The sequence below is a fragment of the Polynucleobacter asymbioticus QLW-P1DMWA-1 genome (genome assembly GCF_000016345.1).
GTDB classification, from domain to species: domain Bacteria; phylum Pseudomonadota; class Gammaproteobacteria; order Burkholderiales; family Burkholderiaceae; genus Polynucleobacter; species Polynucleobacter asymbioticus.
Genome location: NC_009379.1, coordinates 57,672 through 112,100, shown reverse-complemented (window position 1 = coordinate 112,100; position 54,429 = coordinate 57,672). Strand labels below are relative to the sequence as shown.

Annotated in this window: 71 protein-coding genes (1 of these 71 cut by a window edge); 9 read left to right on the top strand and 62 right to left on the bottom strand. The window is 45.7% G+C overall.

Translation table 11 applies throughout. The annotated features are described in order from the left end of the window. Positions 1-1,184 precede the first annotated feature (1,184 nt). The 10 genes from tatC to hisB are packed head-to-tail and all read right to left on the bottom strand — an operon-like array spanning position 1,185 to position 6,841. Positions 1,185-1,961: a twin-arginine translocase subunit TatC gene (gene tatC / locus PNUC_RS00645; RefSeq protein ID WP_011901965.1), complete on the bottom strand. Its 777-nt coding sequence runs from the start codon at positions 1,959-1,961 to the stop codon at positions 1,185-1,187. Positions 1,962-1,979: 18 nt separating this feature from the next. Beyond that, positions 1,980-2,456 (bottom strand): Sec-independent protein translocase protein TatB, encoded by a 477-nt coding sequence (tatB, locus tag PNUC_RS00640; protein ID WP_011901964.1) that lies wholly within the window; start codon positions 2,454-2,456, stop codon positions 1,980-1,982. Positions 2,457-2,493: 37 nt separating this feature from the next. Beyond that, positions 2,494-2,715 carry a Sec-independent protein translocase subunit TatA gene (gene tatA, locus PNUC_RS00635; RefSeq protein ID WP_011901963.1) on the bottom strand — a complete coding sequence of 74 codons (222 nt, stop codon included), beginning with the start codon at positions 2,713-2,715 and terminating at the stop codon, positions 2,494-2,496. Positions 2,716-2,731: 16 nt separating this feature from the next. Continuing rightward, positions 2,732-3,088: a histidine triad nucleotide-binding protein gene (locus PNUC_RS00630; protein ID WP_011901962.1), complete on the bottom strand. Its 357-nt coding sequence runs from the start codon at positions 3,086-3,088 to the stop codon at positions 2,732-2,734. A gap of 26 nt (positions 3,089-3,114) precedes the next feature. Then, the gene (locus PNUC_RS00625) at positions 3,115-3,516 is read right to left on the bottom strand and encodes a phosphoribosyl-ATP diphosphatase (protein WP_011901961.1); all 402 of its coding nucleotides are present in this window, start codon (positions 3,514-3,516) and stop codon (positions 3,115-3,117) included. A 32-nt stretch (positions 3,517-3,548) separates the two neighbouring features. After that, positions 3,549-3,962 (bottom strand): phosphoribosyl-AMP cyclohydrolase, encoded by a 414-nt coding sequence (gene hisI / locus PNUC_RS00620; protein ID WP_011901960.1) that lies wholly within the window; start codon positions 3,960-3,962, stop codon positions 3,549-3,551. A 42-nt stretch (positions 3,963-4,004) separates the two neighbouring features. Further along, positions 4,005-4,763, bottom strand: a complete 759-nt coding sequence (gene hisF, locus PNUC_RS00615; protein WP_011901959.1) for an imidazole glycerol phosphate synthase subunit HisF — start codon at positions 4,761-4,763, stop codon at positions 4,005-4,007. Then, complete coding sequence (gene hisA / locus PNUC_RS00610; RefSeq protein ID WP_011901958.1) at positions 4,763-5,524, bottom strand: 1-(5-phosphoribosyl)-5-[(5-phosphoribosylamino)methylideneamino]imidazole-4-carboxamide isomerase; 762 nt, start codon at positions 5,522-5,524, stop codon at positions 4,763-4,765. The genes hisF and hisA overlap by 1 nt, the downstream gene beginning before the upstream one ends. A gap of 19 nt (positions 5,525-5,543) precedes the next feature. Continuing rightward, entirely contained in the window at positions 5,544-6,206 is a 663-nt protein-coding gene (gene hisH, locus PNUC_RS00605; protein ID WP_011901957.1) for an imidazole glycerol phosphate synthase subunit HisH, read from the bottom strand. 47 nt (positions 6,207-6,253) lie between these two features. Then, the gene (gene hisB / locus PNUC_RS00600; RefSeq protein WP_011901956.1) at positions 6,254-6,841 is read right to left on the bottom strand and encodes an imidazoleglycerol-phosphate dehydratase HisB; all 588 of its coding nucleotides are present in this window, start codon (positions 6,839-6,841) and stop codon (positions 6,254-6,256) included. A 113-nt stretch (positions 6,842-6,954) separates the two neighbouring features. Here hisB and hisC point away from each other — a divergent pair, with 113 nt between their 5' ends. Next, positions 6,955-8,022 carry a histidinol-phosphate transaminase gene (gene hisC / locus PNUC_RS00595; RefSeq protein WP_011901955.1) on the top strand — a complete coding sequence of 356 codons (1,068 nt, stop codon included), beginning with the start codon at positions 6,955-6,957 and terminating at the stop codon, positions 8,020-8,022. A 19-nt stretch (positions 8,023-8,041) separates the two neighbouring features. Here hisC and hisD read toward each other — a convergent pair whose 3' ends face one another. The 16 genes from hisD to PNUC_RS00515 form a co-directional block, all read right to left on the bottom strand. After that, on the bottom strand, positions 8,042-9,364 hold the full coding sequence (gene hisD, locus PNUC_RS00590; protein WP_011901954.1) for a histidinol dehydrogenase: 1,323 nt from the start codon (positions 9,362-9,364) through the stop codon (positions 8,042-8,044). Between the two features lie 34 nt (positions 9,365-9,398). Beyond that, positions 9,399-10,025 carry an ATP phosphoribosyltransferase gene (hisG, locus tag PNUC_RS00585; RefSeq protein WP_011901953.1) on the bottom strand — a complete coding sequence of 209 codons (627 nt, stop codon included), beginning with the start codon at positions 10,023-10,025 and terminating at the stop codon, positions 9,399-9,401. Positions 10,026-10,045: 20 nt separating this feature from the next. Beyond that, positions 10,046-11,320: a UDP-N-acetylglucosamine 1-carboxyvinyltransferase gene (gene murA / locus PNUC_RS00580; RefSeq protein ID WP_011901952.1), complete on the bottom strand. Its 1,275-nt coding sequence runs from the start codon at positions 11,318-11,320 to the stop codon at positions 10,046-10,048. 42 nt (positions 11,321-11,362) lie between these two features. After that, entirely contained in the window at positions 11,363-11,611 is a 249-nt protein-coding gene (locus PNUC_RS00575) for a BolA family protein (RefSeq protein ID WP_011901951.1), read from the bottom strand. Between the two features lie 20 nt (positions 11,612-11,631). Next, complete coding sequence (locus tag PNUC_RS00570) at positions 11,632-12,420, bottom strand: ABC transporter permease (RefSeq protein ID WP_011901950.1); 789 nt, start codon at positions 12,418-12,420, stop codon at positions 11,632-11,634. Then, on the bottom strand, positions 12,417-13,169 hold the full coding sequence (locus PNUC_RS00565; RefSeq protein ID WP_011901949.1) for an ABC transporter ATP-binding protein: 753 nt from the start codon (positions 13,167-13,169) through the stop codon (positions 12,417-12,419). The genes PNUC_RS00570 and PNUC_RS00565 overlap by 4 nt, the downstream gene beginning before the upstream one ends. Before the next feature lie 4 nt (positions 13,170-13,173). After that, positions 13,174-13,431, bottom strand: coding sequence for an STAS domain-containing protein (locus PNUC_RS00560; RefSeq protein WP_011901948.1), 258 nt, complete (start codon positions 13,429-13,431; stop codon positions 13,174-13,176). A gap of 13 nt (positions 13,432-13,444) precedes the next feature. Beyond that, positions 13,445-14,077, bottom strand: a complete 633-nt coding sequence (locus PNUC_RS00555) for an MlaC/ttg2D family ABC transporter substrate-binding protein (RefSeq protein WP_011901947.1) — start codon at positions 14,075-14,077, stop codon at positions 13,445-13,447. 61 nt (positions 14,078-14,138) lie between these two features. After that, positions 14,139-14,900, bottom strand: coding sequence for an MlaA family lipoprotein (locus PNUC_RS00550; RefSeq protein ID WP_143070008.1), 762 nt, complete (start codon positions 14,898-14,900; stop codon positions 14,139-14,141). After that, positions 14,897-15,379 (bottom strand): outer membrane lipid asymmetry maintenance protein MlaD, encoded by a 483-nt coding sequence (mlaD, locus tag PNUC_RS00545; RefSeq protein WP_011901945.1) that lies wholly within the window; start codon positions 15,377-15,379, stop codon positions 14,897-14,899. Before mlaD ends, PNUC_RS00550 begins: the two co-directional genes overlap by 4 nt. A gap of 21 nt (positions 15,380-15,400) precedes the next feature. Then, positions 15,401-16,198 carry a lipid asymmetry maintenance ABC transporter permease subunit MlaE gene (gene mlaE / locus PNUC_RS00540; protein ID WP_011901944.1) on the bottom strand — a complete coding sequence of 266 codons (798 nt, stop codon included), beginning with the start codon at positions 16,196-16,198 and terminating at the stop codon, positions 15,401-15,403. Next, a complete protein-coding gene (locus PNUC_RS00535; RefSeq protein WP_011901943.1) occupies positions 16,198-17,046 on the bottom strand; it encodes an ABC transporter ATP-binding protein in 849 nt (282 codons plus the stop codon). The genes mlaE and PNUC_RS00535 overlap by 1 nt, the downstream gene beginning before the upstream one ends. A gap of 10 nt (positions 17,047-17,056) precedes the next feature. Then, positions 17,057-18,520, bottom strand: coding sequence for a glutamate synthase subunit beta (locus tag PNUC_RS00530; protein ID WP_011901942.1), 1,464 nt, complete (start codon positions 18,518-18,520; stop codon positions 17,057-17,059). 38 nt (positions 18,521-18,558) lie between these two features. After that, a complete protein-coding gene (locus PNUC_RS00525) occupies positions 18,559-23,304 on the bottom strand; it encodes a glutamate synthase-related protein (protein ID WP_011901941.1) in 4,746 nt (1,581 codons plus the stop codon). Between the two features lie 195 nt (positions 23,305-23,499). Then, on the bottom strand, positions 23,500-24,204 hold the full coding sequence (locus PNUC_RS00520) for a transposase (RefSeq protein WP_011901940.1): 705 nt from the start codon (positions 24,202-24,204) through the stop codon (positions 23,500-23,502). A gap of 12 nt (positions 24,205-24,216) precedes the next feature. Then, positions 24,217-26,553 (bottom strand): penicillin-binding protein 1A, encoded by a 2,337-nt coding sequence (locus PNUC_RS00515; protein WP_011901939.1) that lies wholly within the window; start codon positions 26,551-26,553, stop codon positions 24,217-24,219. Between the two features lie 141 nt (positions 26,554-26,694). Between PNUC_RS00515 and PNUC_RS00510 the strand changes: the two genes are divergently transcribed. Genes PNUC_RS00510 through aroB form a run of 4 tightly spaced genes read left to right on the top strand, consistent with a single transcriptional unit; the run spans position 26,695 to position 30,133 of the window. After that, positions 26,695-27,387, top strand: a complete 693-nt coding sequence (locus PNUC_RS00510; protein ID WP_011901938.1) for a hypothetical protein — start codon at positions 26,695-26,697, stop codon at positions 27,385-27,387. A 17-nt stretch (positions 27,388-27,404) separates the two neighbouring features. Further along, positions 27,405-28,505, top strand: coding sequence for a secretin and TonB N-terminal domain-containing protein (locus tag PNUC_RS00505; RefSeq protein WP_143070007.1), 1,101 nt, complete (start codon positions 27,405-27,407; stop codon positions 28,503-28,505). A gap of 12 nt (positions 28,506-28,517) precedes the next feature. After that, a complete protein-coding gene (locus PNUC_RS00500) occupies positions 28,518-29,042 on the top strand; it encodes a shikimate kinase (protein ID WP_071540178.1) in 525 nt (174 codons plus the stop codon). Positions 29,043-29,050: 8 nt separating this feature from the next. Then, complete coding sequence (gene aroB / locus PNUC_RS00495; RefSeq protein ID WP_174249833.1) at positions 29,051-30,133, top strand: 3-dehydroquinate synthase; 1,083 nt, start codon at positions 29,051-29,053, stop codon at positions 30,131-30,133. Between the two features lie 16 nt (positions 30,134-30,149). On the opposite strand, the gene cyaY is transcribed toward aroB, so the two are convergent. Beyond that, positions 30,150-30,530: an iron donor protein CyaY gene (cyaY, locus tag PNUC_RS00490; RefSeq protein ID WP_011901934.1), complete on the bottom strand. Its 381-nt coding sequence runs from the start codon at positions 30,528-30,530 to the stop codon at positions 30,150-30,152. Between the two features lie 47 nt (positions 30,531-30,577). On the opposite strand from cyaY, the gene lptM reads away from it, so the two are divergent. Both lptM and lysA read left to right on the top strand, forming a co-directional pair. Beyond that, positions 30,578-30,772 carry an LPS translocon maturation chaperone LptM gene (lptM, locus tag PNUC_RS11190; RefSeq protein WP_071540177.1) on the top strand — a complete coding sequence of 65 codons (195 nt, stop codon included), beginning with the start codon at positions 30,578-30,580 and terminating at the stop codon, positions 30,770-30,772. After that, positions 30,769-32,067 carry a diaminopimelate decarboxylase gene (gene lysA / locus PNUC_RS00485; protein WP_011901933.1) on the top strand — a complete coding sequence of 433 codons (1,299 nt, stop codon included), beginning with the start codon at positions 30,769-30,771 and terminating at the stop codon, positions 32,065-32,067. Before lptM ends, lysA begins: the two co-directional genes overlap by 4 nt. A 91-nt stretch (positions 32,068-32,158) precedes the next feature. Here lysA and PNUC_RS00480 read toward each other — a convergent pair whose 3' ends face one another. Then, positions 32,159-32,899, bottom strand: a complete 741-nt coding sequence (locus tag PNUC_RS00480) for a c-type cytochrome (RefSeq protein WP_011901932.1) — start codon at positions 32,897-32,899, stop codon at positions 32,159-32,161. A gap of 115 nt (positions 32,900-33,014) precedes the next feature. Between PNUC_RS00480 and yihA the strand changes: the two genes are divergently transcribed. Both yihA and hemB read left to right on the top strand, forming a co-directional pair. After that, positions 33,015-33,680 carry a ribosome biogenesis GTP-binding protein YihA/YsxC gene (yihA, locus tag PNUC_RS00475; RefSeq protein WP_011901931.1) on the top strand — a complete coding sequence of 222 codons (666 nt, stop codon included), beginning with the start codon at positions 33,015-33,017 and terminating at the stop codon, positions 33,678-33,680. Continuing rightward, a complete protein-coding gene (gene hemB, locus PNUC_RS00470) occupies positions 33,658-34,683 on the top strand; it encodes a porphobilinogen synthase (protein WP_011901930.1) in 1,026 nt (341 codons plus the stop codon). The genes yihA and hemB overlap by 23 nt, the downstream gene beginning before the upstream one ends. On the opposite strand, the gene PNUC_RS00465 is transcribed toward hemB, so the two are convergent. The 34 genes from PNUC_RS00465 to fusA all read right to left on the bottom strand — a co-directional run. Then, complete coding sequence (locus PNUC_RS00465) at positions 34,672-35,166, bottom strand: MOSC domain-containing protein (RefSeq protein ID WP_011901929.1); 495 nt, start codon at positions 35,164-35,166, stop codon at positions 34,672-34,674. The two genes, hemB and PNUC_RS00465, sit on opposite strands and share 12 nt — an antisense overlap. Before the next feature lie 4 nt (positions 35,167-35,170). Continuing rightward, positions 35,171-36,841 carry a protein-disulfide reductase DsbD gene (dsbD, locus tag PNUC_RS00460; RefSeq protein WP_223245933.1) on the bottom strand — a complete coding sequence of 557 codons (1,671 nt, stop codon included), beginning with the start codon at positions 36,839-36,841 and terminating at the stop codon, positions 35,171-35,173. Positions 36,842-36,843: 2 nt separating this feature from the next. Then, positions 36,844-37,194 carry a divalent-cation tolerance protein CutA gene (gene cutA, locus PNUC_RS00455; RefSeq protein WP_011901927.1) on the bottom strand — a complete coding sequence of 117 codons (351 nt, stop codon included), beginning with the start codon at positions 37,192-37,194 and terminating at the stop codon, positions 36,844-36,846. Positions 37,195-37,269: 75 nt separating this feature from the next. Further along, positions 37,270-37,659 (bottom strand): 50S ribosomal protein L17, encoded by a 390-nt coding sequence (gene rplQ / locus PNUC_RS00450; protein WP_011901926.1) that lies wholly within the window; start codon positions 37,657-37,659, stop codon positions 37,270-37,272. Between the two features lie 16 nt (positions 37,660-37,675). Continuing rightward, positions 37,676-38,656, bottom strand: a complete 981-nt coding sequence (locus tag PNUC_RS00445) for a DNA-directed RNA polymerase subunit alpha (RefSeq protein WP_011901925.1) — start codon at positions 38,654-38,656, stop codon at positions 37,676-37,678. Between the two features lie 23 nt (positions 38,657-38,679). Further along, positions 38,680-39,303, bottom strand: coding sequence for a 30S ribosomal protein S4 (rpsD, locus tag PNUC_RS00440; RefSeq protein ID WP_011901924.1), 624 nt, complete (start codon positions 39,301-39,303; stop codon positions 38,680-38,682). Positions 39,304-39,421: 118 nt separating this feature from the next. After that, positions 39,422-39,829, bottom strand: coding sequence for a 30S ribosomal protein S11 (gene rpsK / locus PNUC_RS00435; protein ID WP_011901923.1), 408 nt, complete (start codon positions 39,827-39,829; stop codon positions 39,422-39,424). A gap of 18 nt (positions 39,830-39,847) precedes the next feature. Beyond that, the gene (rpsM, locus tag PNUC_RS00430) at positions 39,848-40,213 is read right to left on the bottom strand and encodes a 30S ribosomal protein S13 (RefSeq protein WP_011901922.1); all 366 of its coding nucleotides are present in this window, start codon (positions 40,211-40,213) and stop codon (positions 39,848-39,850) included. Between the two features lie 24 nt (positions 40,214-40,237). Continuing rightward, complete coding sequence (gene rpmJ / locus PNUC_RS00425) at positions 40,238-40,354, bottom strand: 50S ribosomal protein L36 (RefSeq protein ID WP_012357167.1); 117 nt, start codon at positions 40,352-40,354, stop codon at positions 40,238-40,240. 35 nt (positions 40,355-40,389) lie between these two features. Beyond that, positions 40,390-40,608: a translation initiation factor IF-1 gene (gene infA, locus PNUC_RS00420; protein WP_011901921.1), complete on the bottom strand. Its 219-nt coding sequence runs from the start codon at positions 40,606-40,608 to the stop codon at positions 40,390-40,392. Between the two features lie 4 nt (positions 40,609-40,612). Next, complete coding sequence (secY, locus tag PNUC_RS00415) at positions 40,613-41,950, bottom strand: preprotein translocase subunit SecY (protein WP_011901920.1); 1,338 nt, start codon at positions 41,948-41,950, stop codon at positions 40,613-40,615. Between the two features lie 18 nt (positions 41,951-41,968). Beyond that, a complete protein-coding gene (gene rplO / locus PNUC_RS00410; RefSeq protein WP_011901919.1) occupies positions 41,969-42,409 on the bottom strand; it encodes a 50S ribosomal protein L15 in 441 nt (146 codons plus the stop codon). Positions 42,410-42,436: 27 nt separating this feature from the next. Further along, positions 42,437-42,625, bottom strand: a complete 189-nt coding sequence (rpmD, locus tag PNUC_RS00405; RefSeq protein WP_011901918.1) for a 50S ribosomal protein L30 — start codon at positions 42,623-42,625, stop codon at positions 42,437-42,439. 24 nt (positions 42,626-42,649) lie between these two features. Next, positions 42,650-43,168 (bottom strand): 30S ribosomal protein S5, encoded by a 519-nt coding sequence (gene rpsE / locus PNUC_RS00400; protein ID WP_011901917.1) that lies wholly within the window; start codon positions 43,166-43,168, stop codon positions 42,650-42,652. 18 nt (positions 43,169-43,186) lie between these two features. After that, positions 43,187-43,540: a 50S ribosomal protein L18 gene (gene rplR, locus PNUC_RS00395; RefSeq protein ID WP_011901916.1), complete on the bottom strand. Its 354-nt coding sequence runs from the start codon at positions 43,538-43,540 to the stop codon at positions 43,187-43,189. 13 nt (positions 43,541-43,553) lie between these two features. Next, positions 43,554-44,087 (bottom strand): 50S ribosomal protein L6, encoded by a 534-nt coding sequence (gene rplF / locus PNUC_RS00390; RefSeq protein ID WP_011901915.1) that lies wholly within the window; start codon positions 44,085-44,087, stop codon positions 43,554-43,556. Between the two features lie 10 nt (positions 44,088-44,097). Then, a complete protein-coding gene (gene rpsH / locus PNUC_RS00385; RefSeq protein WP_011901914.1) occupies positions 44,098-44,493 on the bottom strand; it encodes a 30S ribosomal protein S8 in 396 nt (131 codons plus the stop codon). 24 nt (positions 44,494-44,517) lie between these two features. Further along, a complete protein-coding gene (gene rpsN, locus PNUC_RS00380) occupies positions 44,518-44,823 on the bottom strand; it encodes a 30S ribosomal protein S14 (RefSeq protein ID WP_011901913.1) in 306 nt (101 codons plus the stop codon). 9 nt (positions 44,824-44,832) lie between these two features. Next, on the bottom strand, positions 44,833-45,375 hold the full coding sequence (gene rplE / locus PNUC_RS00375; RefSeq protein WP_011901912.1) for a 50S ribosomal protein L5: 543 nt from the start codon (positions 45,373-45,375) through the stop codon (positions 44,833-44,835). Between the two features lie 16 nt (positions 45,376-45,391). Beyond that, complete coding sequence (rplX, locus tag PNUC_RS00370) at positions 45,392-45,700, bottom strand: 50S ribosomal protein L24 (protein WP_011901911.1); 309 nt, start codon at positions 45,698-45,700, stop codon at positions 45,392-45,394. Positions 45,701-45,709: 9 nt separating this feature from the next. Then, complete coding sequence (gene rplN / locus PNUC_RS00365) at positions 45,710-46,078, bottom strand: 50S ribosomal protein L14 (RefSeq protein ID WP_011901910.1); 369 nt, start codon at positions 46,076-46,078, stop codon at positions 45,710-45,712. Between the two features lie 183 nt (positions 46,079-46,261). Further along, on the bottom strand, positions 46,262-46,531 hold the full coding sequence (rpsQ, locus tag PNUC_RS00360; protein WP_011901909.1) for a 30S ribosomal protein S17: 270 nt from the start codon (positions 46,529-46,531) through the stop codon (positions 46,262-46,264). 12 nt (positions 46,532-46,543) lie between these two features. Then, on the bottom strand, positions 46,544-46,738 hold the full coding sequence (rpmC, locus tag PNUC_RS00355) for a 50S ribosomal protein L29 (protein WP_048812032.1): 195 nt from the start codon (positions 46,736-46,738) through the stop codon (positions 46,544-46,546). 14 nt (positions 46,739-46,752) lie between these two features. Further along, positions 46,753-47,166 carry a 50S ribosomal protein L16 gene (gene rplP / locus PNUC_RS00350; protein WP_011901907.1) on the bottom strand — a complete coding sequence of 138 codons (414 nt, stop codon included), beginning with the start codon at positions 47,164-47,166 and terminating at the stop codon, positions 46,753-46,755. Positions 47,167-47,168: 2 nt separating this feature from the next. Then, positions 47,169-47,996 carry a 30S ribosomal protein S3 gene (gene rpsC, locus PNUC_RS00345; protein ID WP_011901906.1) on the bottom strand — a complete coding sequence of 276 codons (828 nt, stop codon included), beginning with the start codon at positions 47,994-47,996 and terminating at the stop codon, positions 47,169-47,171. Positions 47,997-48,004: 8 nt separating this feature from the next. Beyond that, positions 48,005-48,337, bottom strand: coding sequence for a 50S ribosomal protein L22 (gene rplV, locus PNUC_RS00340; RefSeq protein WP_199920176.1), 333 nt, complete (start codon positions 48,335-48,337; stop codon positions 48,005-48,007). 7 nt (positions 48,338-48,344) lie between these two features. Then, entirely contained in the window at positions 48,345-48,623 is a 279-nt protein-coding gene (gene rpsS / locus PNUC_RS00335) for a 30S ribosomal protein S19 (protein ID WP_011901904.1), read from the bottom strand. A gap of 19 nt (positions 48,624-48,642) precedes the next feature. Next, complete coding sequence (gene rplB, locus PNUC_RS00330; protein WP_011901903.1) at positions 48,643-49,473, bottom strand: 50S ribosomal protein L2; 831 nt, start codon at positions 49,471-49,473, stop codon at positions 48,643-48,645. Positions 49,474-49,475: 2 nt separating this feature from the next. Continuing rightward, a complete protein-coding gene (rplW, locus tag PNUC_RS00325) occupies positions 49,476-49,790 on the bottom strand; it encodes a 50S ribosomal protein L23 (protein WP_011901902.1) in 315 nt (104 codons plus the stop codon). Then, entirely contained in the window at positions 49,787-50,407 is a 621-nt protein-coding gene (rplD, locus tag PNUC_RS00320; RefSeq protein WP_011901901.1) for a 50S ribosomal protein L4, read from the bottom strand. The genes rplW and rplD overlap by 4 nt, the downstream gene beginning before the upstream one ends. A gap of 11 nt (positions 50,408-50,418) precedes the next feature. Further along, complete coding sequence (rplC, locus tag PNUC_RS00315) at positions 50,419-51,075, bottom strand: 50S ribosomal protein L3 (protein ID WP_011901900.1); 657 nt, start codon at positions 51,073-51,075, stop codon at positions 50,419-50,421. 196 nt (positions 51,076-51,271) lie between these two features. Further along, positions 51,272-51,583: a 30S ribosomal protein S10 gene (gene rpsJ / locus PNUC_RS00310; protein WP_011901899.1), complete on the bottom strand. Its 312-nt coding sequence runs from the start codon at positions 51,581-51,583 to the stop codon at positions 51,272-51,274. A 133-nt stretch (positions 51,584-51,716) separates the two neighbouring features. Next, positions 51,717-52,907 (bottom strand): elongation factor Tu, encoded by a 1,191-nt coding sequence (gene tuf, locus PNUC_RS00305; RefSeq protein WP_011901887.1) that lies wholly within the window; start codon positions 52,905-52,907, stop codon positions 51,717-51,719. A 50-nt stretch (positions 52,908-52,957) separates the two neighbouring features. Then, a protein-coding gene (fusA, locus tag PNUC_RS00300) for an elongation factor G (protein WP_011901898.1) crosses the window boundary here: on the bottom strand, positions 52,958-54,429 show its 3' portion. Its footprint extends 631 nt past the window's final position; only the last 1,472 of its 2,103 coding nucleotides appear in the window; its start codon lies beyond the right edge, outside the window; the stop codon is at positions 52,958-52,960.

Genomic DNA, 54,429 nt, shown 5'->3' with positions numbered 1-54,429 from the left:
GCCTTTGGGTTCGGTTGGGACTCATTTTGGGGTTTAGCGCAATCTTCTACCGACAGTGATTCAAGATCTGCTGCTCAATGGCAGTTGGCGAATCTATTGATTAACCCACTGAATCAAAATATCCAACCTCAGCTATCTGAATGGATAAAGAAAAATACCTCATCCTTCGAAAATGTATCTGGATTAGATCTGGGCGCACTTCAAAAGCTTGCAAAACAGTTCCTCAATGAGCTTTCTGAAAGCAATAGTGCTTTCGCCACGAACGCAAAAGAGTTGCTAATTAAATTGCAGCCAAAAAACGAGGCACTTTCCTCCTTATGGAAAGTGTGGCAAGAGGATCAAAATGAAGAAGCGCTTACCCAAGCAGCAGAGTTGGGGCTGACCGCAGCCAAACTAATCCTGGGCTTGCGTCTTGCACAACTAGATGGCAACACTGAAACGAAATCCAATGCCTCACTCAAAAAAGCCGCGTATTGGTTAGAGCTTGCTGCCAAAGATGGTGATCGTGATGCTTGGTATGCCTTAGGCGAGATTTATCGTCGCCCACAGTTTTCGGGGTACAACGCTGCTGAAAGCGATCGCTGTTTTGATCGCGCAGCAGATCTTGGCCATGCGCAAGCCCAACTTCGCAAAGGAGCTAGCCTTTGGCGCAAGCGTGAAAAAACAGAAGAAAAGATTCGTGGCCTTCAGGCGTCGTATTGGGTATGGCAGGCACACCAACAAGGTATTGCAGAAGCAAAGGAATTGCTCAACAAGATTTTAGATAGCTGCCCTGACCCCAAAAAAAATGACTGGTACGAATTAGCGCAGTTCGCAGAGCAAGCCCTTAATCATCATGCTGAACACAAATTAGATGAAGATTGGTTGTTACTCTCTCATCGCATCATCATTGCCAACCAATTCAACTTTAGTAAGGCAGAGCTTTTGCTTTGCGAGGTGGGGCAACTTCAACATGAGCATTGTGTAGCGGTAGATATTCGATGGGAGCTACCTAAGATTTTGCCGCGACTCATTCAGATTGAAAGCATTCAACAGCGCCGCGCCTTATTGGCGGCCGGCAAAGTTTTTGCGGCGGCCGATTTAGAGATTGAAGGCAACCTACGTCAAAGACGCTATCGCTTCGATCAAGTCACTAGCTGGTTGGTGACGACCTTTTCTAAAGATCAGACCGAATCTGCCATTAATCAATCGGTAGGTCTAACTACCTCATCTTCTGACGGTTTAGGTACATACATACGGGCAACCAATAAGCCGAGCTCATATAGCAAGGTCATCGGTACAGCCAAAAGTAATTGCGATAGCACGTCTGGTGGAGTTACGACTGCCGAGATAACAAAAGCCCCCACAATCACATAGGGACGAATTTCTCGTAACTTGGATAATGGCACTATGCCCATCCGCACCAATACCACCACGACTACAGGCACTTCAAATGTAATACCAAAGGCCAAGAAAGTCGTCATAGCAAAACTGAGATAGTTATCAATGTCAGTAGACATTTCGGCTCCCAGTGGAGCGTTATAACTAGCCATGAATTTAAAGACTGTCGGGAATACCAAGAAATAAGCAAACGCCATACCAATAATGAATAAGGTGTAACTACTCACCACCAAAGGCAATATCAGTTTGCGCTCATGTAAATACAGTCCGGGAGCAATAAAAGCCCACAGCTGATACATCACCACAGGCAGGGCAATAATGAATGCCACCACCATCGTGACTTTCATCGGCACAAAAAAAGAACCGGTGACATCGGTCACAATCATCTTACCGCCAGCGGGTAAGGCACTTAATAAGGGCTGAGCAAACAAATGAAAAATATCTGGCGCCCAATAGACCAAGCAAGCAAAAACGACAATGATGGCTAAACCCGCTTTAATAACGCGATCACGTAACTCAAATAAGTGAGATAAAAAAGATTCCTGCAATCCCGAATCTTCAGTGGCGTTGTTCTCTGTCATACCAATCTATTGTTCACTTTACTTGCCAGCTGCATGATGGAAACGCTTCATTCTGGCAGCGCCTGACTGAATGCGAGTACGCATACCAGAAGAGCGCTTGAACCACAGCGGCCTGGCAGCACGCCTAACACCCCAGCTGTTGCGACCCTGGCGCTTGGTTTTACGCATTACCTCTTTTTCATCGAGAGGGGGCTTTTCAAAACTGGTTTCGAAAATATCGGCTTGGTCGGTCAAATTACCGCTAGCTTCTTTTGCAACAGAGCCAATACTATTCTCAACTTCTTTTAGCGCTGAAGTCGTTTCTTCTCGGAATTTTTTAAACTCCTCAATTTCCATCTGACGATTGACTTCAGATTTAACGTCCGCCATATATCTCTGAGCACGGCCAAATAAATTACCAGCCATGCGAGCTACTTTTGGTAATCGCTCTGGGCCAACCACCACAAGAGCAACAACTGCGATTAGCGCAAGCTTTGAAACACCTAAATCAATCATTTAGAAACCGCATGAATTTCTGTTGCGCTATACGACATTACTTATTGATGTCTTTAGCTTGTACATCCACTGTTTTTTCTGCAGTAGTAGTGCTTTGTGGAATCTGCTCATTTGGGTCTTCGGCTGATTTCATACCATCTTTAAAACCTTTTACAGCGCCACCTAAATCTTGACCAATATTGCGCAATTTCTTGGTGCCAAATACCAACATCACGATGACCAACACGATTAACCAATGCCAAATGCTAAATGAACCCATCTCTAATCTCCTTGGATTATTTCTTCCATGGGCGCGGACCGCCCATCACATGCAAATGCAAGTGATAAACCTCCTGCCCTCCATCTACCCCATTGTTCACCATCAATCTAAAGCCGCCATCCTTTCCAGGTCGACAGCCTTGCTCTTTGGCAAGACGGGGTGCTAATTCCATCATTTTACCCAGCAAAGGGGTGTCCACGCTTTCCGCTAACTCCAGCATGGGAATATGCTTTTTAGGAATCATCAAGAAATGCACTGGCGCTGCTGGGTTGATATCTTTAAATGCGTAGATTTCTTCATCCTCATATACCTTTTGGGATGGAATCAAACCTTGAGAAATTTTACAAAATAGGCAATTCGGATCGTGTGACATAACTTATTAGGAATCGCTTTTAGAAATTATTCTGGGTTTGCGGCTTTTCTAGCAGCCTTTTCCTCGATGCCTGAGGTACCCAGGCGACGATCTAATTCCGCAATGACATCCTCAGGACGCAAGTTGAATTGCGACAGCGCAATCAGGCAATGAAACCAGAGATCTGCCATCTCGCCTATGAGGAGCTTTTGCTGCTCAGCAGCCAAATTAGAATTGCGCGCATCTTTAGCCGCCATTACAGCCTCGGTTGCCTCTTCACCAATCTTTTTGAGGATTCCATCATCACCCTTGGAAAAGAGCAAAGCAGTATAGGAAGTTTTAGGGTCTGCAGAGCCGGCCTTAAAGGCATCTCGACGCTGATCCACAACATCAGCCAAATGGGCTAATCCTGTATCTACATTGATGGATTTATTAGTAGGACTACTCATAGAATCATTTTATGTCTTTTATAGAAAAGACTTTATTTCTTCGATTTTGACTCATCCACCCATTTCGCTTGCGCAGAGTCCCATTGCTGGAAAAAGCAGCTGTGTTCCCCCGTATGGCATGCAATCCCATCTTTTTGCTCAACCAATAACAAGATAGTGTCGCCATCGCAGTCTAGGCGAATCTCTTTGACTTTTTGGGTATGGCCAGACTCTTCGCCCTTGTGCCACAGTTTTTGTCTTGAACGAGTCCAATATACGGCCTCACCCAGTCTCAAGGTTTCTAATAAGGCATCACGATTCATCCAAGCCATCATCAAAATATCATTGCTACCAAGTTCTTGGGCAATGACTGGAACTAGCCCCTGCTCATTCCAAGTGACAGCGTCAAGCCAAGGGCCTGCTTGGATGGCCTCAATGGGAGTGAAGGTGCTCAGGGGTTTGCTCATAGCTGAACTTTACAGTGAATCGAAGGGATCCTGCAAAACTACTTAAATTCGAACGGGAACCCCTTGGGCAGCCATATATTCTTTTGCCTCCTGGACCGTATATTCACCGTAGTGAAAAATACTGGCTGCCAATACCGCATCAGCGTGGCCCTTGGTAATGCCATCCACTAAGTGCTGAAGATTGCCTACCCCACCGGAGGCAATCACCGGCACCGACACAGCGTCACTTACTGCTGCTGTGAGTGCCAAATCAAAACCATCCTTACTACCGTCACGATTCATGCTCGTTAGTAATATTTCACCAGCACCACGTTTAGCAACTTCTTTGGCCCACTCCACAACATCCATACCTGTGGCAGTTCTGCCTCCATGGGTAAAGACCTCCCAATTGCCAGCCTCAGTTTGTTTGGCATCAATCGCAACCACGATGCATTGTGAGCCGTAATAAGCGGCAGCATCTGACACTAAATCTGGGTTTGCGACAGCTGATGAATTCATGCTGACCTTGTCAGCGCCTGCATTGAGTAAGCGCCTTACGTCCGCAACCGCACGTACACCGCCGCCAACCGTGAGGGGAATAAATACTTGTGATGCTACATTTTCGATGATGTGCAAAATTAGATCGCGACCATCAGAAGTAGCTGTGATATCTAAAAAGGTCAGCTCGTCCGCGCCTTGAGAATCGTAACGACGAGCAATCTCAACGGGATCACCTGCATCACGCAGGCCGACAAAGTTCACACCCTTAACCACGCGCCCAGCAGTAACATCCAGGCAAGGAATAATTCGTTTTGTGAGCACTAGATAATTTTCTTCGCATATTTCAGCGTCAATTCATCCGCATATTTTTGGGCAGCGGCTAAATCTAGATCAGCGGCATAAATAGAGCGTCCGGCAATCACACCCATCACGCCCTCTTCTTCCGCTTTGCAGAGCGCTTCAATGTCTTGATTATTGGAAAGGCCACCACTGGCAATAACAGGAATACGAATAGCTTGAGCAAGCTTCATCGTGGCTTCAATATTGACACCTTTCAACATACCATCGCGACCAATATCGGTATAGATAATGGCTTCCACGCCCCAATCTTCAAATTTCTTGGCCAGGTCAATGACCTCATGGCCAGTAATTTTGCTCCAACCATCAGTTGCAACTTTGCCATCACGGGCATCTAGGCCAACCATCACATGACCTGGAAATGCTGTGCAGGCATCCTGAACAAAGCCTGGGTTCTTTACAGCTGCAGTGCCAATAATGACGGTGCTAATTCCGTCATCGAGTAGACGCTCAATCGTCTCAAGATCACGAATGCCGCCGCCTAACTGAACAGGGATTTCATTTCCAACTGCCTTGAGAATCGATTTAATGGCCGACTCATTTTTTAATTTGCCAGCAAAGGCACCATTCAGGTCAACTAAATGTAGTCGACGAGCACCCTTGCTAATCCAATGTGCCGCCATAGCACCAGGGTCTTCGGAAAAAACTGTGGCCTTATCCATATCACCTTGTTCGAGTCGAACACAGTGGCCATCTTTAAGATCAATTGCGGGAATCAGCAGCATAACAAAGGGTCAAGAAATATTAAGGTTGCCAAGAAACAAAATTTTTATAAAGCTTTAATCCGTATTCTGCACTTTTTTCTGGGTGAAATTGAGTTGCAAAAATATTATCTCGCGCCACGGCAGATGCAAACCAATCGCCATATTCTGTTGACCCTGCAATATCTTCCTTGCGTTGCGGCACAACATAATAGCTATGGACAAAATAAAAGCTAGTGAGATCTGGAATACCGTCCCAAATAGGATGGCTGCGGTCTTGGCGCACCTGGTTCCAGCCCATATGGGGAACCTTATAGGCCGAACCATCAGCTTGCTTTTTGCCGGCCAATTCAAAGCGGCGTACTTCTCCAGGGATCAAACCCAGGCAAGGTGTCCATTTACCATTTTCACTAACCCGCACTTCAGCGCTTTGATCAAACAGCATTTGCTCGCCAACACACACCCCTAAAAGTGGCTTATTTTTAGACGCTTCAAGCAAGGCTTCTAGCAAACCAGATTCTTCAAGATGCTTCATGCAATCAGGCATAGCACCCTGACCAGGCAATACAACGCGATCGGCGGAAAGAATTTCTTCTGGCTTATGGGCAATCAATACATTGTCATCGGGTGCCACATGATGAAATGCCTGATATACGGAACGAAGGTTGCCCATTCCATAATCAACGATCGCAATGGTTTGCGCCAATTTAGCCTATCTTTGCAGTGGTCTTCTGGGCAGCTAACTAATCTAGATTAGAGGCTGCCTTTGGTTGAAGGAACAACGCCAGCGGCACGTGGATCAACGGTCAAAGCCATGCGCAGTGCGCGGCCAAATGCCTTAAATACCGTTTCAATTTGATGATGTGCGTTAATGCCGCGCAAATTATCAATATGCAAAGTCACGCCAGCATGGTTTACAAAGCCGCGGAAAAACTCAATACTCAGATCCACATCAAAGTCACCTACCCGAGCACGTGTAAATGGTACGTTGAACTCTAAGCCTGGACGACCAGAAAAATCCACTACAACACGGGAGAGCGTTTCATCAAGAGGCACATAAGAGTGGCCATAACGAGTAATACCTGCCTTATCGCCAACCGCCTTTGCAAAGGCCTGCCCTAGGGTGATACCCACGTCCTCAACAGTGTGATGGTCGTCAATATGGGTGTCGCCTTGTGCAACCACCTTAAGATCAATCATCCCATGACGGGCGATCTGATCCAGCATATGATCCAAGAAAGGGACCCCTGAGGCGAGTTCAGCCTTACCGGTACCATCTAGATTGATGGAAATTTGAATTTTGGTTTCCGAAGTGTTTCGGGTAACGTCGGCTTGCCGCATGCTTCATTGCGCCGCGAGGCGAAGTGTTGATTGAAGCCTCATAATATCATTCCTAGAACAGATATAAATGCTGTTATTGCTTCACTTTTTTGATTTTTGACCTGAGTACCCTCATGAGCCGTTTTTGGAGCCCTGTCGTTCAAACCTTAACCCCCTACGTTCCAGGGGAGCAGCCGCAAATGCAACGGTTGGTCAAACTCAACACGAATGAAAGCCCATATGGTCCATCTGCAAAGGCTCTTGCTGCCATTCAGAGTCAAACAAACGATGATTTGCGACTTTATCCAGATCCAGAGGGCTTAGCCCTTAAAAAAGCAATCGCTCAATTGCATGGCTTAGATCCCAAGCAAGTTTTCTTGGGGAATGGCTCAGACGAGGTTCTTGCACATATTTTTGCTGGCTTGCTGAAACAAAATAAGCCCGTTCATTTTCCAGATATCACCTATAGCTTTTATCCGGTTTATTGCAAACTCTTTGGCATTGATTACAAGACTATCCCACTAGGAGAGCAGTTCGAGATTAATGCCAGAGACTATGTATTGCCCAATGGCGGAATTATTTTTCCCAACCCCAATGCACCTACTGGTCGCGCAATTGCACGCTCAGAAATTGAGACTTTGCTTTCCAAAAATCTAGATTCAGTTGTAGTGATAGATGAAGCCTATGTGGACTATGGAACAGAGTCTTGTATTCCTTTATTGCGTGGTGCTAGCTGCCCAGAAAATCTAGTGGTAGTGCACACCCTCTCGAAATCAAGAGCTCTTGCAGGCTTGCGGGTTGGTTTTGCAGTTGGCCACCCAACACTGATTGAAGGCTTGGAGCGAGTTAAGAATAGCTTTAACTCTTACCCTCTAGGCCGTTTAGCTCAAGCAGGTGCAATCGCCGCAATTGAAGATCAAACTCATCTATTAGAAACCTCAGCAAAAGTAATTCAGACGCGCGATAGATTAGTAAGCCAATTGGATGCTTTAGGCTTTGACACATTGCCCTCGACCGCAAACTTTATTTTTACTCGTCATCCAAAGCATGCTGGTGAGTCACTGTATCAAGCCTTGCGGGATCGCGGCATCATCGTGCGCCATTTCAAATCTCCACGTATAGATGCGTTTTTACGCATTACGATCGGCACAGATGAACAAAGCAACGAGCTTGTCGCTGCCTTACAAGAAATCCTGAGCTAAGTTTTCGCTAGTTTAGAAATTACTTCTTAAGACGCATCTCAGCTGCACGAGCATGGGCTTGCAAACCTTCCCCATGAGCCAAGGTGCTAGCAATAGCCCCTAAGGTTTGTGCCCCAGCTTCGCTCACTTCAATCATGCTTGAGCGCTTGATGAAGTCGTAAACACCCAGCGGAGATGAGAAACGCGCAGTGCGTGCTGTTGGTAATACGTGATTAGGTCCAGCACAATAATCGCCTAGCGATTCACTGGTGTAGTTACCCATAAAGATAGCCCCAGCATGACGAATCTGATCAGCCCACTGACGCGGATCGACAGTGCAAATTTCCAAGTGCTCAGCAGCTATCGCATTGGCAATTTCACATGCTTGCTTCATATCCTGCACTTGAATGAATAGAGCGCGATTTGTTAAGGAAGCCTCAATCACTTTTGCCCTTGGCATTTCAGGAAGCAATCGATTAATGCTATCTTGAACTTGTTCGATAAACTTCGCATCAGGGCATAGCAAAATAGATTGTGCTTGCTCGTCATGCTCTGCTTGAGAAAATAAATCCATAGCAACCCAATCAGGGTTACTAGATCCATCACACAAAACCAATATCTCTGATGGGCCGGCAATCATATCAATTCCCACAGTCCCAAAGACTCTGCGCTTGGCTGCGGCTACGTAAGCATTACCTGGACCGACAATTTTATCTACCGATGGAATCGTTTCAGTGCCGTAAGCAAGAGCCGCTACTGCTTGAGCGCCCCCAATAGTAAATACTCTATCCACGCCAGCCAAATAGGCAGCGGCCAAGACCAAAGGATTACGTGACCCATCTGGCGTGGGGACCACCATAATGACTTCGGCAACTCCAGCAACTTTTGCAGGAATCGCATTCATCAAGACAGAGGATGGGTAGGCAGCCTTGCCACCAGGAACATAAATACCAACGCGATCCAGTGGCGTTACTTTTTGACCCAAACGCGTGCCATCAGCCTCTTCATATTCCCAAGAATGACAACCCGCTTCAATTTTTTGCTTCTCGTGATAAGCGCGCACTCTTTGAGCCGCAACATCTAAAGCATTTTTTTGCACAGCAGAAAGTTCGTTGTAGGCACGTTCTAATTCCGGGCGAGTGATCTCTAATTCTGAAACCTTGGCTACATTTAGGCGATCAAACTGTTTAGTAAATTCCAAAACAGCGGCATCACCTTTCGCTTTCACGGCAGTCAAAATCTTGACTACCGCGGCGTCTATAGCCTCATCATCTGCCATAGGCAAAGAAAGGCTAGAGAGTAAGGTTTCTATGAAACCTATATCTTGGCTGTTGAGGCGCTTTACTTGTACTGGTTTGGGCATAGGTAATAAAGAGCTGTGGACTCTAATCCGTCTATTACTTTAACAACTCAAAAATGGGTTGAAGTTGTTGGCGCTTACGCTTATACGAAGCCTGGTTTACTACCAATCGAGCGCTAATATCGGCAATCGGTTCTACTTCAACCAAGCCATTTGCTTTTAGTGTGTTGCCTGTAGAAACCAAATCCACAATGGCATCAGCCAAACCAACTAATGGGGCAAGCTCCATGGAGCCGTATAGCTTAATCGTATCGATGTGCACGCCTTTATTGGCAAAGTGTTCACGAGCACAATTGACATACTTCGTAGCCACTTTTAAACGTGACCCCTGTTTAACGGCAGCCGCATAGTCAAAACCTTCGCGGACAGCCACTGACATACGACATTTGGCAATATCTAAATCAAAAGGAACATATAAACCATCGGTGCCTTTTTCCATTAATACGTCCAAACCGGCAACCCCAAAATCAGCACCACCAAATTGCACATAAGTTGGCACATCAGAAGCGCGCACGATAATTAATCGAACATCTGGATTAGAAGTTTCAATAATCAACTTGCGTGACTTTTCAGGATCTTCGAGCGGCATAATTCCGACCTTAGATAAGATCTCAGCAGTTTCTTCGAAGATGCGGCCCTTTGAGAGGGCTAAAGTCAATTTCATGAGCTAATTATCTCTCAGGCCTACTTAATACGCTCAATGTTGGCGCCTAAGCGGGTTAACTTCTGCTCCATACGGTCGTAACCTCGATCTAAATGATAGATACGGTCCACCTGGGTTTCACCTTGGGCAGCAAGGCCAGCAATCACCAAGCTGGCTGAAGCGCGTAAATCCGTAGCCATCACAATGGCTCCAGAAAGCCTCTCTACTCCCTGCGCAATTGCAGTATTACCCTCAATCGCAATATCAGCACCCAAGCGATTTAATTCTTGAACGTGCATAAAGCGATTTTCAAAAATTGTTTCCGTAATTGTCGAATTACCGTTTGCTACTGCATTTACAGCCATGAGCTGTGCCTGCATATCTGTGGGGAAGGCTGGATATTCCGAAGTACGAAAGCTCACTGCTTTCGGACGACCCTGCATAGACGCCTTAATCCAATCCGGCCCTATCTCCATCTTCAAGCCTGCTTCTTTTAACTTGACGATAACCGCGTCAAGCGTATCCGGGCGGCAATGCTTCACCAATACTTCTCCACCTGCAGCAGCAACTGCGCATAAAAAAGTACCTGCTTCAATTCGGTCCGGAATGACTGAATGTTCAGCTCCATGGAGTTTTTCAACACCCTCAATTACCAAACGGTCACTGCCAATACCCGTAATCTTTGCGCCCATCTTAACGAGTAATTCAGCGAGATCACCAACCTCTGGCTCACGTGCTGCATTTTCTAAAATAGTTGTACCCGAAGCCAAGGTCGCCGCCATTAATAAATTTTCAGTCCCCGTCACAGTAATCATGTCAGTCAGAATTGAGGCGCCCTTGAGTCGTTCCGTTGTCGGCTTGGTTTCAGCCTGAATGTAACCACTCTTAATTTTGATGCTCGCACCCATGGCCTTGAGGCCCTTAATATGCTGATCGACAGGTCGAGCACCAATGGCACACCCACCCGGCAATGACACTTTGGCGCTATGCATTCTGGCGAGCAAAGGACCAAGCACCAAGATCGATGCACGCATAGTTTTCACCATTTCATAAGTTGCCTCAGAACTCTTGATCACAGCCGCATTTAAGATCACATGGTTAGGATTATTCGCATCTGGAAAACTAACGACCACACCAATCTCTTGCAATAACTTGAGCATGGTTCGGACATCTTGAAGATCAGGTAAATTACGTAACACGACTGGTTGGTCAGTTAAGAGACAGGCACACAAAATTGGTAGCGCAGCATTCTTTGCGCCTGCAATCGTCACCTCGCCATTGAGCGGGGTACCGCCAGTCATTCTTAATTTATCCATGAAACGATTCCAGTAATGTCTTTTTATTAATGCAGATGAATTTTATTTAGCCATGTTCTGAGTGAACTCTTCTGGGGTAAATGCCTTAATCGATAAAGCATGCACTTCTGCCTTCATGCGATCGCCCATGGCAGCATATACCAATTGATGGCGCTGAATTAAACGTTTACCCTCAAACTCAGGGCTCACAATGGTGGCAAAAAAATGTTGGCCATCACCTTCAACTTGAATATGAGTACATTCAATACCTTGCTTGATATAGCCTTTAATCTGTTCTGGGGTTGGCAACATCATTTCTCCTAATCAAAATCTTAATGTCTGAGCTTATAGCCCTTTTGCAGCAATCGTAATGCGATTACTGAAACTACAGCAAAGAAGCACAACACTATTGCCAAACTATTCCATGGGGATATATCTGAAACTCCAAAGAACCCAAATCGAAATCCGTCGATCATATAAAAGAAGGGGTTGAAATGAGATACAACCTGCCATGCGGGTGGCAATGAGTGAATTGAATAGAAGACGCCGGATAGCATCGTAGCAGGCATGATGATGAAATTCTGAAATGCAGCCAGCTGATCATATTTATCTGCCCAGATTCCCGCAATCAAACCTAGACTACCCAAAATTGCGGCCCCTAAAAATGCAAATGTCAAAATCCAAATAGGGTTTTCTATAGCAGGTAAGCCATACCAGGCCGTGATGAGGAATACACCCAAGCCAACAACTACACCGCGGAATACTGCTGCCAGAATATATGCAGCGTAGAACTCAAAATGACTTAACGGTGCCAGCAGAACAAAAACAAGGTTGCCAGTAATTTTGGATTGAATTAAGGATGAAGAAGTATTAGCGAACGCATTTTGCAAGACACTCATCATGACCAGACCGGGAATTAAAAAGGCGGTGTAACTTAGGCGCCCGTAAACCTCTTTACCTTCGAGCACATGACCAAAAATCATGAGATACAAAATTGCGGTGAGGACTGGCGCTGCTACCGTCTGAAAAGCCACCTTATAAAAACGTTTTACTTCTTTATATAACAATGTCGGAAAGCCGCTACCGTATTCCAACGTAGGCTTATTTAGCGCGTTTTTCATATCGCGCCCCCAGACATAATATTGACAAACACTTCTTCTAAATCCGTTTTACCTTCACCATCTTTTTTCACAGAACCATAGCGGGTTAGCAAATTAGCGGTGGTATCTAGAGCAACAATTTTTCCTTGCTTAAGCATCGCAATACGTTGGCATAAAGCTTCTGCTTCTTCTAGATAATGTGTAGTCAAGACGATCGTATGCCCATCTTGGTTTAGGCGGCTGATAAATTGCCATAAAGACTGACGCAGCTCAACATCCACGCCTGCTGTTGGCTCATCCAAAATAATGACTGGTGGGCGATGAACTAGGGCCTGAGCAACAAGCACCCGACGCTTCATACCGCCGGATAGGGTGCGCATATTGCTATCGGCTTTTCCGGCGAGATCCAGATTAGCCAAGATCTCGTCGATCCAAGCATCATTGTTGCGAATACCAAAATAACCAGACTGAAAACGCAATGTTTCACGCACAGTGAAAAATGGGTCAAACACGAGCTCTTGAGGAACAACACCCAACATACGACGTGCCTCACGAAATGACTTTTGAACATCTGCGCCCAAAATTGCAGCATGTCCTTTATCAGCCCTAACCAAGCCAGCCAAGATAGAAATCAGGGTTGTCTTGCCGGCGCCATTAGGGCCTAGAAGCCCAAAAAACTCTCCTGGCTCAATTGCCAAAGAGACATCATCTAAAGCCTGAAGGGCTCCGTAGTGCTTAGAAATATTTTTGAGTGAGATCGCCGAATGCATGCTGTTACAAACCTAGCAATGCAGATACGCCGTAGACATTGGCCAATACTTTGAGTTTTTCAGGGGCCTGCTCAACAGATAAAGAATGTCCATCTGCTTGCGCCTTTTTTTGCCATGCTAACAATACTGTTAAAACAGTTGAATCAAAATCTTCCAATAAAGCGCAATTCACCACTCGTAATTGGGGCGCATTGAGCAAACCCTCTTTCTGCAGTTGCAGTGCAGTTTCTTGAGTAACCGTTTTAGGCAGAAGAAAAGACATCGATCAAAGAGGCTTATTTAGTAGAAGCAAGCTGCTTATTGCGGTCTTGCAAGAATTTCACCAAACCCTCAGTCCCATTTTGGCTAATCTGATTAGCAAATTGATTGCGATAAGCCTCAACCAGCCAAACACCCATGATGTTCATGTCGTAGACCTTCCAGCCTTTATCAGTCTTCTCCAAACGATAATCCAAAGGAACTGGATCACCACGACCTAGCACCACCGTTTTTACAACTACTTCTTGTTCATCTGGAGTTGAACGAAGGGCTTTAAATTGCACCGTTTGATCACGTAACTGACTTAATGCGCCAGAGTAAGTACGAATCAATAGATTTTTGAATTCGGAGGTTAGCTGAGCTTGCTGTTCAGGGGTCGCCTTTTTCCAGTTCGGCCCCATTGCCATTTCAGTCGTGCGACGCATATCGGTATAAGGAACAATTTTCTTCTCAACCAAATCAACAATGCGTGGAATATTGCCCTTTTGAATTTCTGGGTCTGATTTCACCGAAGTCATCACATCGGTTACAACCATTTTGATTAAGGCGTCTGGAGGAGTTGATTGATCAGGGGTTTGAGCAAAGAGTGCGCTAGATGCCACAAAAAGGCTCATCGCCAACCATTTAGAAATCTTTTTGTAACTTTTCATATGCGTTATCTCAATAGGTTTGTACGTCAGAGGCAATTCTAGCCCCCATAAGAATATATTTTTACTCGTAACCATTCTCATACGGGGGCATTGGAGGCTCTTCATCGTCTCTACCCTCATTGATTTGGTACTGACGTCTTTGAATGTAAGCATCCCGCATAAAGCTGTACTTATCAATAGCGGCGCCATCCAATAAGTCACCTGCCTCGTAATAGGTGTTTCGGGTATTCACAACACGCAAGCCAGTCAAACTATTTCTAAGAGCTACGTTTGGTAGCAATCTAAATAAGTAGTCTGACTCTAAATCAGCAGCAGTGCCAAAGGTATCGCGCACATTGCTTGGGCCAAAAAAAGGTAATACTACATATGGGCCTGCAGGTACACCCCATACACCCAAAGTCTGACCCCAGTCTTCTTTATGCTTTTCAAGGCCACCAGGGGTTGCAAGATCTAGAAGACCCCCTAAGCCCATAGTGGTATTTACTGCAACTCGCATCAAGTCATTAAAGGCATATCCAGGCTTACCTTGCAGCAAGTTATACAGAGCCGTATATATATCGTTGTAATTACTAAAAAAGTTATAGATTCCCTCGCGAATAAATTCTGGCAAAACAAAACGGTACCCAGCTACTACGGGCTTGAGTAAATACGCATCTAAACCTTCGTTAAATTCGAAAACTGAGCGATTAAAAGGCTCCCACGGATCATTAGGTGAGGGCTCGACGCCAGCGGGTATCGAAGCGCAACCAACAATCAGAGCAGTAAACCCCACTAACAGGAAACGCACCCCTGTTCGGCGAAGTCTGCCTAAATGCAACATCATTTAGCAGCACCTTTTTCTTGCCCGCTATCTGCCGCCTTGTTATACAAGAACTGGCTAATCAAACTCTCCAAAACAATGGCTGATTGGGTTTGGGTAATTTTCCCACCCTCAGCCAGCATATCATCTGAGCCACCAGCTTCTAAGCCAATGTATTGCTCTCCCAACAAACCAGAAGTCAAAATTTTCGCTGAAGAATCTTTTGGAAACCTATAAGCATCTTCAATCGTCATCACAACAGTAGCTTGGTAAGTTTTATCATCAAATGAAATATTAGCGATACGCCCCACTACTACCCCAGCGCTCTTTACGGGAGCGCGAGGCTTCAAGCCACCAATATTATCGAAGCGGGCTGTGATCTTATATGTAGGCGCAAAAGATACCGCATTCATATTGCCTACTTTCAACGCAAGAAATAAGGCGGCCAATAAACCAATGGCAACAAAAATTCCTACCCAAATATCAATTGCACTTTTTCTCATAAGAACCCCAGTTTATTCTTTCTAATTTGAGAACATCATCGCGGTTAGCAGGAAATCCAAAGCTAAAACCGATAAAGAAGAGATCACGACAGTACGCGTAGTTGCCTGCGACACACCCTCAGGTGTTGGCTTGGCTTCATATCCTTGATAAAGCGCAATAAATGTCACAGCCACACCAAACACTAAGCTTTTAATGAGTCCATTACCAATATCGGAAAAAAGGTCTACCCCGCCCTGCATTTGTGACCAGAATGCTCCAGAATCAACGCCAATCAACGGTACGCCCACCAAATAACCGCCAAGTACGCCAACTGCAGTAAATATAGTCGCCAAAATAGGCATTGAAATGATGCCAGCCCAAAGTCTTGGAGCAATCACGCGACCCAAGGGATCAACAGCCATCATTTCCATTGCGCTCAACTGTTCGCCTGCTTTCATCAAACCGATTTCGGCTGTTAATGACGTTCCTGCACGGCCAGCAAAAAGGAGGGCAGTAATCACAGGACCCAATTCACGCGTAAGCGATAAAGCAACTAATAAGCCCAAGGCCTGTTCTGAGCCGTAACGATTCAAGGTGTAATAACCTTGCAAACCCAATACAAAACCAACAAATAAACCTGATACTGCAATGATCACAAAAGAATGATTACCAACAAATAAAATTTGATCGATCACCAAACGAGGGCGTTTGAGTAAAAATCCTGAGCGCCAAATGACCGCAGTAAACATGCGCGCGGCTAGACCAAGGCTAGTTAAATTACGACGGATAAAAAATCCAAGGTCGCCAAATAAATCGAGAATTTTTCCAACTGCATTCATTAGACACGCACCCCAAAATCTTCTTCCAAGGTTTGTCCTGGGTAATGAAAGGGAACTGGGCCATCGGGAGCGGCATCTAAAAACTGTCTTACAAATGGATCAGTTGATTGACTCAACTCATCAGGCGTACCCTGCGCACCAATACGACCGTTGGCTATAAAGTACACATAATCTGCAATCTCAAAAGTTTCCTCAACATCGTGAGTCACCAATAAACTAGTAGCTCCAAGGGCGTTATTTAGATCACGAATTAATCGTGCAGTGATTCCAAGTGAAATGGGATCGAGACCAGCAAAGGGCTCGTCATACATGATTAATGGAGGATCAAGAGCGATTGCTCTTGCAAGCGCAACACGTCTTGCCATGCCACCAGAGATTTGTGAAGGCATTAAGTCACGTGCACCACGCAAGCCAACTGCATTGAGCTTCATCAACACTAAAGAACGTAAAAGCTCTTCACTCAAGTTAGTATGTTCGCGCAATGGGAACGCTACGTTTTCAAAAACACTTAAGTCTGTAAACAGAGCGCCAAATTGAAAGAGCATACCCATGCGACGACGTGCGGCCATCAATTCATTTCCACTCATCTTGCCAATATCTTGGCCTTCGAATAACACCTCACCGGACTGAGCAGTGAATTGCCCCCCAATCAAACGGAGAATGGTTGTTTTGCCACAACCAGATCCACCCATAACGGCAACCACCTGACCGCGGCGAAACTCCATATTCAAGCCGGACAAAATTTGTCGCTCGCCAGGAGCGTAAGAGAAGTTGACGTCATTAATAGAGACGACAACTTCACCAAGAGGTTTTTTTACATCCAAAGAATCTGGCCGAGGACTGTTCATATCCCCGATATTATCGGGGCAAAACGGAAGACCCCATTAAATACTCATCTACTGCGCGGGCACATTGACGGCCTTCACGTATTGCCCAAACAACCAAAGATTGACCACGACGCATGTCACCAGCAGCAAATACCTTAGAAACATTGGTTTGATAGGCATTTTGACCGTCTACAGTCGCTTTTGCATTACCGCGTGCGTCTTTTTCTACGCCAAATGCGTTTAATACTTGTTGAACTGGGGATACAAATCCCATTGCCAAAAGCACTAAATCTGCCTTTATTTCAAATTCTGAGTTTGGCACTTCTGCCATCTTGCCGTCTTTCCACTCCAAACGAACGCCAATTAGTTTTTCAACTTTGCCATTTTTACCTTCGAAACGTTTGGTTCCAACAGACCAATCGCGATCACAACCTTCTTCATGAGATGAGGAAGTACGTAACTTCGTTGGCCAATAAGGCCAAACCAGAGGCTTGTTTTCTTCTTCGGGTGGCTGGGGCAATAACTCAAATTGGGTAATCTTGGTTGCGCCATGACGATTCGATGTTCCAACACAATCAGATCCTGTATCACCACCACCAATCACGACAACATGTTTATCTGTTGCGCGGATTTCATTTTTAAAATCGCCAGCATTCTCTTTGTTTTGGGGAATTAAAAACTCTAAAGCGTAGTGAACTCCTGACAATTCGCGACCCGGCACCGGAAGATCACGTGGTTGCTCAGCGCCACCCGTAATAACAACAGCATCAAAATCTTTCATCAACTGTTCAGGGGACACGGTCTTCTTGGAATAATTTTTTACCTCTACACCAAGCACTTCTTTTCCAACAAAAATGCCAGTTTCAAATTTCACACCTTCGGCCTGCATTTGCTCTACACGGCGATCGATGAGCCACTTTTCCATTTTGAAATCAGGAATACCATAGCGCAGCAATCCGCCGATACGATCATTCTTTTCATAGACAGTGACGTCATGGCCAACACGCGCCAACTGTTGTGCTGCAGCCATGCCTGCTGGGCCACCGCCGACAACAGCCACTTTTTTACCTGTTTTGCTTTTAGATGGCTGCGGCTTAACCCAGCCACTTTCCCAACCCTTATCAATGATCGCGTGCTCAATCGACTTGATGCCCACTGGCGCACGGTTAATGCCTAAGGTACAGGCAGCTTCACAAGGAGCAGGACAAATACGGCCAGTGAACTCAGGGAAGTTATTCGTAGATTGCAGTACATCTAACGCATTCTTCCAATCATTATGAAAAACTAAATCATTGAAATCGGGAATGATGTTATTGACAGGGCAACCGTTATTACAAAATGGAATGCCGCAGTCCATGCAACGCGCACCCTGAACTTTTGCCTCTTCATCAGTTAGTGCGGCTACGAATTCTTTGTAATGGTGGAGACGTTTGACGGGCGCTTCGTATGTTTCATCGACACGCTCAAACTCCATAAATCCAGTGACCTTACCCATATCTAATCCTTAGTATCTTTTCTTAATGTTCGTATTAATTACGCTGCAATCGTTTTCTTTTGTGCTTTTTCCCACAACTCACCAAGCGCACGCTTGTATTCAGTTGGAAGTACTTTTACAAAACGACCGCGGGCATTTTCCCAGTCAGCTAAAAGCGCTTTAGCACGCTCCGAACCGGTGTAACGGAAATGACGCTCAATCAAGCTCTTCAAAATTTGCTCGTCAGTCAAGCGTTCGCCACCGTCTTTGACATCAATAGGGGCATGCCACTCAGATTGAGGCATCTTGGCAATCTGTTCTGCAGAAGGCAATACTTTTTCTAAAGATGCCATGCTGGTATTGCAACGCTTATCAAAGAGGCCATCTTCGTCATAAACATAAGCAATACCGCCGCTCATACCAGCAGCGAAGTTACGGCCTGTCGTACCCAGAACCACGACAGTTCCGCCGGTCATGTATTCACAACCATGATCGCCAGTACCTTCAACGACTGTTGTGGATCCGGAGTTACGAACTGCAAAACGCTCACCGGCTACACCATTAAAGAATGCTTCACCAGCAATAGCGCCGTAAAGCACTGTATTGCCAACAATGATGTTCTTAGCAGTGTCGCCACGGAACTCATGCGGAGCTCGCACAATGACGCGACCGCCAGAAAGGCCTTTACCGACGTAGTCGTTGCCATCACCCACCAAATCCAAGGTGATGCCACGAGCCAAGAAAGCCGCAAAGCTTTGTCCAGCAGTACCGTTTAATTGAATATGAATAGTGTCGTCTGGCAGGCCAGCATGTCCATAACGCTGAGCCACTTCACCAGAAAGCATTGCACCGACAGTACGATTCACGTTTTTCACGGGAACAATAAAGGATACTTTTTCACCACGTTCAAGAGCCGGCTCACTCTTCTCAATCAAGATATTGTCGAGCGCACTTGCCAGACCATGATCTTGCGTGAGAATTTGGTAACGAGGAACATCTGCAGCTACTTGTGGAGCAGCAAAGATCTTGCTGAAGTCCAAACCATGTACTTTCCAGTTCTCTATCCCTTTACGGGTATCTAACAAGTCAACGCGGCCAATCAGATCATCAAACTTACGAATTCCTAATTGCGCCATGATCTCGCGAGCTTCTTCAGCAATAAAGAAGAAGAAATTCACGACATGCTCAGGCTTACCGGAGAACTTCTTACGCAATTCGGGATCTTGAGTTGCAACGCCTACAGGGCAAGTATTCAAATGACACTTACGCATCATGATGCAACCCTCAACTACCAACGGAGCGGTCGCAAAACCAAATTCATCTGCACCCAACAAGGCGCCAATTACAACATCACGACCTGTTTTCATTTGGCCGTCAGCTTGAACGCGAATACGGCTACGCAAGCCATTAAGAACCAATGTTTGTTGTGTTTCAGCTAAGCCAAGCTCCCATGGGGAGCCAGCATGCTTGATAGAAGAGAGTGGTGATGCACCAGTACCGCCATCGTGACCAGCAATCACAACGTGATCTGCTTTTGCTTTGGCGACACCAGCAGCAATCGTACCCACGCCCACTTCAGATACCAACTTCACAGAAACGTCTGCTTTTGGATTGACGTTCTTTAAGTCATGAATCAACTGAGCGATATCTTCGATTGAATAAATATCATGGTGCGGAGGAGGAGAAATCAAACCTACGCCTGGCACTGAGAAGCGCAATTTACCGATGTAATCAGAAACTTTGCCGCCAGGTAATTGACCGCCTTCACCGGGCTTAGCACCTTGTGCCATCTTGATTTGGATTTGGTCTGCAGAACGCAAATATTCTGTAGTTACGCCAAAACGGCCAGAAGCCACTTGCTTGATCTTAGAGCGCAATGAATCACCATCCAATAATGGGATGTTGGCTTCAACGACATCACTACCCAAGATGCTAGCTAAGGTCTCACCCCTCTTGATTGGAATGCCTTTGAGTTCATTTACGTAACGGTTTGGATCTTCACCGCCCTCACCAGTATTGGACTTACCACCAATACGGTTCATGGCAACTGCCAATGTCGCGTGAGCTTCAGTAGAAATAGAGCCCAAAGACATCGCACCCGTTGCAAAACGTTTGACGATTTCTTTTGCTGATTCGACTTCATCCAGTGGAATGGCTTTAGCTGGATCAACTTTAAATTCAAATAAACCACGCAAAGTCATTTGACGCTTAGTTTGATCGTTGATGATGTTGGCGTACTCTTTGTAGGTCTGATAACCCTTCTCAGCGCCAATGCGTGTGGAGTGCTGAAGCTTGGCAATTGTGTCAGGAGTCCACATATGGTTTTCACCACGAATACGGAATGCATACTCACCACCAGCATCTAACATATTAGTTAGCACCGGGTCATTACCGAATGCTGAAGAATGCATACGTAAAGCTTCTTCAGCTACCTCGAACACACCAATACCGCCAACATTGGACGGAGTGCCTTTGAAGTACTGATCAATAATGTCGTGGTTTAGGCCAATGGCTTCAAAAATCTGTGAGCCTGTATAGGACATGTAAGTAGAGATACCCATTTTGGACATCACTTTTTGCAAACCCTTTCCAACTGCTTTCACAAAATTCTTAACTGCCCTCTCACCTGATAAATCTCCAGACAAGCCTTTAGCCATCTCGGACAATGTCTCCATTGCAAGGTATGGGTGAACTGCTTCAGCACCATAACCAGCCAAGAGCGCAAAGTGATGCGTCTCGCGTGCACTACCAGTTTCGACAACGAGGCCCACGCTAGTGCGCAGACCTTTTTGAACTAAATGCTGATGAATAGCAGAAGTTGCCAATAAGGCAGGAATCGCTACATGCTGCTCATCGACTTGACGATCGCTGACGATTAAGATGTTGTAACCAGAGCGTACTGCATCGGCAGCTTCCGCACACAATGATGCCAGGCGAGCCTCAATACCCGCCTTACCCCAAGATGCTGGGTAACAAATATCCAACTCATAAGAGCGGAACTTCCCATTGGTGTAATGATCAATGTGACGAATTTTCGTCATGTCATCAAAATCCAAAATAGGCTGACTTACTTCCAAGCGCATTGGCGGGTTGATATTGTTGGTATCTAATAAATTGGGTTTTGGCCCAATGAATGACACCAGAGACATCACCATGTTTTCGCGAATGGAGTCAATCGGAGGATTAGTTACCTGAGCAAATAACTGCTTGAAGTAGTTATACAAAGGTTTGTTCTTATTTGAAAGAACAGCCAAAGGACTGTCATTACCCATCGAACCAATAGCTTCTTCACCATTCATGGCCATTGGTGCCATGAGGTACTTAATGTCTTCTTGGGTATAGCCAAATGCTTGCTGACGATCCAATAATTTAGCCGCCGGACGAATCGTTATTTTTTCGTCAATCAAATCCGCTTTGCTAGCATCCACTTCATCTAGCTTGACGCGAACCGCATCAATCCAGCTCTTATATGGCTTGGCCTTAGACACCGCATTTTTGAGCTCAACGTCATCAACAATGCGACCCTGCTCCATATCAATCATGAACATCTTGCCTGGTTGCAAGCGCCATTTTTGAATAATCTTGCTCTCAGGAATTGGCAATACGCCAGCCTCAGATCCCATGATCACTAGGTCATCATCGGTAACGTAGTAACGAGCTGGACGCAAACCATTGCGATCTAAAGTCGCACCAATTTGACGACCATCAGTAAATGCCATCGCAGCAGGGCCATCCCATGGCTCCATCATTGCCGCGTGATATTCATAAAACGCACGGCGATTGTCGTCCATCAATGCATGCTGTTCCCATGCCTCAGGAATCATCATCATCATGGCTTGCGCTAGCGGATAACCAGACATCACTAACAACTCTAAGCAGTTGTCAAAACAAGCTGTGTCAGACTGTCCTGGGTAGATCAATGGCCAGAGTTTTTGTAGGTCATCGCCCAACACTGGTGAGCTAATCGCACCTTCGCGAGCATTTACCCAATTGACGTTGCCCTTAACAGTATTAATCTCACCGTTATGTGCAATCATGCGGTATGGATGAGCCAACTCCCAAGCTGGGAAGGTATTGGTTGAGAAGCGTTGATGCACTAATGCCAACGCTGAGACTGTTCGAGGATCTTGCAAGTCTTGGTAGTACGCGCCCACTTGGTTAGCTAACAGCAAACCCTTATAAACAATGGTGCGTGCCGACATAGAGGCAACAAAATATTCTTTACCATGCTTCAGATGTAAATCTTGAATGGCATGGCTTGCTGTTTTACGAATGACATATAACTTACGCTCAAGCGCGTCAGTTGTCATGATGTCACGGCCACGGCCAATAAAGATTTGGCGGATGAATGGCTCAGTCATTTGTACTGTCGGGGACATTGGCAGTTTTACATCTACCGGAACGTCTCTCCAACCTAAAACAACTTGCCCTTCCAAGCGTACTGTGCGCTCTAACTCTTGCTCGCAGGCCAAACGTGATGCATGTTCTTTCGGCAAGAAAATCATACCGACGCCATATTCACCAAGCGGGGGTAAGTGAACGCCTTGCTTCGCCATTTCTTCGCGATACAAGATATCCGGAATTTGAATCAAGATACCAGCACCATCACCCATTAAAGGATCGGCGCCAACCGCTCCCCGGTGATCTAAGTTTTCTAAAATCTTCAGGCCCTGAGAAACGATCTCGTGAGATTTCTTACCTTTAATGTGTGCAACGAATCCTACGCCGCAAGCGTCATGCTCATTTTGTGGGTCGTATAGACCTTGAGCGATTGGGCGAAGATCAGAATGAATTTGTGTAGTCATAGTATTTCCGTGTGGCAACAAAGGCCTGAGTACTTTTGGAAGATCAAATATAGGTGAATACCCATGTCGATGCAACAGAAATAAAATGAGTCTGTCCCATTTATTTAGATGCCGCACCAATATGAATTATATATATGGGGACAGAGTCGTGAAATTCAAGATAAGCACCTCAATATCACTTTAGAGTTTATTGCTCTAAGTTACTGAATTTAATGCGCTTATTTTCCTGGGTCTGCCACGATGGCGTATTTGCGTGAGTCCCGGAGTGTCCTTGAACAATTTTTTTGCATAAATGTCACTGACCCAGGGCTTAGAGCGAATTAAAGATTCAGTAATTTGTCGATCTTCCCAGTGGGGTGCGCCTTCTTTAACAAAGGCCGCCCAATTCATTTGCCTCTCAAAAGGCGTATTACCTAACTTCCAAAATTGCTGATGGTCTACCAGCCAGGGCTCAGCATTTCCGCCAATATGGGTTGTAAAGCTCGTCCACCCAGAATCCTGAGGGCTTGATTCATATCCAGCCCGGACTGGATTTAACTCAATATACCGTTGGCAGCGTAAAAAATAATCCGGGTCAATTAATGATGAGCGATAGCGTCCCTCCCAAATAGTTCCTGAACGTTGATGCTGTTGATTAAAGTATTGAGCATAACGACGACCTAAAGATTGCATTGTTTTTGCAAGCGAATCTTCATTTTGAGGCGTCATTAATAAATGCACATGGTTGGGCATTAATGCAAAGGCATGAACAGCACACCCAAATAGCCTTGCAGCTTCACGAAGCCACTCAAGATAAATGCCTCTGTCTTCGTCGCCAAAGAAGAGTGTTTCACGATTATTGCCCCGAACCATCACATGCATCGCCTGGCCAGGAATGACGGTGCGCGCTTGCCGGGCCATATTCAGCACGAACTATTGCAGTTCGCGCACTCCACCATTAGGTGCAAATTCTGGAATAAACCAATCACCGTCGACTTGCGTAACTCCACTTGGTACTTCACGAGAAATTTGTGGAACGTCTTTTAAAGCAATTCCCATGTATGAAATCCACATCGGTAAGGCTAGACCTCCGCCCGTTTCTTTATCACCCAAACTGGCTGGCTTATCAAATCCAATCCAGGCAATGGCAACCACTTTAGGGTTGTAGCCCGCAAACCAAGCATCATGGGACTCATTGGTTGTTCCAGTTTTACCAGCAATGTCTGTCCGACCTAACTTGCCGCGGGCACTTGCCGCAGTTCCGGTCTTGGTAACCTCTTGCAACATGCTATCCATGACAAATGCTGTACGGGCGTCCAATACACGAGGTGCACCATTTCCAACGCTAGCTGGTTTAGCCTCAAATAGAACCGTTCCTTTTGAATCCACCATTTTGTCAATTAAGAACGGATCAACTCGATAACCGCCGTTGGCAAACACACTATAGGCAGACGCCATTTGCAAGGGAGTTACTGAACCTGCCCCCAAAGCCATGGTCAGGTAAGGCGGATGTTTTTCTGGCTCAAAACCAAAACGCTGAATAAATTCTTGAGTGTAAGAAGGGCCTATGGCACGAATAATGCGCACCGATACCAAGTTCTTGGATTTAGCTAATGCATTACGCAAGCGCATCATGCCGTCATATTTGCCGTCATAGTTCTTTGGCTCCCACGCCTGACTACCGGTTTCCATGCCGCCAATTGATAGGGGGGCGTCATTGACCATGGTGCTAGGACTAAAGCCTTTTTCAATCGCCGCTGCATAAATAAAGGGCTTGAATGACGATCCAGGTTGGCGCAAGGCTTGTGTCACGTGATTAAACTGATTGCGACGGAAATCAAATCCGCCCACTAAAGACAGAATAGCCCCCGATTCAGCATTCATCGAGACAAAGGCAGCTTCGACCTGGGGCAGCTGGGCCAACTTCCAAACACCACCATCGGAAAGCAATCGAACCACCGCACCTGGACGAAGGCGTTTTTTGGGTTGGGTGCTATCGGTTAAAGATGCTGCCGCCAGCTTCATCCCTTCGCCCTTCAGGGTAATGGTATCTCCGGTTGCAATCATGACCTGCATTTCCTTAGGCTTCACATCCAATACCACTCCAGACTGCAAATCATCTAATTGTGGGTAGGCCAATAAAGCTTCATCGATTGCACGCTGACGCTTTACTGGATCGTCAGGAAGATCAATAAATCCCTCTGGGCCCCGATAAGCATGGCGCAAGTCATACTCAAAAATGCCGCGACGGACCGCCTTATAGGCAGCATCCTGATCTGCTTTCAGAATCGTGGTGTACACATCAATCCCCTGGGAGTAGATGGCTTCGCCATACTGAGCAAACAAGAGTTGACGCACCATTTCTGCAGGAAAGTCAGCGCGAACTGCAAATTCATTCCCTAGGCCGCGAATATGCAATTCCTCGACAAGTGCTTTTTGATACTCTTCGGCATTGATATAGCCAAGATCACGCATGCGTTGCAAAATATACTCTTGGCGAACCTTGGCACGACGGAAGTTAGTGACCGGGTTGTAAGCTGAAGGCGCTTTAGGTAAACCAGCCAACATAGCTGACTCAGCAATCGTGATGTCTTTTAATTCTTTACCAAAATAAATTTGTGCCGCGCTTGAAAAACCGAATGCTCTTTGCCCCAAGAAAATCTGATTCATATAGATTTCAAGAATCTTATCCTTAGTCAGTTGAGATTCAATCTCCCAAGCTAAGAGCACTTCATAAATCTTGCGACTAAATGTCTTCTCATTACTTAAGAAGAAATTTCTCGCTACCTGCATGGTGATAGTTGAAGCCCCTTGGGACAAATGTCCTCTCAAATTAGTCACAGTAGCCCTAAGGATCCCGACATAATCGACGCCACCATGTGAATAGAAGCGGTCATCTTCAATTGCCAGCACTGCATTGCGCATACTGAGTGGAATTTCACTTAAAGGAATTACCTTGCGACGCTCTTCTCCAAATTCGCCAATTAAAACTTTATCTGCGGTGTAAATACGCAAAGGTGTTTTTGGGTTGTAGTCAGTTAAGGCCGAGATTTTAGGAAGATTGGGTTTGGCCACCAAGAAGGCGTAGCCAAGTAATAAGGTCATGACGATCGCAGCTGCTAAACCAATAATTAGCAAAGCCTTGATCAAGGGGCTGCCGGATGTTTTCTGAGGCGAGTCTGGTTCTACTCGGGAATGCCGAGGCCGTCTATCGGGCTGACGAATTGGACGTTGATTAAACGTCGGCTTGTCTTTTGGGGGGAGCGCCATAAGATCAAATTATAGGGTGCTTAAGCAATTTCACCGAAAGCTCCAAAACCCTTGTTTTCAAAATATGGGGACATTTTTTTCTCACAATCAATTCAAGTGAGCCTGATGGTTTTTTAACCTACCAAGCCCAAGAATCTCTAGATGCCATCACGCCATATTTCCCCCCAATCATTTGACTCTATCTTGAGCGAACTTGGCGACGACCCCGCCATCCCTGATCCACATGGAATTCGAAAAAGAAGCGCACCTAACCCACCACCCTTAAACCAGCCAAGCCCCTCAAAAGCCGCCGCCAATTTTGAGGGGTTCGCAGATAAAAACCCAGTTGCGCGCCTTAAAAAAATAGGCCCCCTTCTTGGCTTCGGAGGTGCCTATATTGCTCTTGGTGTCGCTTTTTTAATGGCCTATAACTCTGTCCAATCAAGCAACGATTCCACTCAAATTGATTCTCAAAGGCAAATTTCTGAGATTAAAAAGGAACTGGCTGCTCTGCAAAATGAATTGATAGAAATAGAAGAGTCTATATATTCATCAATGGATTTATTGGAAGTAAGTATTCACTCTTTAAAGCAAATTAAGACCAATCCAAAGACGATTAGCAAGCCCAAAGTCATTCCACATGAAGCTGAATTGCGCAATTGGCGTTATTTGGGCTTTAGTCAAACAAGAGGATCTCATCAGGCATTTTTTCATAATGGTAAAGCTAGCGTGATGGTTGAAAAAGGGGCTCTTGTACTAGGGGATTGGGTGCTCAATCATTTCTCCAAAGAGTCCGTCACACTCACTCACCCCCAAGGTAAATCGCTCATTCTGAAGCCCTCAAAAAGCGAGTGATCTTGATCAAAAAAACGATGCAATCAATACAAAGAATCCTGGGTATTTGGAGCCTCATGCTGGGAATTTCTATTACTACTTTAGCAAACGACAGCACCCCCAAACAGGACCACTTTGATACGATTATCAGCCTTCAATTTGTTGATATTGAGGTTGCTGAACTCTTGCAGGTTTTGGCAAAACTTGGTCATACCAATTTTTTACTTAGCGAATCTATCAAAGGCAAAATTTCAGTCGATCTCAATAACACCCCTTGGCAAACAGCCTTACATTCAATTCTTGCAAGCCGGGGTTTGAGGCTTGTCAGAAATGGCGATATCTATTGGATAGGTCCTCATGCTGAAATTGCGGCATTCCAAAAATACCGCCGGGAAGACTCTGCCCTTCCTTTTGGCGGAGACCATATCAACAGCCCCAGTCAAATATTGATCGAGGCTCGTATTGTTGAAGCCGATGAACGCTTTGCCCGAGAATTGGGTGTCAAAATTGGTCAGCAGGCAAATTTAGCCGGGAGTAGAACAGACAAAAAAATAAGCGCTAACTTAGATTTAGGGGGAGCTGGCTTAAATGGCTTTAACCCAGCAACCGTTGCCGCAACCCTGCTTTCTAAAGATGCAAGCCGGCTCTTGCAAATGGAGCTCTCAGCGCTAGAGTCCGAAGGACAAGGCAAGATTCTATCTAATCCGCGAATCATGACTGGCGATCAAGTGAAAGCCACTATTGAGCAAGGGACGGAACTTCCCTACCAAACTACCTCACAAAACGGTAGCAAATTGCAATTTAGAAAAGCTAATTTGCGCCTGGAGGTTCTCCCCAAAATTCATCCTGATGGAAAAATCTCAATGTTGGTTGGTATTAACAAAGATACTATTGGCATGAAAACTGAGCAGGGTTATGCCATTGATACCAAAAGCCTTAGCTCGGAAGTCACCGTAGAAAACGGTGGAACCGCCATTATTGGCGGCATTTACCAGACCACTGAAAGAGAGGATGAAGTCAAAATCCCTCTTTTGGGGGATATCCCCTTATTTGGCCATTTATTTCGCCATAAATCGAAGTTGAAGGACAAAACTGAACTACTTGTCTTCCTAACTCCCACCGTTCTAGATAAACACTAATAAAATCGAGAGGTGAACTCTCAGACTAACAATATCTTCCTTATCGGCCTCATGGGCGCCGGTAAGTCGACCGTTGGAAAGGTTCTTGCAAAGAAATTGGGGCGTCGCTTTTTGGATGCCGATCATATTATCGAGGAACGTTGCGGGGTAAAAATTCCCGTTATCTTCGAAATGGAAGGCGAAGAAGGTTTTCGCAAGCGTGAGGCTCAGGCTATTCGTGAGGCCACCAACGAAAAAAATATTATTTTAGCGACTGGCGGTGGCGCAGTTCTATTACCGGAAAATCGGCAGGCGCTCAGCGAAGGTGGGACAGTCATTTACTTGCATGCAAATCCGCTTGAACTGTGGCATCGCACTAAGGGGGGTGAAGGTCGCCCCCTCCTTCGCAATGGTGATGCCAAGAAAATTTTAGAGAATTTATACGCTATTCGCGATCCTCTCTATCGCGAAATAGCTGATCACGTTATTGAAACAGGCAAGCCTAGCGTCAATCAACTGGTCAACACCTTAATAATGCAGCTTGAACTTTCTAACTGAAAACAATGATGAAAACACTTGAAGTTGATCTTGGTAATCGTAGCTATCCGATTTATATCGGCACAGATTTAATCGATCAACCTGAGCTGTTTAATGCCTGTGAAAAAGCGACTTCGATCTACATAGTCACTAATACTACAGTCGCACCCCTTTACTCAGAGAGACTTACTAAAACATTAGAAAAGTTTGGCAAGCCCGTCAGAATCATTGCGCTACCTGATGGGGAGTCATATAAGGATTGGAAAAATCTGCAGCTCATTTTTGATGATCTATTGAAATTCGGCGCAGATCGTCAAACCATGCTGGTTGCCCTAGGCGGAGGCGTTATTGGGGATATGACCGGTTTTGCAGCAGCCAGCTTTATGCGCGGCATTCGCTTTATTCAGGTGCCGACCACGCTACTAGCTCAGGTAGATTCTTCTGTCGGCGGTAAAACAGGCATTAACCACCCCCTTGGGAAAAATATGATTGGCGCCTTTCATCAGCCCGTGGCTGTGATTGCCGATCTCAACACCCTGAAGACCTTACCACCACGTGAACTTTCAGCCGGCCTTGCAGAGGTTGTAAAGCATGGGGCTATCGCTGATGCCCAATTCCTAGATTGGATCGAAGCCAATGCAAAGGCGCTACTTGCTTGTGACACTGACGCAATGGGGCATGCAGTATTGCGTTCATGCGAAATTAAATCAGCCGTTGTCTCTGCAGATGAGAGAGAGGGTGGTATTCGCGCTACTCTGAACTTTGGCCATACCTTTGGTCACGCGATTGAAGCTGGCATGGGTTACGGCGAGTGGCTACATGGTGAAGCAGTTGGTTGCGGCATGGTGCTCGGTGCAGACTTATCGTGCCGCCTTAAACGCATTAGCAAAGCTGATGTTGAACGCCTAACAAAGATTATTCACTCCATGAACCTGCCTATTGTTCCCCCAAAGTTTGGTGTGAAACGTTACATGGAACTCATGCAAGTGGATAAAAAAACTGAGGGCGGCCAAATTCGCTATGTGATTCTTGAAAAAATAGGAAAAGCCCAAATTGAAAGTGCTCCAGACGCACTTGTCAAAGAAACGCTGAGCGCTACTGGTGCAGCTTAAGCCCTGTCTGAATCATTTATTTCATTAACTCAATCTTGATTGGCTGTCCGGCTTGCGTACTCGCAAACTCAGATAGATCACTGAGAAGTTCTTTGCCGGTTTTAGTATCTAGCCATAAAGGTTGCGCCAAGGTGCCGGCCCAGCGATAGTGATAACCGCCGGACTTAGCTGCCACCCAGATTTCATGCAGAGGGGGCTGTGTATTGACCACGATGACGCTTTTATCTCTAAAGCGAATATTGATGACGTTACCCCCCTGACGTTCCACGTCTAGATCAAGATCCAGCTCATCATCAGCAGACTCTAGAGCCACCTCAATAGAATGCAATAAATTGCTTCCTAGTTGGTAAAACTGCTTATCGTCAATAGTTTCTACAGCTGAATTATTTGGATTCATAACAGAGTCCTGCATGCTATATTCAATCATTCGTTTTAGAGACATTCATGATAGCGACTCTTACTAAAGCCCTCAGTATTGGCCTCCTAATATCCCTTGTGGGGTGTGGGGTTAGAGGACCGCTATATATGCCAAATGTGCCAGCTGTTCCGCCGCCTCCAAATGAGCCGGAACCTAAAGGCAAGCTCTATCCGCCCCAATCACCTGCTCCAACCAGCAACCCCTCATCGGCAAAGCAATGATAAGTAAAGCAATTCCACTCCCTTCGCTAACTGGCTTTAGTGAGCGTAACGGCAATTGGTACGCCGAGGATATTGCGCTAGCAGATTTAGCCAGAGAGTTTGGCACTCCACTTTATGTATATAGCAAAAGCGCTTTAAGTAAAGCCTATCAAGCGTATGACAAAGCATGCGTTGATAAACAAGGTAAACGTCGCGCGAGGATTCATTACGCAATGAAAGCCAATAGCAACTTAGCAGTAATTAATTGTTTTAAAGAACTCGGGGCAGGCTTTGATTTGGTTAGCGGTGGTGAGTTAGCAAGAGCATTAGCTATTGGGGCTGATCCAAAAAGTTTAGTGTTCGCTGGCGTTGGAAAATCTGCCAAAGAAATTGCTGAAGCCCTGAAGGCTGGAGTCAAATGCATCAACGTGGAGTCGATTGCTGAACTCCATAAAATTAATCGCGTTGCCACTGAACTTGGACTGCGTGCGCCCATTTCATTACGTGTTAATCCCGATGTTGATGCGCAGACCCACCCCTATATTTCCACAGGCTTAAAGGGTAATAAATTTGGTATTGCCTATCACGAAGTACTCAAGACTTATCGTGAGGCATCGCAACTTGCTCAAATTGATGTGGTTGGGATTGATTGTCATATCGGCTCACAAATTACCACGACAGCGCCTTACTTAGATGCGCTCGATAAAGTATTAGACCTAGTTGCTCAGCTTAAGAAAGAGGGCATCGTTATTCATCACCTCGATTTGGGTGGTGGTCTCGGCATTTCTTATAGCGATGAAACTCCGCCTGATATCACTGACTTTACGGATACCTTATTAAATCGCGTTGCTGAACGGGGGTTTGGCCATCTTGACGTTGTGCTAGAACCAGGCCGTTCCTTAGTAGGAAATGCTGGCGTGCTTCTCACCACTGTGGAATACCTTAAACCTGGTGCTGAAAAAAACTTTTGCATTGTTGATGCTGCAATGACGGAATTGATGCGTCCAGCGCTTTACGAGGCCCACCACGGCATTGTTCCAGTACAAGCCAAGCAAGCAAAAGCCTTAACCTACGACGTTGTGGGGCCTGTTTGTGAATCAGGCGATTGGCTGGGAAGAGATCGTCACCTTGCTGTTGAAGAAGGTGATCTACTGGCAATTCTCTCGGCTGGCGCTTATGGTTTTGTGATGGCATCGAATTACAACACGCGCCCAAAGCCAGCGGAGATCATAGTTGACGGAAAAAATGCCTACGTCATTCGTGCACGTGAAAACACTTCCGATCTATTTGCTAGTGAAGCAGTTTTGCCTAAGTAAATCAAAACTTCTTAGCAACGTTTCAAGGTTTTAGACAAATAAAAACCCCGCTACATAGGCGGGGTTTTTATTTGAAAACTAGAATTAATTCTTAATGCAATCCGGCGATATAGTCAGAAACTGCTTTCATTTCTGCATCTGACATCTTGCCAGCAATCGTAGTCATCATTGGGCCGTTCTTGCGAGTGCCATTACTAAATGCTACTAACTGTGCATAGGTGTAGTCAGCCCACTGACCGCCTAAGCGTGGATATTGCGAAGGAAGGCCAGCACCATTAGGACTATGGCAAGCCGCGCAAGCCGGAACAGCTTTAGAGGCAATACCACCACGATAAATACTTTGACCCAGCTCAATAGTGTCTTTGTTTTGAGCCACTCCTTGTGAAGCTGGTTGCTTTACCAAGAAAGATGAAATATTGATCATGTCTTGTTCAGTCAAAGTGGCAGCCATACCCATCATCACTGCATTAGCGCGCGTACCTTCTTTGAAATTTTTCAATTGCTTAGTGATGTAAGCAGCATGCTGCGCAGAAAGCTTAGGCCATGTACCTACTGCACTTTGACCTTTAGGTCCATGGCAAGTAATACAAGCGGTCACGCCACGAGTTGCATCACCCGCAGAATATAAGGCTTCACCAGCGGCAGGATCAGCCTTTGGCTTGCCCGGTACGACTGGCTTGGCCTCTGCTGCTGGAGCCTCTGCAGCTGGTGCAGCAGCAGGCGCATCATTGGCGATAGCTAGACCAGAAATGCTAGTGAGAGCGAAAATAGAGATCGCTGCAAAACCAGCACGCAAGCTAGTGAATTTGGAGATTTGGGAGGTTTGACGCATTATGTTTACCTTGGCAAAAATTCCTAAAAGTGTTTGGGCCCTGCATTTACAACCTTTTTACCCAACACCATGAGATATTTCATGATTTTGCGTGATTTTACAATAGCTTCTGGACATGTCTAAACTCTTTCAAGCCCGATTCGCCACAACAGTCAATGACACCCATTGCCTACCTGCCACTCCGCTGCGTGAGGTTGCCTTTGCTGGACGCTCAAATGCGGGTAAATCTAGCGCACTTAACGTCCTTTGCAACCAAAAAAGGCTCGCTTTTGCCAGTAAAACCCCAGGACGCACCCAACATATTAACTATTTTGGGATTTTTGCAAAAGATGATCTTTTGGCCTATTTGGTGGATTTACCAGGCTATGGCTACGCTGCGGTCAATCATGAGACCAAATACCACTGGAATGCCCTTCTAAGCGACTATTTACAAGAGCGTGAGCAACTGGTCGGCATGGTTCTAATTGTTGATGCCAGGCGCGGCATAACCGAACTAGACGAACAAATGATTCAATGGTTCGTGCCAACGGGCAAGCCTATCCATATATTGCTCAGCAAATGCGACAAACTGAATAAAAGTGAGTGTAAGCATGCGCTTGAGGATGTTCGCAAGCAATTACAACAATATGACCCTGCATTACCCGATGGCACAGGCGAATCTCAGCAGCTTACGGCACAATTATTCTCCAGCACCAAGCGCATTGGTTTGGAAGAAGCAGATAATTTAATTATTAAATGGCTATTTGAAGCAGAAACCCATGAAGACGAAATCACCAGCTAATTCTTTATTGAACTTCCCGGCTCACCGCCCTCGCCGTATGCGCCGAGATGATTGGTCTCGTCGCCTGATGCAAGAAAACAGTGTGTCTGCAAGCGATCTTATTTATCCAGTATTTCTACTGGAAGGGTCCGGGCAATCGCAAGCTGTTGCCTCTATGCCAGGAGTCAATCGCGTTTCCTTAGATCTATTAATTCCAGTTGCTCAAGAATGTGTTGATTTGGGCATACCAGTATTGGCACTTTTCCCTGTGATTGATGCTGCCTTAAAAACAGCTGATGGCAAAGAAGCTTTTAACGCAAATGGCCTCATTCCAACTGCTGTTCGAGAGCTCAAAAAACGATTCCCCAATTTAGGCATCATGACCGATGTCGCGCTCGATCCCTACACCAGCCATGGCCAAGATGGAGTACTGGATGATCAAGGTCGCATTTTGAATGATGAGACGACCGCTATTTTGGTTCAACAAGCAATTGCTCAAGCGCAAGCTGGTGTCGACATCGTTGCACCCTCAGACATGATGGATGGTCGCATTGGAAAAATTCGTGAGGCCCTTGAACAAAAGAATTTAATTCACACTCGCATCATGGCTTATTCAGCTAAATATGCCTCCGCGTTTTATGGTCCATTTCGTGATGCAGTAGGGTCTTCCAAAAATTTAGGTAAGGCAGATAAAAAAACGTATCAAATGGATTGTGCTAACGGCGATGAAGCCTTGCGTGAAGTAGCGCTCGATATCAGCGAAGGTGCCGATATGGTGATGGTCAAGCCGGGTATGCCTTATTTAGATATCGTACGTAGAGTGAGGGAAGAGTTTGATTACCCCACTTATGCCTACCAAGTCAGCGGTGAATACGCCATGCTTAAAGCTGCCGCACAAAATGGGTGGCTTGATCACGATGCAGTCATGATGGAATCTCTAATCGCCTTTAAACGCGCAGGGGCTGATGGCGTTTTGACCTACTTTGCTCTAGATGCAGCCAGATTAATTCGGTCAAATAGCTAGGGTTTTACTCAGGCGATCACCAAGCTTGATTTCGCCTGCTTCCAAGATTTGAGCCCGGATTCCTCCCCTACCCTCAAACGCCTTGAGGAAATCATTTTTCTTGGCAAGTTTTGATGGGCGCTCACAAGGAATACATAACTCTGTTGCCTTAAACCTTAGGCCTCCCAAATAAAATTCTTGGTTGACCAATTTGTTTAACTCTTGCGAACTGAGTCCTTCAATCACAATATTTCTTCGGGTTTCATTGTCCAGAAACTCCTCTAGACCCAATAACTTTAACTTCCGATTTGCCGCATCAATCCCTTCTCGCGCAATGAGCGACACGTCTCTTGTCTTTGTTGGCACTGCTTTTGAATATGCCCCCAAACCAAGTGCATAACGGTCTCCATCAAGGCCAAGTTTGGGAAATATTCTCGCGCTACTCTTTTGAATCATAGGTTCGCCAGCATTAGTAGCAATAAAAATGGCCGAGATTCTGACCATCGATTTAATTGCGTACTATTTTCTGTAATTGCTCAAGAAAACGCTGTGGAGGCATATAACCAATGATCCGCAGGGCTTTTAGTTCCTCAGAATTTTGAGTAAAAATCAAAATACCAGGGGGTCCATAAAGCCCATAGCGCTTGAGAAGCGCTTGATTCTCCGGGCTGTTTGCTGTGACATCCGCCTGCAACAAAACAAATTGCTTTAATTCCTTGCTGACCTCTGCATTTGTAAAAGTATTCACTTCCATCTCTTTGCAACTAATGCACCAGTCCGCATAAAAATCTAACAAGACTAATTTGTTCTCTTGTTTTGCCTTATTCAATTGCACATCTAACTCTGCTGGTGAATAAATTACCGCAAAAGAAAGTTCTCCGACGTGACGTTCTTTTTGCCCATTGACAACGCTCACCGCATCAATGCCAGTGTTTTTCTGCATCAAAGGTGAAGCAATCCAGGCGGCTGTTGCGACCAATAGCACCCCTAAAGTTCGCTGTAACCACACCATCCAAATTCCAGTCGATGGTATTAAGATTCGCGCCTCTATGGCGATGAAAAGAAGTGGTAAGCCCATACCAAGCGCCATCACAAAGAGTAAGCCTGCACCTAAACTCATGGAGCCTGTTTGTGCAATAAAAGCGAGGACTCCTGCCAAGGGGGCGGTAATGCAGGGGCTTGCTACCAAGGTAGAGATCCCCCCTAAAGCAAATGCCCCGAAGACGCTTCCCCCTTGATGACGCCCAGCCAGCCTATCCACATGATGATGCCAAGACTGGGGCAAACGTAAGTCATAGAGACCAAATAAGCTGCCCGAGAGGGCCAACAACAGTAAAGCGAATGCGCCTAAAGCAAGGGGGCTTTGTAGCGCCCTTTGAACGCTGCCTCCTAAGGCTGCCATCAAGACGCCCGCTAAGGCGTATACCAATGCCATACCCAACACGTAAGAGAGCGCCAATAGGCTTGCACGAGCCCTAGAAACTGCTTTACCGTCTTGAACCCCAAAGATGACACTCGACAAAATAGGTAGCATAGGCAAAACACAAGGTGTAAACGCTAAAGCGAGGCCCAAAACAAAAAATGCTAGAAATAAATATGTTGTGGAGGTGTTTTCTAAAAAACGACCAATGGCATTAACGTTGTCCCGCTCTCTCCAAAGATTGGATAGGCTAAATTCTTCTTGGTCTTGAGATACCACTCCTTGAGTGCCATCAAGCGCATCAGGAATGGGTGCAGCCTTTACTCCTGGTCCTGCCAGCAAGAACTTCAAGGTCATTGGCGGATAGCAGATACCAGCTTCTGCACAGCCTTGTAAAGTCACTTCAACAAGAACAGGCTTACCAGCAATGGGCTTTATCTCCAATGAAACAAGAAATGGCTGCTTATAGATTTGTAATTTTTTCTGAAAAGTTTCGTCAAACTTTTCGATGCCTGCGGGTAAGGATGGCTTCACACTGGACAATTTGCCCACATCAGTCCCCGCCTGGAATTTCAGGGATTCTTGATAAATGTAATAGCCCTTGCTGGGTAAGAACTCGATTTCAATTTGATTGGAATTTTCAAGCCAAGTTGCTTCAGCCTTAAAAGCTTTTTCGGGTGGCAGGAAATCAGTTGCAGCAAATACTTGGGCTGCGAACAGCAGAAGTAATGCGATAGCAGTTTTTAAAAAGGATTGCATTCTCATGACTTCGAATTTACCTCAGACTTCGCCCATTTGCCGTACTGATATTCATACTGCTCTGGGGAAAAAGCCAGGATCTCAGGTAGTTCGTATGGATGCTTATCTTGAATAAAAGCGGAGATTTCAGCCCATTTGGTCGCCATCGTTTTAGCGGACAAAAGAACCTCTTGCGCTTCGCAAATTTTGCCTTCCCAGCGGTACAGAGACTGAATACCCTCCTGTAGCTGCACACATGCAGCCAGGCGGGACTCAATTAAATCCTTGGCCAGTGCTTTAGCCGTGTCCACACTAGGCAGGCTTGTAATCACCAGCAGCATGGCATCTAAATTGTCTTGAGGGGTTTGGGGCATTCTGTATTTATAACCTGATAAATGAAAAAAGCCAGACCGAAGCCTAGCTTTTTACCGTAACTGCGAGATTTAAGCCTATTCAGCTACAACTGCTGTTTCTTCAACTTCTGGACGATCAACCAACTCAACCAAAGCCATTGGCGCATTGTCTCCATGACGGAAGCCAAACTTCAAAATACGAAGGTAGCCCCCTGGACGTGTTGCATAACGTGGGCCGAGTTCTGTAAAGAGCTTGGTCACGATATCGCGATCACGTGTGCGATTGAATGCTAGGCGACGATTTGCTAAGTTATCTTTTTTACCTAAGGTAATCAAAGGCTCAACAACCATGCGCAATTCTTTTGCTTTTGGCAAAGTCGTTTTAATGACTTCGTGCTCCAAAAGAGAATTAGACATGTTGCGCAGCATCGCCAAGCGATGTGATGAAGTTCTGTTTAGTTTGCGTAAGCCGTTTCCGTGACGCATGATGCTTCCTTTCTAATTATTTCTCGAGGTTAGCTGGAGGCCAGCTTTCGAGTTTCATGCCAAGACTTAAGCCACGAGCCGCTAATACATCTTTGATTTCATTCAAAGACTTGCGACCTAGATTAGGCGTCTTCAACAATTCATTCTCAGTACGTTGAATCAAGTCACCGATGTAGTAAATGTTCTCAGCCTTCAAGCAGTTTGCAGAGCGAACTGTGAGCTCGAGATCATCAACCGGACGCATCAACATTGGATCAACCATTGAAGAGCGGCTTGGTGCGAGATCGCCAGAAACTTCGCTGCTCTCAAGAGCTGCGAATACTACTAATTGATCAACCAAAATACTAGCTGCTTGACGAATTGCTTCTTCAGGAGACAACACACCGTTTGTTTCGATAGTCATTACTAAACGATCGAGGTCGGTACGTTGCTCAACACGGGCAGATTCAACAGCATAGCTAACACGGCTAACCGGGCTAAATGATGCATCTAAAACGATGCGGCCAATAATTTTAGTAGTTTCGTCGTTGTATTGACGTACGTTACCTGGAACATAGCCGCGGCCTTTTTCAACCTTGATCTGCATATCCAATTTGCCACCAGCTGACAAATGGGCGATTACATGATCAGGATTCATGATTTCTACATCATGTGGCAAGTCGATATCTTTTGCTGTAACAACGCCTGGGCCTTCTTTACGCAAATTGATAGTAACTTCATCGCGTGATTGCAACTTAAATACGATACCTTTGAGGTTCAATAAGAGGTTAACTACGTCCTCTTGAACGCCGTCCAAAGTGGAGTACTCATGAACAACTCCAGCAATAGCAACTTCAGTTGGCGCATAACCAACCATTGAGGACAAGAGTACGCGACGTAATGCATTTCCGAGTGTGTGGCCATAGCCACGCTCGAACGGCTCCATAACAACCTTAGCTTGGTTGGCGGTAAGCGCTTCAACAGAAATAATCTTTGGCTTGAGCAAATTTGTTTGCATATTTTTTCCTTGAGAGTGCCTAATTAGCGTGAATACAATTCGACGATCAAACTTTCATTAATTTCACCGCTAATATCTTCGCGGTCAGGCACTTGCTTAAATGTTCCCTCGAGCTTAGCTGCGTCAACTGAAACCCAAGTAACAGCTGCCATTTGTCCAACCAAGTTGAGTGATTCAGTGATACGCGCTTGCTTCTTCGCTTTTTCACGAATAGCAACTACATCACCCGGTTTAACCTGAATAGATGGGATATTGACAGGGCTACCATTGAGCAAAATTGCACAGTGAGAAACCAACTGACGTGCTTCAGCGCGTGTTGAACCAAAGCCCATGCGATAAACCACATTGTCTAAACGTGACTCTAGCAACTGGAGCAATGTTTCACCAGTATTGCCCTTACGACGCTCAGCTTCTGCGAAGTAACGACGGAATTGACGCTCTAATACGCCATAGATACGCTTAACCTTTTGCTTTTCACGCAATTGATTACCGTAATCAGATGTTCTTGAGCCAGATGTACGGCCATGTTGACCAGGCTTAGTATCTAACTTGCACTTGTCTGACAGGGCGCGACGTGCGCTCTTTAAAAATAAGTCGGTACCTTCCCGACGTGCTAATTTGGCCTTAGGCCCTAAGTAACGTGCCACGATGCTTTCCTTTCTTTGCCGCAGTCTTGCGACCGACGGTGAGTTCGCCCTTTAAATCAGGCGAACAGTGGGCTTTAATAAAAAACTACTAAAACTGTTGTACTGCCAACTTCCAAGCTTAGATACGACGACGCTTAGGAGGACGGCAACCATTGTGTGGAACTGGAGTTACGTCTTGAATCTCAGTGATCTTGATGCCCAATGAGTTCAATGCACGAACTGCTGATTCACGACCTGGGCCTGGGCCTTTGATCTGAACTTCCAAGTTCTTAATACCGCATTCAACGGCAGCTTTACCAGCAACTTCCGCAGCTACCTGAGCAGCAAAAGGTGTTGATTTACGTGAGCCCTTGAAGCCCTGGCCGCCAGAAGTTGCCCAAGAAAGCGCATTTCCTTGACGATCAGTGATCGTAATGATGGTGTTATTAAAAGAAGCATGAACGTGTGCAATACCGTCAGCAACGTTCTTTTTAACCTTCTTACGAGCGCGCTGTGAAGCGGCGGAAGCGGATTGTTGTTTTGCCATGTCAATAAACTTTCTTGATTATTTCTTCAGTTGCACGCCAGACTTACGCGGGCCCTTACGGGTACGAGCGTTTGTCTTAGTACGTTGACCACGTACAGGCAAGCCCTTACGATGACGTACACCACGATAGCAACCTAAGTCCATCAAACGCTTGATGCTCATAGTTACTTCACGACGAAGGTCACCCTCGGTGATGAACTTACCTACTTCATCACGCAACTTTTCCAAGTCAGCGTCAGTAAGATCTTTAACTTTTTTGTCGATAGCAACACCTGTGGTCTGGCAAATTTTGTTAGCACGAGTTGTGCCAATGCCAAAAATTGCTGTTAAACCGATAACAGTATGTTGATGATTTGGGATGTTTACCCCAGCGATACGTGCCATGAGATTTCCTCTTAATTAACCAGATCAGCCTTGACGCTGCTTATGACGTGCGTCTGAAGAACAGATCACGCGAACAACGCGTTTGCGCTTAATGATCTTGCAATTTCTGCAAATACACTTAACGGATGCTAAAACTTTCATAACTCACCTCTAAAAAAATTGGTACTTCTTAATCTTTACTTCGCACGGAAAATGATTCTGGCGCGCGTTAGGTCGTAAGGAGTCATCTCCACCGTCACCTTGTCTCCCGGCAAAATACGGATGTAGTGCATCCGCATCTTTCCAGAAATGTGCCCTAGAAACACATGTCCGTTTTCTAGCTTCACGCGAAACATTGCGTTCGGCAAATTCTCTACAACTTCTCCCGCCATCTGAATGACATCGTCTTTAGACATTCAGTTAAGCGCCCATCTTAAAGTTGGCTTTTTTCATCAAAGAGCCGTATTGCTGCTGCATGACAAATGACTGAACTTGAGCCATGAAATCCATTGCAACAACCACAATAATTAGCAATGAAGTACCGCCGAAATAAAAGGGCACGTTGTACTTCAAGACTAAGAATTCTGGTAACAAGCAAACCAGAACCATATAAATTGCACCAGCTAAAGTCAAGCGCACCAAGATCTTATCGATATAACGGGCTGTTTGATCACCAGGACGAATGCCAGGAACAAATGCGCCACTCTTCTTGAGGTTTTCAGCAGTTTCACGACTGTTGAATACCAAAGCGGTATAGAAGAAACAGAAGAAAATGATCGCAGCGGCATACAAAATGGTGTACACAGGCTGGCCTGGAGCCAAAGTTGCCGCCAAATCTTTAATTGCTCTGCTAAACAAATTGGTTGGCTCGCCGGATGTAAACCAGCCAGCAATCGTTGCAGGGAACAAAATAATAGATGAGGCAAAAATTGGAGGGATCACGCCAGCCATGTTTAACTTCAAAGGGAAGTAAGAAGATTGACCACCATATACCTTGTTACCAACTTGACGCTTAGCGTAGTTCACCAAGATGCGGCGCTGACCGCGCTCTACAAACACCACAAAATAAGTAACTGCTGCCACGATCACAACGATCAAGAGAGCTGAAATGATATTCATCGAACCAGTACGAACTAGCTCTAATAAACTTGCCAATGCATTTGGCAGGCCAGAAACAATACCACCAAAAATAATGATCGAAATACCGTTACCCAAGCCGCGCTCAGTAATTTGCTCGCCCAACCACATTAAGAACATAGTTCCGGTAACCAAAGTAACAACCGTATTTACTTCAAACGTCAAGCCTGGATTGATTACTAAACCTGGCTGAGCCTGCAATGCAACTGAAATGCCCAATGCTTGGAAGGTTGCTAAGAATACTGTGCCGTAACGGGTGTATTGCGTAATCTTGCGTTGTCCAGCCTGACCTTCTTTTTTCAGAGACTCAAGCGAAGGAACAACAATAGTCATCAACTGCATGATGATCGATGCAGAGATATAAGGCATGATCCCTAAAGCAAATACAGTAAAGCGGGATAAGGCGCCACCGGAGAATAAATTAAACATTCCCAAGATGCCATCTTTTTGACCGGCAAATAACTGCGCTAACTGGTCAGGATCAATTCCTGGAACAGGAATATGAGCACCCAAACGGAACACGAGCAGAGCCAACACCAGGAAAATCAAGCGATGGCGTAACTCGCCAAACTTGCCTCCTGCTGTTGAAGTGCTTGCGCTATTGGTAGGTGCTAATGCCATATTTACTTAAGTAACCTATTAAGCCAATTCAACCAATTTGCCGCCGGCAGCTTCAATAGCTGCTTTTGCGCCTGCAGTTGCAGTAAGGCCTTTGAGGGTTACAGCAATCTTGAGTTCACCAGTCTTGATAACCTTAACTGCATTGATTTGCTCACCAGCAAAACCATGGGCTTTCAATACCAACAAGTCCACCTCTGGCAAGTTGATTTTTGCTAAGTCATTTAAAGTAATTTGACCAACGTGACGACGTGTCATAGACACGAAACCGCGTTTTGGCAAACGACGATACATAGGCATTTGACCGCCTTCGAATCCAACCTTGTGGAAACCACCAGAACGGGATTTTTGACCTTTGTGACCACGGCCAGCAGTTTTACCGAGACCAGAACCAATGCCGCGTCCTACGCGACGACGGTTTTTCTTGGAGCCCTCTGCGGGTTTGAGTGTATTGAGTTGCATATTATTCGCCTATTTACTTGCTAGCTATTAGCCAATGACTTTAACTAGATAAGAAACTTTATTAATCATGCCGCGAACAGCTGGCGTGTCTTCCAATTCAGAAACTGAATTGATACGACCAAGGCCTAAGCCACGTACAGTTGCACGGTGGCTTTCGCGTGTGCCGATCAAGCTGCGTACTAATTGCAGTTTGACTTTGGTGTTAGATGTTGTCATTTATAGATTCCTAATCTTTTGGTCTTAGCCGAGAATCTCTTCAACTGACTTACCGCGCTTAGCAGCAATCTCAGCAGGAGTACTCATTTTGCTTAAACCATCAATCGTTGCACGAACCAAGTTGTATGGGTTGGTAGAACCGAGAGACTTAGCTACAACGTTAGTTACGCCCATTACGTCGAAAATTGCTCGCATTGGGCCGCCAGCAATAATTCCAGTACCGTCTTTAGCTGGAGAAATCAAAACGCGTGACGCGCCATGCTGACCAGTAACAGTGTGTTGCAAAGTACCTTTACGCAATGTCACCTTGATCATCTTGCGACGTGCTTCATCCATTGCCTTTTGAACAGCAACTGGAACTTCTTTTGATTTGCCTTTACCCATGCCGATGCGACCATCGCCATCGCCAACTACAGTGAGTGCAGCGAAGCCAAGAATACGACCACCCTTAACCACTTTAGTTACACGATTAACAGCGATCATCTTCTCGCGAAGACCATCATCACGCTCTTCGTTTTGCATCTTAGTTTGCATTTTTGCCATGTTTTTTCCTAAACCCTATTAGAACTTCAGGCCGGCTTCACGCGCAGCTTCAGCTAAGGCCTTAATACGGCCGTGGTAACGATGACCGGAACGATCAAAAGCAACATCAACAACACCTGCCTTAACAGCACGCTCAGCAACCAACTTGCCAATTTGTGCAGCCGCTTGGGCATTGCCGCCGTTTTTGATCGCTTGGCGCAAATCTTTTTCCATTGTTGAAGCAGCTGCCACAACTTTGGTTCCGCATGGGCTATAAACCTGAGCAGAAATATGTGTATTGCTACGGATAACTGTTAAGCGATTTGCTTGAGCTTCAGCAATGCGAATACGAGTCTGCCGAGCACGTCTTTGTCTGGATTCGTCTTTATTCATTTTCTAATCTCGCTTACTTCTTCTTAGTTTCTTTCAGGTGCACAACCTCATCCACGTAGCGAACGCCTTTGCCTTTGTAAGGCTCTGGTGAACGGTATGCGCGAACTTCAGCTGCAACCTGGCCAACTTGCTGCTTGTTGGAACCTTTGATAATGATTTCAGTTTGAGTTGGAGTCTCAGCCTTCACACCCTTTGGCAGGTTGTAAATAATGTCATGCGAGAAACCTAACTGCAATTTCAATGTTTCACCTTGAGCAGCAGCACGGTAACCAACGCCTACCAAGCTGAGCTTGCGCTCAAAGCCAGTAGTTACGCCAACAACCATGTTGTTTACCAAAGCACGTGCTGTACCTGACTGAGCGCCAGCTTCTGGTGAGTCGTTATTTAAAACAACTGTCAAGACGCCATCTTCTTGTTTCAAACCAACAGAAGGATGCAAATTGTGTGTCAAAGTACCCAAAGGGCCCTTAACAGTAACGTTAGCACCGTTGATGCTGATCTCAGCGCCCTTAGGAACTGTAATTGGTGATTTACCTACGCGGGACATATTTCGCTCCTTAAGCTACGTAGCAAATAACTTCGCCGCCCACGCCTGTTGCACGTGCTTTACGGTCTGTCATTACGCCTTGAGGGGTTGAAATAATTGCAATGCCCAAGCCATTCATTACTTCTGGAATGTCATGACGGCCTTTATAGATACGCAGACTTGGTGTCGAAACACGGTCGATACGCTCAATAACAGGACGGCCTGCATAGTATTTAAGATCAATATGGAGCACTGGCTTAGCTGCCTCACCTTTGATTTCAAAACTTTCGATATAGCCTTCATCTTGCAAAACTTTTGCAATAGCTACTTTAACTTTTGACGACGGCATCAAGACTACGGGTTTCTGCACTGCTTGCGCATTGCGGATCCGGGTCAACATGTCGGCGATTGGATCGCTGATACTCATGAGTTCTCCTAATTCTTTCGCCGCTTACCAGCTGGCCTTGGTTAAACCGGGGATTTCGCCACGGAAGGCGATTTCACGAATCTTGCTACGAGCCAAACCGAATTTACGGAATGTGCCACGTGGTCGACCGGTTAATGAACAACGATTTCTTTGACGAATCGGGCTTGCGTTACGTGGAAGTGCCTGTAGCTTTAAACGAGCTTCATAGCGTTCTTCATCGCTGCGTGATTGATCAGCAATGATCGCTTTGAGTTCGGCACGCTTTACAGCGTACTTCTCTACAGTTTTTGCGCGCTTATTCTCGCGCTCAATCAGGGATAGTTTTGCCACGTTAGCCTCTTAATTGCGGAAAGGGAATTTGAATGCTGCCAACAAAGCTTTTGCTTCTTCATCGGTTTTAGCAGTCGTCGTAATACTGATATTGAGACCGCGGAGGGCATCAATTTTGTCGTATTCGATTTCAGGAAAAATGATCTGTTCTTTAACGCCGATGTTGTAGTTACCACGGCCGTCAAATGCTTTACCAGAGATTCCACGGAAGTCACGTACGCGTGGCAATGCAACAGTAACGAAACGATCCAAGAATTCGTACATGCGCTGACCGCGCAATGTCACCATGGCGCCGATTGGGTAGCCTTGACGAATTTTGAAACCTGCAATCGCTTTTTTAGCTTTAGTCACAACTGGCTTTTGACCGGCAACCTTAGTTAAATCACCAACTGCATTTTCGATAATTTTCTTATCGTTCACGGCATCGCCCAAACCCATGTTTAGGGTAACTTTAGTGATGCGTGGAACTTCCATTACTGACTTGTAACCAAATTTGGTAATCAAGTCGGCAACGACTTTTTCTTGATAGTGTTCTTGAAAACGTGTGCTCATAATTTCTCCGTGCCCCTTATGCGCTTAAAGTTGCGCCAGTGGTTTTGAGGAAACGCTGCTTTTTACCGTCAACGAGTTTGATACCAACACGTGATGGTTTGCCGTTACCGTCAACCACAGCCACATTAGAAATGTGAACAGGCATCGTCTTGTCAATCATGCCGCCAGTAACACCGGCTGCTGGATTTGGCTTAACGCTCTTTTTATAAATATTTACGCCTTCGATCACTAATTTGTTCTCGAGAACGGCCGTAACTGTTCCTTGCTTGCCCTTATCGCGGCCAGTTAACAGAACTACGGAATCACCTTTACGAATCTTTTTCATATCAGCCTCTTAAATAACTTCGGGGGCGAGAGAAACGATCTTCATGAACTTCTCAGTACGCAATTCGCGTGTGACAGGTCCAAAGATACGTGTGCCAATTGGCTCTAACTTAGCGTTGAGCAATACCGCAGCGTTTGCATCGAACTTAATCAATGAACCGTCTGGACGGCGAACACCCTTAGCAGTTCTCACTACTACGGCGTTATAAATATCACCTTTTTTTACACGGCCACGTGGAGCAGCGGATTTCACGCTAACTTTGATGACATCACCGATACTGGCGTAACGACGCTTAGAGCCGCCCAATACCTTGATGCACAAAACTTCACTGGCGCCTGTGTTATCGGCAACCTGTAATCTACTTTCGGTTTGTATCATTTCTAATCCCCAACTTATTGGCCAAAGGCAAACAGTCTTGGTTCCGTCTATGGGCTTCAACGAAAATCAAAGCCCGGAATTAATGAAAAACACTGCTTCTCCAATAAAACTAGAGAAGCCTTCTATTCTACTACGTAAAACTGGGATTTGGGAAGAAACTTCACCAAAATCCCTAATATTTCTTTAAATACCCTTTGAAGCCTCAACTAAACGGGTCACAACCCAAGATTTAGTGCGTGAAATTGGCTTAGATTCAGCAATTTCAACGGTATCACCCATCTTGTATGTGCCAGCTTCATCATGAGCATGGTACTTTTTGGATTGGCCAACGTACTTACCAATCACTGGATGCTTAACTTGACGCTCAACCAACACCGTCACAGTTTTTTGCATTTTGTCGCTAACAACGCGGCCCACTAGGGTGCGGCGCAAGGGTTTAGATAATTCTGTCATATCCCTTTTTCCTTATTTCTGTGCAGTCTTTTGGGCGATAAAAGTCTTAACACGAGCGATGTCGCGCTTATTCTTACCCAATTGGCTAGTATTAGTGAGTTGCTGAGTGCCTTTTTGCATGCGAAGTTTAAAACTGGTCTTGAGAAGCTCAGTTAACTCTGCATTCAAAGCAGTCAGATCTTTTGATGCTAATTCTGTATTTTTCATAATCTCTATCCCGATCAACCTAAGTGGCGAATCACGAAAGTGGTCTGTAAAGGCAACTTAGCTGCTGCAAGCTTGAAAGCTTCGCGCGCCAATTGCTCATCAACACCGTCCATCTCGTAGAGCACTTTGCCTGGTTGAATTTCAGCTACGTAGTACTCTGGATTACCTTTACCGTTACCCATACGTACTTCAGCAGGTTTTTGTGAAATTGGCTTATCTGGGAAAATGCGTATCCAAATACGGCCACCACGTTTAATGTGACGGGTCATTGCGCGACGTGCTGACTCGATTTGACGAGCAGTTAGACGTCCACGACCAACGGCCTTCAATCCAAAGTCACCAAAGGCTACTGAACTACCGCGTGTTGCCACACCAGTGTTACGGCCTTTTTGTTCCTTACGATACTTGCGACGCTTTGGTTGTAGCATGCTTACTCTCCTGACTTCTGCGTATCTGCGGCCGGTGTTTCAACCTTACGCACACGCTTTACTGCTGGTTTAGCAGCAACTAATGGCTTGTCTGTGCCAGCAGCTGGTTTACGAGCAGCTGTCTTGCTTGGAGCACGACGAGTTTTCTTTTCTTCAGCGGCTGGCTCTGCTGATGTAGCAGCTGCTTGAGCTTCTGCACCACGACCTAATGTGTCGCCTTTGTATACCCAAACTTTTACACCGATGATGCCGTATGTTGTTTCCGCTTCTGAAGTCGCGTAATCAATATCAGCCTTCAATGTATGGAGTGGAACACGACCTTCACGGTACCATTCGCGGCGAGCAATTTCAGCGCCATTCAAACGGCCAGATGACATGATCTTGATACCTTGTGCACCAAGACGCATTGCATTTTGCATAGCGCGCTTCATTGCACGACGGAACATGATGCGCTTTTCGAGCTGCTGAGTAATAGAATCAGCGATCAATTGTGCGTCAACTTCTGGCTTACGAATTTCTTCAATGTTCACATGAACTGGAACGCCCATACGCTTCTGTAATTCGCGACGGAGCACTTCAATATCTTCGCCTTTTTTACCGATCACAACACCTGGACGTGAGCTATAAATAGTGATGCGTGCATTCTTAGCAGGACGCTCGATCACAACTTTACTAACGGATGCATTCTTCAACTTCTTCTTCAGATAGATGCGGACATCAACGTCCTCTTTCAGCATCTTTGCGAAGTCAGTATTGTTTGCATACCAACGTGATGTCCAATTCTTCGTTACCGCGAGTCGGAATCCGGTTGGGTTTATCTTTTGTCCCATATCTTTCCTTAGTTACTCAAGGTCACGGTAATGTGACATGTTTGTTTTTCGATTTGATTTCCACGACCCTTAGCGCGTGCAGTGAAGCGCTTCAAGGAAGTACCTTTATCAACAATAATTGTTGAAACCTTGAGCTCATCAATATCAGCACCCTTATTGTGTTCAGCATTGGCCATTGCTGACTCAACTACTTTCTTCACAATGAAGGCAGCTTTTTTGGGGCTGAAATTCAAAATGTTCAATGCGCGGGCAATTGGCAAACCACGGATCTGGTCGGCGACCAAACGTGTCTTTTGCGCAGAAATGCGGGCGCTCTTGTGAATAGCTTTAACTTCCATCATCATCCCCTTACTTCTTCGTTACTTTCTTGTCAGCAGCGTGACCTTTGAAAGTACGGGTCAAGGCAAATTCGCCTAACTTATGACCCACCATGTTTTCTGATACATAAACCGGAACGTGTTGACGACCGTTATGCACAGCAATTGTCAGACCAATAAAGTCTGGAAGAATTGTTGAACGGCGTGACCAAGTTTTGATCGGCTTTTTGTCTTTGTTGGCTTGTGCAACTTCAACTTTTTTTACTAAGCTGGCGTCGCAAAATGGGCCTTTTTTAGCTGAACGTGTCATATCTATTTATCCTTATCGCTTAACGTTTTTGACGACGTTGAACGATCATCGAAGTTGTACGCTTATTGCGACGTGTGCGATAACCTTTAGTTGGAGTGCCCCATGGAGATACAGGTACACGGCCTTCGCCAGTTTTACCTTCACCACCACCGTGTGGGTGATCTACTGGGTTCATTGCCACACCGCGAACGGTTGGGCGAATACCACGCCAGCGATTTGCACCTGCTTTACCGATAACTCTCAGGCTATGCTCTTCGTTACCAACTTCACCAATGGTGGCGCGGCACTCAATCAGAACACGGCGAACTTCACCGGAACGCAAACGAACCTGAGCGTATACACCTTCACGCGCTAACAATACTGCTGAACCACCAGCAGAACGGGCTACTTGAGCACCCTTACCCGGCATGATTTCTACGCAGTGAATTGTGCTACCAACTGGAATATTGCGAATTGGCAAATTGTTTCCAGATTTGATTGGCGCTTCTGAACCGCTCATTAAAGATTGGCCAACAGTCATACCTTTAGCAGCAGGAATATAACGACGCTCACCATCAGCAAACACGATCAACGCAATGTTTGCGCTGCGGTTTGGATCGTATTCCAAGCGTTCAACTTTTGCTGGAATACCATCTTTGTCGTTGCGTTTGAAGTCAACAACACGATAGTGATGCTTATGACCACCACCTTTATGACGGGTAGTGATGTGACCGTTATTATTACGGCCCGCTTTTTGGAACTGTGGCTCTAGCAATGGTGCAAAAGGTTTACCTTTATGGAGGTCAGGATTGACCACCTTCACCATTGAACGACGACCTGGTGAGGTCGGTTTTGTCTTCATCAAAGGCATGATTAATTCGCCTCCGCTTCAAAGTTAATTTCTTGACCTGGTTTCAAATTCACATAGGCCTTCTTAGTGTGGTCGCGACGACCTTCAAAACGGCCATAGCGCTTAGGCTTACCTTTTTGATTCACGATTTGAACTGAGTCAACCTGCACTTTGAAGAGCAATTCAACTGCTTGTTTCACATCGCTCTTGTTAGCATCGCGAGCTACTTGGAAAACTACTTGTTCGTTTTTCTCTGCAACCATAGTGGCTTTTTCAGAGATAACTGGTCCAAGCAGAACCTTCATTAAACTGTGATCGTTTTTACGGACTTGGCTCATTTCAGCAACTCCTCAATTTTTGCGATCGCTGCTTTGCTAACCAATACTTTTTTGTATTGAACCAAAGCTAAAGGATCGGCATGCTGTGGCTCACATACAGCAACCTTATGCAAGTTGCGTGACGCCAAGTACAAGTTCTCACTAACCTGATCAACAATAATCAAGACTGAATCTAAGCCCATTGCTTTAACTTTGTCAGCTAAAACTTTAGTCTTTGGAGCGTCAAGAGAAAATTGATCTACAACATTCAAACGGCCTTCGCGAGCTAATTGAGACAAAATTGATCTCATACCAGCGCGATACATTTTCTTGTTTACTTTTTGGCTGAAATTCTCTTCTGGAGAATTTGGGAATATACGACCACCTCCACGCCATAGCGGGGAAGAGCTCATACCAGCACGTGCACGACCAGTACCCTTTTGACGCCAAGGCTTTTTGGTTGTGTGCTTAACTTGCTCACGGTCTTTTTGCGCACGGTTACCGCTACGCGCATTTGCTTGGTAGGCCACTACAACTTGGTGTACCAATGCTTCGTTATATTCACGTTCGAATACTTCTGGTGAAGCTTGTACGCCCGCACCCAAAGTACCGTTGTCCTGGAGAAGCTTAAGTTCCATATTCGCTCTCCTTATTTCTTCTTCAACGGTGTCTTCACCGCTGGAGTAACAATAACTTTACCGCCTGGGGCACCTGGAATAGCGCCTTTAACCATGATGAGATTACGTTCTGCATCAATGCGTGCGATGACTAAATTTTGAACTGTACGTGTAACGTCACCCAAGTGACCGGTCATACGCTTACCAGGGAAAACACGACCTGGATCTTGCGCCATACCGATAGAGCCTGGAACGTTATGTGAACGTGAGTTACCGTGGGATGCACGACCAGAAGCGAAGTGATAACGCTTGATGGTACCTGCGTAGCCCTTACCGATAGACACGCCTTGTACGTCCACTTTTTGACCAGCAGTAAATGCAGTATCAGCAGGAATAACTTGTCCTGGTGTCATTTCCGCGATTTTTGCTGCGTCTAATTGGAATTCGTTGAGACCGTTACCAGCCATCACACCAGCTTTGGCGAAGTGACCAGCCATTGCCTTAGTAACGCGAGTAGCTCTACGTGTGCCATGTGCCAACTGGATAGCATCATAGCCATCAGTTGCCTGGGTCTTGATTTGAGCGATTCTGTTATCGCTCACGTCAATTACGGTTACAGGGATTGAATCCCCTTCGTCCGTAAATAGACGGGTCATGCCGACCTTGCGGCCGATTAAGCCTAAGCTCATATTCATGCTCCACGCCGACTTCGATTGGTCGGCAAAATTAATTTAAGTGATTTACAAGTAAAAGTACTTCTAAATCAATAACTTACAACGTTTTTAATGCTGATAAAACTAAGATTTCTCCCAAATAATTGAGAGAAGCCTTAGATTCTATCCCGAAATACCGATCTTGACAAGCAAAAAGACCGGAAAAAACTAATTACTGCAACTTAATTTCGACATCCACGCCTGCTGGAAGGTCTAATTTCATCAAAGCATCTACAGTTTTCTCTGTAGGATCAACGATATCCATCAAACGGAGATGGGTACGGATCTCTAACTGATCACGAGATGTCTTGTTTACGTGTGGTGAACGCAAGATATCAAAGCGCTCAATACGTGTTGGCAAAGGTACTGGACCCTTAACAACTGCACCAGTGCGCTTAGCTGTATCAACGATTTCAGCTGCAGACTGGTCGATTAAACGGTAATCAAATGCTTTAAGGCGAATACGAATTTTTTGGTTTTGCATATTAATTCCAAAGAGCGTTGTGGTGCTGCCACGTTATACATCTAAAGAGCTCGGTGACATCAGCAGCACTGATGTCACCGGTTAGCAAACCGCTAAATATTATTTACTTCTACTGCCTGAATCTATATATAACTTAAGCCAAAATCTTTGCAACCACGCCGGCGCCAACAGTACGGCCACCTTCGCGGATCGCAAAACGTAAACCTTCTTCCATCGCGATAGGAGCGATGAGTTTTACGGTAATGGTTACGTTATCACCAGGCATCACCATTTCTTTGTCTTTTGGCAACTCGATTGAACCAGTTACGTCCGTAGTACGGAAGTAAAACTGTGGACGATAGTTGTTAAAGAATGGAGTATGACGGCCACCTTCGTCTTTACCCAAGATATACACCTCGGCTGTAAAGTGAGTATGTGGAGTGATTGAACCTGGCTTAGCCAATACTTGGCCGCGCTCAACTTCTTCACGTTTTGTACCGCGTAACAAGATACCAACGTTATCGCCTGCTTGACCTTGGTCGAGCAATTTGCGGAACATTTCAACACCAGTACAAGTCGTTTTGAGAGTTGGCTTAATACCAATGATTTCAATCTCTTCGCCAACTTTAACGATACCGCGCTCGATACGACCAGTCACCACAGTACCGCGACCGGAGATAGAGAACACGTCTTCTACTGGCATCAAGAACGCACCATCAATAGCACGCTCTGGAGTTGGGATGTATGTATCTAATGCTTCAGCCAATTTCATGATGGCTTCTTTACCCATTGGGCCTTCGTCGCCTTCAAGGGCTAACTTAGCAGAACCTTGGATGATTGGTGTGTCGTCACCTGGGAAGTCGTATTTAGATAGAAGCTCACGAACTTCCATTTCAACGAGTTCTAACAATTCAGCGTCATCAACCATGTCGCACTTGTTCAGGAACACAACGATGTAAGGAACACCAACTTGGCGTGCCAAGAGGATGTGCTCACGAGTTTGTGGCATTGGGCCGTCAGCAGCAGAACAAACCAAAATAGCGCCGTCCATTTGGGCAGCGCCAGTAATCATGTTCTTCACGTAGTCAGCATGTCCTGGGCAATCCACGTGAGCGTAGTGACGGTTTGCAGTCTCGTACTCAACGTGCGCTGTATTAATCGTAATACCGCGTGCTTTTTCTTCAGGAGCAGCATCGATCTGATCGTATGCTTTTGCTTCGCCACCGAATGCTTTAGAAAGCACGGTTGCAATTGCTGCTGTCAATGTGGTTTTACCGTGGTCAACGTGACCGATGGTGCCTACGTTTACGTGCGGTTTTGTCCGCTCGAACTTTTCTTTTGCCATTTTTGTCTGCCTTCTTTAGCTAGTCAATATTCAAAATTAATGTGGATAAATTACTTCGCTTTAGCAGCCATAACTGCTTCTGCAACGTTCTTAGGTGCTTCGGAATAATGCTTAAATTCCATGGTGTAGGTAGCGCGACCTTGGGTCAACGAGCGCAAGCCAGTTGAGTAACCAAACATCTCTGCCAATGGCACTTCAGCACGAACAATCTTGCCGCCGCCTGGAATGTCATCCATACCTTGCAAAATACCGCGACGTGATGAGAGGTCACCCATTACGTTACCCATGAAATCTTCTGGTGTTTCAACTTCAACAGCCATCATTGGCTCAAGCAACACTGGGGATGCTTTGCGCATACCATCTTTGAATGCCATCGAGCCCGCCATCTTAAATGCGTTTTCATTGGAGTCAACGTCATGGTATGAACCGAAGAATAATGTTGCCTTGATATCTACAACTGGATAACCAGCCAAAATACCGGAGTTCAATGTTTCGCGAATGCCTTTTTCTACAGCAGGGATGTATTCGCGAGGAACTACACCGCCCTTAATAGCGTCAATGAATTCAAAGCCTTTTCCTGGCTCTTGTGGCTCAAGCTTCAATACAACGTGACCGTATTGACCGCGACCACCAGACTGCTTAACAAATTTACCTTCGATTTCTTCGCAAACCTTGCGAATAGTTTCGCGATAGGCGACTTGTGGCTTACCAACAGTAGCTTCAACACCAAACTCACGACGCATACGGTCAACTAAGATTTCCAAATGGAGCTCGCCCATTCCAGAAATAATCGTTTGTCCAGACTCTTCATCTGTCTTAACGCGGAATGAAGGATCTTCTTGTGCCAGACGATTCAAAGCAAGACCCATTTTTTCTTGGTCAGGTTTAGTCTTTGGCTCAACTGCTTGTGAAATAACAGGCTCTGGGAATACCATGCGCTCCAAAATCACGATGCTATCTGGATCACATAATGTTTCACCAGTAGTTGCGTCTTTTAGACCAACAGCTGCAGCGATATCGCCTGCGTAAACTTCTTTAATTTCTTCACGTTGGTTTGCGTGCATTTGCAACAAACGACCAACACGTTCTTTCTTGCCCTTGATTGGGTTGTAGATCGTGTCGCCAGATTTCATTACACCTGAGTAAACACGGAAGAAGATGAGCTGACCAACGAATGGGTCAGTCATGATCTTAAATGCTAACGCTGAGAATTTCTCTGCATCATCAGCTTTACGTGTTGTTGGTGTTCCGTCTTCCAATTCACAAGGAACTGGTGGAACGTCTAATGGGGATGGCAATAATTCAACAACTGCATCCAGCATCGCCTGAACGCCTTTGTTTTTGAAAGCAGTTCCACACATCATTGGAATGATTTCATTGGCAATCGTGCGTTGACGCAATGCTGCTTTGATTTCTTCTTCGGTTAACTCTTCGCCACCGAGATACTTCTCCATCAACTCTTCAGAGCTTTCAGCGGCAGCTTCAACCATCTTCTCGCGCCACTCTTCTGCAGATGCTTTTA

What these genes read in the sequence shown, in the direction of transcription:
- cutA (WP_011901927.1), bottom strand. Translation starts at nt 37,194, where the DNA reads ATGCCCCAAACCCCTCAAGACAATTTAGATGCCATGCTGCTGGTGATT.
- rpmC (WP_048812032.1), bottom strand. Translation starts at nt 46,738, where the DNA reads ATGAAAAATACAGAATTAGCATCAAAAGATCTGACTGCTTTGAATGCA.
- infA (WP_011901921.1), bottom strand. Translation starts at nt 40,608, where the DNA reads ATGTCTAAAGACGATGTCATTCAGATGGCGGGAGAAGTTGTAGAGAAT.
- PNUC_RS00515 (WP_011901939.1), bottom strand. Translation starts at nt 26,553, where the DNA reads ATGGCGCTCCCCCCAAAAGACAAGCCGACGTTTAATCAACGTCCAATT.
- hisG (WP_011901953.1), bottom strand. Translation starts at nt 10,025, where the DNA reads ATGAAATTGACTTTAGCCCTCTCAAAGGGCCGCATCTTCGAAGAAACT.
- rpsJ (WP_011901899.1), bottom strand. Translation starts at nt 51,583, where the DNA reads ATGCAAAACCAAAAAATTCGTATTCGCCTTAAAGCATTTGATTACCGT.
- murA (WP_011901952.1), bottom strand. Translation starts at nt 11,320, where the DNA reads ATGGATAAATTAAGAATGACTGGCGGTACCCCGCTCAATGGCGAGGTG.
- cyaY (WP_011901934.1), bottom strand. Translation starts at nt 30,530, where the DNA reads ATGAATCCAAATAATTCAGCTGTAGAAACTATTGACGATAAGCAGTTT.
- aroB (WP_174249833.1), top strand. Translation starts at nt 29,051, where the DNA reads ATGAAAACACTTGAAGTTGATCTTGGTAATCGTAGCTATCCGATTTAT.
- tatA (WP_011901963.1), bottom strand. Translation starts at nt 2,715, where the DNA reads ATGGGTTCATTTAGCATTTGGCATTGGTTAATCGTGTTGGTCATCGTG.
- rplN (WP_011901910.1), bottom strand. Translation starts at nt 46,078, where the DNA reads ATGATACAAACCGAAAGTAGATTACAGGTTGCCGATAACACAGGCGCC.
- hisC (WP_011901955.1), top strand. Translation starts at nt 6,955, where the DNA reads ATGAGCCGTTTTTGGAGCCCTGTCGTTCAAACCTTAACCCCCTACGTT.
- mlaD (WP_011901945.1), bottom strand. Translation starts at nt 15,379, where the DNA reads ATGAGAAAAAGTGCAATTGATATTTGGGTAGGAATTTTTGTTGCCATT.
- lysA (WP_011901933.1), top strand. Translation starts at nt 30,769, where the DNA reads ATGATAAGTAAAGCAATTCCACTCCCTTCGCTAACTGGCTTTAGTGAG.
- rpsM (WP_011901922.1), bottom strand. Translation starts at nt 40,213, where the DNA reads ATGGCACGTATCGCTGGGGTAAACATCCCAAATCATCAACATACTGTT.
- hisD (WP_011901954.1), bottom strand. Translation starts at nt 9,364, where the DNA reads ATGCCCAAACCAGTACAAGTAAAGCGCCTCAACAGCCAAGATATAGGT.
- dsbD (WP_223245933.1), bottom strand. Translation starts at nt 36,841, where the DNA reads ATGCAATCCTTTTTAAAAACTGCTATCGCATTACTTCTGCTGTTCGCA.
- rplV (WP_199920176.1), bottom strand. Translation starts at nt 48,337, where the DNA reads ATGATGGAAGTTAAAGCTATTCACAAGAGCGCCCGCATTTCTGCGCAA.
- yihA (WP_011901931.1), top strand. Translation starts at nt 33,015, where the DNA reads ATGTCTAAACTCTTTCAAGCCCGATTCGCCACAACAGTCAATGACACC.
- tatC (WP_011901965.1), bottom strand. Translation starts at nt 1,961, where the DNA reads ATGACAGAGAACAACGCCACTGAAGATTCGGGATTGCAGGAATCTTTT.
- rplF (WP_011901915.1), bottom strand. Translation starts at nt 44,087, where the DNA reads ATGTCCCGCGTAGGTAAATCACCAATTACAGTTCCTAAGGGCGCTGAG.
- PNUC_RS00535 (WP_011901943.1), bottom strand. Translation starts at nt 17,046, where the DNA reads ATGAACAGTCCTCGGCCAGATTCTTTGGATGTAAAAAAACCTCTTGGT.
- PNUC_RS00565 (WP_011901949.1), bottom strand. Translation starts at nt 13,169, where the DNA reads ATGCATTCGGCGATCTCACTCAAAAATATTTCTAAGCACTACGGAGCC.
- PNUC_RS00560 (WP_011901948.1), bottom strand. Translation starts at nt 13,431, where the DNA reads ATGTCTTTTCTTCTGCCTAAAACGGTTACTCAAGAAACTGCACTGCAA.
- PNUC_RS00465 (WP_011901929.1), bottom strand. Translation starts at nt 35,166, where the DNA reads ATGGTCAGAATCTCGGCCATTTTTATTGCTACTAATGCTGGCGAACCT.
- hisA (WP_011901958.1), bottom strand. Translation starts at nt 5,524, where the DNA reads ATGCTGCTGATTCCCGCAATTGATCTTAAAGATGGCCACTGTGTTCGA.
- PNUC_RS00505 (WP_143070007.1), top strand. Translation starts at nt 27,405, where the DNA reads ATGCAATCAATACAAAGAATCCTGGGTATTTGGAGCCTCATGCTGGGA.
- rpmD (WP_011901918.1), bottom strand. Translation starts at nt 42,625, where the DNA reads ATGACAACATCTAACACCAAAGTCAAACTGCAATTAGTACGCAGCTTG.
- PNUC_RS00525 (WP_011901941.1), bottom strand. Translation starts at nt 23,304, where the DNA reads ATGACTACACAAATTCATTCTGATCTTCGCCCAATCGCTCAAGGTCTA.
- PNUC_RS00510 (WP_011901938.1), top strand. Translation starts at nt 26,695, where the DNA reads ATGCCATCACGCCATATTTCCCCCCAATCATTTGACTCTATCTTGAGC.
- PNUC_RS00555 (WP_011901947.1), bottom strand. Translation starts at nt 14,077, where the DNA reads ATGAAAAGTTACAAAAAGATTTCTAAATGGTTGGCGATGAGCCTTTTT.
- rpsE (WP_011901917.1), bottom strand. Translation starts at nt 43,168, where the DNA reads ATGGCAAAAATGCAAACTAAGATGCAAAACGAAGAGCGTGATGATGGT.
- hisI (WP_011901960.1), bottom strand. Translation starts at nt 3,962, where the DNA reads ATGAGCAAACCCCTGAGCACCTTCACTCCCATTGAGGCCATCCAAGCA.
- hisB (WP_011901956.1), bottom strand. Translation starts at nt 6,841, where the DNA reads ATGCGGCAAGCCGACGTTACCCGAAACACTTCGGAAACCAAAATTCAA.
- mlaE (WP_011901944.1), bottom strand. Translation starts at nt 16,198, where the DNA reads ATGAATGCAGTTGGAAAAATTCTCGATTTATTTGGCGACCTTGGATTT.
- PNUC_RS00550 (WP_143070008.1), bottom strand. Translation starts at nt 14,900, where the DNA reads ATGATGTTGCATTTAGGCAGACTTCGCCGAACAGGGGTGCGTTTCCTG.
- rplB (WP_011901903.1), bottom strand. Translation starts at nt 49,473, where the DNA reads ATGCCTTTGATGAAGACAAAACCGACCTCACCAGGTCGTCGTTCAATG.
- PNUC_RS00445 (WP_011901925.1), bottom strand. Translation starts at nt 38,656, where the DNA reads ATGCAAACAAATTTGCTCAAGCCAAAGATTATTTCTGTTGAAGCGCTT.
- rplE (WP_011901912.1), bottom strand. Translation starts at nt 45,375, where the DNA reads ATGAGCACACGTTTTCAAGAACACTATCAAGAAAAAGTCGTTGCCGAC.
- rplO (WP_011901919.1), bottom strand. Translation starts at nt 42,409, where the DNA reads ATGCAACTCAATACACTCAAACCCGCAGAGGGCTCCAAGAAAAACCGT.
- rpsK (WP_011901923.1), bottom strand. Translation starts at nt 39,829, where the DNA reads ATGGCAAAACAACAATCCGCTTCCGCCGCTTCACAGCGCGCTCGTAAG.
- PNUC_RS00570 (WP_011901950.1), bottom strand. Translation starts at nt 12,420, where the DNA reads ATGAAAAACGCGCTAAATAAGCCTACGTTGGAATACGGTAGCGGCTTT.
- rplQ (WP_011901926.1), bottom strand. Translation starts at nt 37,659, where the DNA reads ATGCGTCACGGAAACGGCTTACGCAAACTAAACAGAACTTCATCACAT.
- lptM (WP_071540177.1), top strand. Translation starts at nt 30,578, where the DNA reads ATGATAGCGACTCTTACTAAAGCCCTCAGTATTGGCCTCCTAATATCC.
- rplP (WP_011901907.1), bottom strand. Translation starts at nt 47,166, where the DNA reads ATGCTACAACCAAAGCGTCGCAAGTATCGTAAGGAACAAAAAGGCCGT.
- rplR (WP_011901916.1), bottom strand. Translation starts at nt 43,540, where the DNA reads ATGAATAAAGACGAATCCAGACAAAGACGTGCTCGGCAGACTCGTATT.
- PNUC_RS00630 (WP_011901962.1), bottom strand. Translation starts at nt 3,088, where the DNA reads ATGTCACACGATCCGAATTGCCTATTTTGTAAAATTTCTCAAGGTTTG.
- rpsH (WP_011901914.1), bottom strand. Translation starts at nt 44,493, where the DNA reads ATGAGTATCAGCGATCCAATCGCCGACATGTTGACCCGGATCCGCAAT.
- PNUC_RS00530 (WP_011901942.1), bottom strand. Translation starts at nt 18,520, where the DNA reads ATGGGTAAGGTCACTGGATTTATGGAGTTTGAGCGTGTCGATGAAACA.
- PNUC_RS00575 (WP_011901951.1), bottom strand. Translation starts at nt 11,611, where the DNA reads ATGTTGCCAACCCCAGAACAGATTAAAGGCTATATCAAGCAAGGTATT.
- PNUC_RS00480 (WP_011901932.1), bottom strand. Translation starts at nt 32,899, where the DNA reads ATGCGTCAAACCTCCCAAATCTCCAAATTCACTAGCTTGCGTGCTGGT.
- rplD (WP_011901901.1), bottom strand. Translation starts at nt 50,407, where the DNA reads ATGGAACTTAAGCTTCTCCAGGACAACGGTACTTTGGGTGCGGGCGTA.
- PNUC_RS00520 (WP_011901940.1), bottom strand. Translation starts at nt 24,204, where the DNA reads ATGGCCCGGCAAGCGCGCACCGTCATTCCTGGCCAGGCGATGCATGTG.
- rpmJ (WP_012357167.1), bottom strand. Translation starts at nt 40,354, where the DNA reads ATGAAAGTTTTAGCATCCGTTAAGTGTATTTGCAGAAATTGCAAGATC.
- rpsQ (WP_011901909.1), bottom strand. Translation starts at nt 46,531, where the DNA reads ATGACAGAATTATCTAAACCCTTGCGCCGCACCCTAGTGGGCCGCGTT.
- tatB (WP_011901964.1), bottom strand. Translation starts at nt 2,456, where the DNA reads ATGATTGATTTAGGTGTTTCAAAGCTTGCGCTAATCGCAGTTGTTGCT.
- rpsC (WP_011901906.1), bottom strand. Translation starts at nt 47,996, where the DNA reads ATGGGACAAAAGATAAACCCAACCGGATTCCGACTCGCGGTAACGAAG.
- PNUC_RS00625 (WP_011901961.1), bottom strand. Translation starts at nt 3,516, where the DNA reads ATGAGTAGTCCTACTAATAAATCCATCAATGTAGATACAGGATTAGCC.
- rpsS (WP_011901904.1), bottom strand. Translation starts at nt 48,623, where the DNA reads ATGACACGTTCAGCTAAAAAAGGCCCATTTTGCGACGCCAGCTTAGTA.
- rplX (WP_011901911.1), bottom strand. Translation starts at nt 45,700, where the DNA reads ATGAAAAAGATTCGTAAAGGTGATTCCGTAGTTCTGTTAACTGGCCGC.
- tuf (WP_011901887.1), bottom strand. Translation starts at nt 52,907, where the DNA reads ATGGCAAAAGAAAAGTTCGAGCGGACAAAACCGCACGTAAACGTAGGC.
- hemB (WP_011901930.1), top strand. Translation starts at nt 33,658, where the DNA reads ATGAAGACGAAATCACCAGCTAATTCTTTATTGAACTTCCCGGCTCAC.
- secY (WP_011901920.1), bottom strand. Translation starts at nt 41,950, where the DNA reads ATGGCATTAGCACCTACCAATAGCGCAAGCACTTCAACAGCAGGAGGC.
- rplW (WP_011901902.1), bottom strand. Translation starts at nt 49,790, where the DNA reads ATGAGCCAAGTCCGTAAAAACGATCACAGTTTAATGAAGGTTCTGCTT.
- rplC (WP_011901900.1), bottom strand. Translation starts at nt 51,075, where the DNA reads ATGAGCTTAGGCTTAATCGGCCGCAAGGTCGGCATGACCCGTCTATTT.